Raw genomic sequence first — 54,915 nt, 5'->3', positions numbered from 1 at the left:
GATCGGGCCTGCCGTCGTGGCGGGGCGGACCCAGCACCAGATCGGGTTCGCCGCGCCCGCGGACCTCCTCGATCGCCTGGCCCACCCGCTCCGCGCGGACCGGGAGCCGCCCGTCGGGCAGGTCGTGCACCACGACCTCGAGCTTGGCGCCGGGACAGAAGGCCGCGAGCGCCGCCCGCTCCTCCTCCTCGCGCAACGACCCGCCGCCGGTCAACACCAGCGCGGTCACCGCGACACCGGGGTGCGCGCGACACAGCTCCAGGAGCGCACCGCCGGCCCCGACGGCGATGTCCGCGCTGTGCGCGCCGATCAGCACCATCCGGTCCAGGCGTTCCGGCAGCAGGCTGAGCACGCCTCAGCATCCCGCCCCACGCCTGCGAGCGAAAGGCTCATCGTCATCCTGGCTGAGGAGATCACCTCCCGCGTGACAGGATGGACGGACAATCCGCCGTGGTGTAACGGCAGCACCTCGGATTTTGGTTCCGATGGTCCAGGTTCGAATCCTGGCGGCGGAGCGAGTCGACCTCGGGTGGCGTCCGGTCGGAGCGCGACACGAGGGGAGGACGCATGTGCGCCATGTGTGCGAGTGAGAGCTACGAGCAGGTCGTGGCAGACCTGGCCGAGACCGTGCGCGAGCACGGCTGGGCGGTGCGGGTGGTCTACGGGACGGGCCGGCGGCCGCCGTGGGCCTACACGGTCGGGCTCGGGTCGTCCGGGCTGCCCGAGCTGGTCGTGACGGGGCTGCCCGCCGAGCGGGCCGTCGACCTGCTGAACGACGTCGCCGAGCACGTGCTCGACGCGGGCGTCGCGCCGCGCCCCGGCGAGCGGGCGGCCGCCGCCCTCGAGTACGTCGAGGTCGCGGAGCCGGACGCGCACCTGGTGCACGCCGTCGCGCTCTACGGCGAGGGCAGGCGCGCGGTCCAGGTCGTCTGGGCGGACGAGGCGGGCCGCTGGCCGTGGGACCCGGCGGCGGGCGGCGTGCAGCCCGTGCTCGGCCCCCGCTCCCCCGACGCGCCGCCCCTGACATGACCGAAGGCCGCCCCGGTGCGGGGCGGCCTTCGCGGTTCAGCGACCCGGTTCAGCGACCGGGTCGGGGTGGCGGGGGCGGCGGTGCGCCGTTGCCCGTGCACCCGAGGACGTTCATGGATCGCATGTCGTCTCCTCTCCCGCGCGGGATCACTCCAGCGCGGCGTCCAGCGTGATGGTGGTTCCGGTGAGCGCCTTGCTGACCGGGCAGCCCTCCTTGGCGGCCTGCGCGGCCTTCTCGAACTCCGCGGCGTCGAGCCCGGGGACCTCGCCCCGGACCTTCAGCGCGATGCCGGTGATGCGGAACCCGCCCGCCGGGTCCGGCCCGAGCGACACGTCCGCGGTCACATCGAGGGACTCGACGGTCCCGCCCGCCTGGCCGAGCAGCGCCGAGAGCTGCATGGCGTAGCAGGAGGAGTGCGCCGCCGCGATCAGCTCCTCCGGGCTGGTGGTGCCGCCCGCGTCCTCGGCGGCACGCTTGGGGAAGCTGACGTCGTACGTGCCGACCTTGCTGCTGGTCAGCTCGACCTGCCCGGACCCCTCCTCGAGGGAACCGTTCCAGGCCGTCCGTGCGGTGCGAGTGGGCATCGGGACTCCGATCCGTCGGCTATACGAGAAGAACCCGCCCAGCCTGGCCGACACACCCGATCGGAGCCACCCGACGGCGACCGGCCCACCCCTGTCGGTGAACGGTTGCTCAGCGGACCTGGACGGCGTCCCCGACCTGGAGGTGGTCGTAGAACTCGATGGCGTCCGGGCGGGTCAGGCGCACGCAGCCCGCCGACGGCGTCTCCAGGGTGCCCTGGTGGAAGCCGATCCCGCCCTGGGCGAAGAACACCGCGAACGGCATCGGCGCGTCGTCGAACTCCGCGCTGCGGTGGTTGACGTTCTTCCACTCGACGACGAAGTCGCCCCGCGGGGTCTCGTGCCCCTGCCCGCCGGGACTGACGGCGACCGGCCCGAACACCACCGCGCCGTCGCGCAGCAGCCAGGCCTGCTTGGCCGCCACGTCCACACAGGCCCGCGCCACCGTGGTGCACGGCGTGCCCGGCACGGGTGCGGCGGGGCCCGCGAGCGCCGTCCCGGAGAACACCACGACCAGCACGACCAGCACGACCGCGGCTGCGGCGAGACCCCACACCGTGCGCATGTGCACCTTTCGTCCGGTTCGAGTGGGCCAACGAGCGCAGCCCCCCGCGGTCACGGCGCGCCCGCGTAGGATTCGTCCGGCCCGGAAGCACGGCCGCGAGGCGAAGGAGTGCCCATGCCCGACTCCCCCCGACCCGCCGCATCGGTGGTCCTGGCCGCGGGCGAGGGCACCCGCATGCGCTCGGCCACGCCGAAGGTGCTGCACGAGATCGGCGGTCGGAGCCTGCTCGGGCACGCCGTCCACGCCGTCGCCGAGCTGGAGCCCGAGCACCTCGCGGTGGTCGTCGGGCACGGCCGCGACGAGGTCACCGCCGCGCTGCTGCGGATCGCGGACGAGGTGGCCCGCGACATCCACACGGCCGTCCAGGAGCAGCAGAACGGCACCGGGGACGCCGTGCGGTGCGGCCTCGCCGCGCTGCCCGCGGACCTGACCGGCACCGTGCTGGTGACCTACGGGGACGTCCCGCTCCTCGACGCCGCCACCCTGCGCGAGGTCCTCTCGACCGAGGCCGCCGTGACCCTGCTCACGACCGACCTGGCCGACCCGACCGGGTACGGGCGGATCGTGCGCACGGACGGGGCGGTGACGGCGATCGTCGAGCAGAAGGACGCCTCCGCCGCGCAGCGGGCGATCACCGAGGTCAACTCCGGGGTCTACGCCTTCGACGCCGCCTTCCTCGCCGACGGGCTCACCCGCATCGGCACCGACAACGCCCAGGGCGAGCTGTACCTGACCGATCTCGTCGCACTCGCCGTCGCGGACGGGCGCCGCGTCGAGGCCGTGCGGACCGAGGACCCCTGGCTGGTCGCCGGGGTCAACGACCGGGTCCAGCTCGCCGAGGTCCGCGCCGAACTCAACCGCCGGGTCCTGCGCGGCCACATGCTCGGCGGCGCGACGATCGTCGACCCGGCCAGCACCTGGGTGGACGTGCAGGTCACGCTGGGCCGAGACGTCGTCGTCGAGCCGGGGACGCAGCTGCGCGGCCGCACCACCGTCGCCGACGGCGCCGTGGTCGGCCCGGACACCACGCTCGCCGACAGCGAGATCGGCGAGGGGGCCTCGGTCGTCCGGACGCACGGGTCGGCCTCGGTCATCGGCGCGGGAGCCACCGTGGGCCCGTTCGCCTACCTGCGGCCGGGGACCCGGCTCGGCGCGAGCGGCAAGATCGGCACCTTCGTGGAGACGAAGAACGCCGAGATCGGCGCGGGTTCCAAGGTGCCGCACCTCACGTACGTGGGGGACGCCACGATCGGCGAGCAGAGCAACATCGGCGCGTCGTCGGTGTTCGTCAACTACGACGGTGTCGCCAAACACCGCACGACGATCGGTTCCCACGTCCGCACCGGATCCGACACCATGTTCATCGCCCCCGTGGCCGTCGGCGACGGCGCGTACACGGGGGCGGGGACGGTGGTCCGGGACGACGTTCCGCCGGGGGCGCTGGCGGTGTCGTCCGGGCCACAGCGCACCATCGAGGGGTGGGTCGTACGGAAGCGACCCGGCACGCCGGCGGCCGCCGCCGCCGAACGGGCCACCAACGCAGCCGGCGGCCAAGGAGGCCAAGCGCAGTGAGTGCCATGTCGGGTCAGCCGAAGAAGAACCTGATGTTCTTCGCCGGGAGGACACACCCCGAGCTGGCCGAGCAGGTCGCCAAGCACCTCGACGTCACGGTCACCCCGCAGTCGGCCTACTCCTTCGCGAACGGCGAGATCTTCGTCCGGTTCGAGGAGTCGGTCCGGGGGTGCGACGCATTCGTGCTGCAGGCCCACTCGGCGCCGATCAACGACGCGATCATGGAGCAGCTGATCATGGTCGACGCGCTCAAGCGCGCCTCGGCCAAGCGGATCACCGTGGTCATGCCGTTCTGGGGCTACGCCCGCCAGGACAAGAAGCACCGCGGCCGCGAGCCCATCACCGCCCGCCTCGTCGCGGACCTGTTCAAGACCGCGGGCGCGGACCGGATCATGACGGTGGACCTGCACACCTCGCAGATCCAGGGCTTCTTCGACGGCCCGGTGGACCACCTGTTCGCCCTGCCGGTGCTCGCGCAGCACATCAAGGAGCGCTACGCGGAGGACGACCTGGCCGTCGTCTCGCCGGACTCGGGGCGCGTGCGGCTGGCCGAGCGCTGGGCGGAGACCCTCGGCGGCACCCCGCTGGCCTTCATCCACAAGACCCGGGACCCGCTCAAGCCGAACGAGGCCGTGGCGAACCGGGTGGTCGGTGAGATCGAGGGCCGCACCTGCGTGGTCATCGACGACATGATCGACACCGGTGGCACGGTGGCGAAGACCGTCGAGGTGCTGCTGAAGGAGGGCGCCAAGGACGTGATCATCGCGGCCACCCACGGCGTGCTCTCGGGCCCCGCCGTCGACCGCCTGGCGAACTGCGGCGCCCGCGAGGTGATCTTCATGGACACCCTGCCGATCCCGGAGGACAAGCGCTTCCCCGGCATGACCGTGCTCTCGATCGCCCCGCTGCTCGCCGAGGCCATCCACCAGGTCTTCGACGACGGCTCGGTGACCAGCCTGTTCGACGGCAACGCCTGATCCACACGTCGGGAGCGGGGCGGTCGGGTTCCGACCGCCCCGCTCCCGTTCGGTGGATCATGCTCAGACCCGGGTCCAGGTGCAGCCACCGCGCAGCGTCGCGAACTCGCCGTTCTGGACGGTCACCGAGCCGGGGCCCTGGACGATCTCGTTGGCGATGATCGACCCGAGCTCGCCGGAGTCGGTGGAGGCCCGTTCCCAGTAGCACATGCCCAGCGCGTTCGAGGCGGACGGACCTTCGGTCTTGTAGCGGCCCGCGGCCATGTCGACGCCCACCTCGTAGGTGCCGTCGGACACGGTCGTCGCGGGGCCCGCGGGCTGGGCGGGCGGGGCGGCGACCGTCTCGGTCTGCGGGGCGGGCGCGGCGGTGGGCGCTGCGGTGCCGCCCATGCCCTGGCCGATCATCACGCCGAACAGGAGCCCGACGGCGAGGCCCGCGGTCAGCCACGGCCAGCGACGACGCCCCTGCTCCCCCTTGCGGGTCTGCTTCTGCCTGCGGGCCTGCTTCTCCTCGCGGCGGGACAGTGTGGACGCCCACGGCTCGGCCTGGGCGGCGGACTCCGCGAAGGACGCCGGCGCGGGGCCCGCGGTGAACAGGGGCGCCGACTCCGCGCGGGACGCGCCCGCCCGCTGCCACGTCGTCATGCCCGCCGCCTCGCCCACGGTCGTGGTGCGGCCCCGGGGCGAGCGCTGCGCCGGGACGACCGGGAGCACCGGGATCACCGGGATCGCCTCGGTCGCCGGGTCGACGTCTGCGGAGCGGTAGTGCTGGGTGGTCATGGCCTTCCCCCGAATGCCTCGACTGCGTGCTGACATCCGGCTCATCGCGACGAGTGCCGGACGTCTTAGCCACGACACGCCCGTTTCATCGAATCTGAGGAGAGCACCCCGTGCCGAGGGCCGCGACGGGCCGGCGTACCGTTGTCGGCATTCCGCGGCGAGGGCGGGTTGTTCGTCGAGCCCGCCGTCATCGACGTGGTCGACCCCTTCGGGGCCGCCCCTCGTCGCGCGCTGACATCCGCAGTACGAGGAGAGAGATCCACCGTGGCCCAGTCCAAGATCGCCGCCGAGACCCGGACCGAGTTCGGCAAGGGCGCCGCGCGCCGCACCCGCAACGCGGGCAAGATCCCCGCCGTCCTCTACGGGCACGGGACCGACCCGCAGCACCTGTCGCTGCCGTCGCTGGAGTTCGCCGCCGTCGTCCGTGAGCAGGGCCGCAACGCGATCCTCGAGCTGGACATCGCGGGCACCCAGTCGCTGGCGCTGACCAAGACGGTCGTGTTCCACCCGATCCGCCCGTACATCGAGCACGTCGACCTCCTCGTGATCAAGAAGGGCGAGAAGGTCGTCGTCGAGATCACGGTCATCGTCGAGGGCGAGGCCGCGCCGGGCACCCTGGTCACCCAGGAGCTGAACACCGTCGAGGTCGAGGCGGACGCGCTCAACATCCCCGAGAACGTCGTCGTCTCCGTCGAGGGCGCCGAGGTCGGCACCCAGTTCCTCGCGGGCCAGCTGCCGCTGCCCGAGGGCACCGAGCTGCGGACCGACCCCGAGTACCTCGTGGTGAACGTCGTCGCCGCCCCGACCGCCGCGGACCTCGAGGCCGAGATCGACACCGAGGGTGCCGGCGTGGTCGAGGACGCCCCGGAGAGCGCCACGGACGGGGCCGAGACCTCGGCCGAGGGCTCCGCCTCCGAGAGCTGATGGCCGCAGGCACGGCGCTGGTGGTGGGGCTCGGCAACCCCGGGCCCCGCTACGCGGACACCCGACACAACGTGGGGTTCGCCGTCGTCGACCTGCTGGCGGCGCGGATCGGGGCGCGGTTCACCCTGCACAAGCGGTCGAACTCGGAGATCGCCGAGGGTCGGCTCGCGGGCGGGAAGGTCGTGCTGGCCAAGCCGCGCACGTACATGAACGAGTCCGGCGGCCCGGTCGCCGGACTCGCCCGGTACTTCTCGGTCGGCGCCGAGGACCTCGTCGTCGCCCACGACGACCTGGACCTCGGCTTCGGCGTGGTCCGGGTGAAGCGGGGCGGCGGCGAGGGCGGGCACAACGGGCTCCGCTCGATCAGCCGCTCGCTCGGCACCAAGGACTACCTGCGGCTGCGCTTCGGCATCGGCCGCCCGCCCGGCAGGCAGGACCCGGCGGACTTCGTGCTCAAGAAGTTCTCCGGGACCGAACAGAAGGAACTCGACCTCGCGGTCGACCTCGCCGCGGACGCCGTCGAGGCGCTCCTCGCCGACGGCCTCGAACCCACCCAGAACCGCTTCCACGCCCTGTCGTGAGCTCGTGAGTGGCGATGGTCGCCCTGGCGACCATCGCCACTCACAGCAGCTCGGCGGTCGCGGCGCGGCGGAGCTTGCCGCTCGGCGTCTTGGGCAGGCTGCCGGGTGGGAGCACCTCCACGCGGGCGGGCCGGGCACCCACCGCGCTCACCACCCGCGAGATCACGTCCTTGCGGATCACGGCGGACTCGTCCGCGTCCCCCGCCCGCCGCGACTCGACGACGACGGCGAAGGACTCCCGCCGGTCCCCCGCGGGCAGCCGGACGGCCACGGCGTTCCCGGCCCGCACCCCGTCCGCCTCCGCGGCGGCCCGCTCGATGTCGGTCGGGTAGATGTTGCGGCCACCCATGATGATCACGTCCTTGGTGCGCCCGCAGACGACCACCTGCCCGTCCTCGACCAGGTAGCCCTCGTCACCGGTGTCGAACCAGCCGTCGGGGTCCCGGGTGGCGAGCGGCCCGTCGACGGTCAGGTACCCCGGCGTCACCGACTCGCCGCGCAGCTGGATCGAGCCGACCTCGCGGACCCCCACGGTCCGCCCGTCCGCGACCACGCGCGCCTCGATGCCCGGCAGGGGCGGCCCGAGCAGCGGGAACGCCCGACCGGTGCCCGGTTCGGCGCGGCGCCGCGACTCGAGGGCGTCGGCGTCGATCTCGTCCACCGCCAGCCCCGTCTCGACCGGCGCGAACGCCACCCCAAGCGCCGTCTCGGCCATGCCGTAGGCGCAGAGCACCGACTCGGGTCGCAGCCCGAACCGCGCCCCGTTCTCGACGAACGCGCGCACCGCCACCGGGTCCACCGGCTCCGCGCCGTTGAGCGCGATCCGCAGCGTCGACAGGTCCAGGTCGGCGGCCCGGGCGAGCTGCCTGCCGAGCACGGCGTAGGCGAAGTTCGGCGCCGCGGTGACCGTGCCGCCGTGGCGCGAGATCAGCTCGGCCCAGAGCAGCGGGCGGGTCAGGAAGTCCACCGGCGTGACGATCACGCACTCGAGCCCGGTCACCATCGGGATCGTCAGGAACCCGACCATGCCCATGTCGTGGAACAGCGGCAGCCACGAGATCATCACGTCCCGCTCGACGTCCAGCCGGGCGGCCTCGCGCATGGCCGTGATGTTCGCGTGCAGGTTGCGGTGGGTGATCCGCACGGCCTTCGGTTCGGCCGTGGACCCGCTCGTGAGCTGCAGCAGGGCGGTGTCGTCCTCGTCCGCGACGTCGGCGTCCGGGACGAACGGGTCGCCCCCGTCGAGGGAGTCGATGAGCAGGTGGGAGATGCCACGCTCGTCGAGGACGGGGGCGAGGGCGTCGAACGGGGCGCCGAGCAGCACCGTCGTCGCGTCGATCATGCGGAGCACCGTGACGGTGTCCTCGGCCCAGTGCGCCAGGTCGGTGCGCGCGGTCGGCTGGTGCAGCATCGTGACGCTGCCGCCGAGGAGCCAGACGGCCTGGGCGAGCGGCGCGATCGCGGCGGGCTCCCCGGCGAGCACTCCGACCGCCTGCCCGTGCCCGAGCCCCGCGGCCCGCAGCGCCGCGGCCCGGTTCCGGGCCTCGGCGTGCACCTCGGCCCAGGTCCGACGGCGCGGCGCGGCAGGCTCACCGGTCGTCATCCCCCGGGTCGTGACGGTGGCGGAGTCCAGCAACGTTGCGAGGAACCGGGACATAAGCCCCACCCTACGTGCGCCGGGCCTCCGGACGGGCGCACCGCGGGAGTACGGTCGGCGCCGTGGCTGCCACCCGTGACCAGATCGCCGCGGCCGTCGAGGCCGTCCTGCCCGCCGCGCGCGCCGACCTCGAGCGCCTCGTCCGGATCCCGAGCATCTGGGCCGATCCCGCGCACGCCGCGGACACCGAGGCCAGTGCCGCCGCGGTCGCCGAGCTTGCGGGCCGGCTGAACCCGGGGTCGGTGCAGATCCTGCGCGCCGAGGGCGGGGCGCCCGCCGTCGTCGCGCAGTGGCCCGCACCCGAGGGGCAGCCGACGATCCTGCTCTACGCCCACCACGACGTGCAGCCCACGGGCGGGGACGAGCTGTGGACCAGCGCGCCCTTCGAGCCCACCGAGCGGGAGGGTCGGCTCTACGGCCGCGGCGCGGCGGACGACAAGGCGGGCGTGATGACCCACCTCGCCGTGCTGCGCGCCTTCGAGGGCAGGCCCCCGATCGGCGTCACGCTGTTCATCGAGGGCGAGGAGGAGTCCGGTTCGCCGACCCTGCCCGCCCTGCTCCGCGAGCACCACGAGCTCCTCGCCGCGGACGTCATCGTGATCGCGGACGCCGCCAACCCCTCCGTGGACACCCCGGCCCTGACCACCAGCCTGCGCGGCCTGGTGGACGTCGTGGTCGAGGTGAGCCTGTTGGAGCGTCCGCTGCACTCCGGGGTGTTCGGCGGCCCGGTCGGGGACGCGCTCACCGCCCTGACCCACACCCTCGCCAGCCTGCACGACGAGAAGGGCGAGGTCGCCGTCGAGGGCCTGCACGCCAACTCCGGGACGGACGCCGCGGCGATCGCGGTGCCGGAGGAGGAGTTCCGCCGGGAGGCCGGGCTCGTCGAGGGCGCGGAGTTCCTCGGCACCGGCACGCTCGCCGAGCGGACCTGGCACAAGCCCGCGATCGCCGTCCTGGGGATCGACGCGCCCAGCGTCGCCCAGTCCGCGAACGTGCTCCTGCCCCGGGCCCGCGCCATGGTCAGCATGCGGCTGGCGCCGGGCGAGGACACCCTCGCGGCCCGGGAGAAGCTGGCCGCGCACCTGAAGGCGCACACGCCGTGGGGTGCGCAGGTGACGGTCACCCCCGGCTCCGGCGTCGCCGAACCCTTCGCGCTCGACGCGAACGGCGGGTCCTACGACGCGGCCAAGCGCGCCTTCTCCGCGGCCTACGAGACCGCGACGGTCGAGATGGGGATCGGCGGGTCGATCCCATTCATCGCGGAGTTCGCCCGCACCTTCCCGGGGGCCGCGGTGCTGGTCACCGGCGTCGGCGACCCGGCGAGCCGCTGGCACGGGATCGACGAGTCGCTGTCGCTCTCGATGTTCGGCAAGGGCGTGCGCGCGGAGGCCTTCCTCCTCGACGAGCTCGCCCGCTGACGACCGTCTGGCGATATATCGTTCGCGGTCGGCGCCGGGACCGGGCAGACTGGGGCGGTGCGGATCGGCGTGCTGGGCCCGGTCGCGGCGTGGGATCCGTCGGGGGCGGACGTCGCGCCCGCGGGGCTGCGCCTGCGCGGGCTGCTGGCCCGGCTCGCGCTCGCCCCCGGTCGCACGGTGACCGCGCAGACCCTGGTCGACGACCTCTGGGGTGACGAGCCGGCGAGCGCGAACGCCCTGCAGGCCCTGGTCTCCCGGCTGCGTCGCGCACTCGGACCCGAGCTCGTCGCGACCGTCCCCGGCGGGTACCGCCTGGAGCTGCCCGCCGCCGAGATCGACGCCGTCCGCGCCGACCGGCGGCTGGCCGAGGCCGACGCCGAACCCGACCCGCAGACCGCCCGCGAGCTGGTGGGGCAGGCCCTGGCGTTGTGGCGGGGGCCCGCGCTCGCGGACGTGCGCAGGCTGCCGTTCGCGCAGGCCGCCGCCGACCGGCTGGACGAGAAGCGGGCCGCCGCCGTCGAACGCGCGGCCGGGCTGGACCTGCGCCTCGGCGCCCCCGCCGCCGGCATCGACCCGCTCAGCGCCCTGCTCGAGGAGCACCCGCTGCGGGAGAGCGCGGCCGCCGCGCTCGCCAGGGCGTTGCACGCCACCGGGCGCCAGGCGGACGCGCTCGCCGTGCTGGACCGCACCCGGTCGCTGCTCGCGGACGAGCTCGGCGTGGACCCCGGCCCCGAGCTCGGCGCCGCCCGGATGGACGTGCTCAGGGGCGAGTCCCGACCCGCGCCGCGCCCGCCGAGCACGGTCCGCGCCGCCGCGCCCGTGCCGTTGACCAGCTTCGTCGGGCGTGCGGCGGACGTGGCCCGGGTCCGTGAGCTGTTGACGACGGCCCGGCTGGTCACCCTCGTCGGACCCGGCGGGGCGGGCAAGACCCGGCTCGCCCGCGAGGGGGCACCCGGGGCGGCCTTCGCGGAGCTGGCCCCACTCGGCGGCGGCGAGCAGATCGCGCCGACCGTGCTCGCGGCCGTCGGCAGCCCGGAGCTCGTGCTGCAGCAGGAGCCGAAGCAGGAGGACGCCGTCGAGCGGCTGGTCGCCGCGATCGGCAGGCGCTCACTCACCCTGGTCCTGGACAACTGCGAGCACCTCGTCGAGGCGGCGGCCCGGCTCGCGAGCACGCTCCTGCAGCGCTGCCCGGCCCTGCGCATCCTGGCGACGAGCCGCGAACCGCTCGGGGTCCCGGGCGAGCGGCTGCACGCCGTCGGGGCGCTGAACCCCGCCGCCGCCGCGCAGCTGTTCCTCGACCGCGGCGCCGCGGTCGGCCGGGCGCCCGCGGCGGACGACCCGGCCATCCCGGAGATCTGCCGCAGGCTCGACGGCCAGCCACTGCCCATCGAGCTGGCCGCGGCCCGCCTGCGGATGCTCACCTCGAGCGAGATCCTCGCCCGGCTCGACGACCGGTTCCGCCTGCTCACCTCGGGTGCCCGCACCGTCCTGCCCCGCCACCAGACCCTGCGGGCGGTCGTCGACTGGAGCTGGGACCTGCTGGAGGAGCCCGAACGCACCCTCGCCCGCAGGCTCGCGGTCTTCGCGGGCGGCGCGACCGCGGAGGCGATCGACCAGGTGTGCGAGGCGACGGGTCCGAGTCCCGACGTGTTCGACACGTTGGCGGCCCTCGTCGACAAGTCGCTGGTCGTGGCCGTGCCGGGCGAGCCGACCCGCTACCGGATGTTGGAGACGATCCGCGAGTACGCGCGGGAGCGGCTCCGGGCGTCCGGGGAGGAGGCGGCGACCCGGGCGCGGCACGCGGCCTGGGCTGTCGCGCTGGTGGAGCGGGCCGAACCCGAGCTGCGCGGCCGCGACCAGCTGCGCTGGCTCGGCGTGCTGCGCGCGGAGGCGGGCGACATCACCGCCGCGCTGCGCCGCGCCGTGGACACCGGGGACGCCTCGACCGCGTACCGGCTGGTCGCGGGCATGTACTGGGCGTGGCTGGTGCGCGGCGCGACCGAGGAGTCGATGGCCTGGGTGCAGGCCGTGGGGGAACTCCCCGATGCCGACGTGCCGCCGGACGTCCTGGCCCGGGTCATCGCGTTCCGCGGGGTCCAGGCGCTGGGCCGCGGCCGGATGGCCGACGCGTTCGCGCTCGCCGAGCGGGCGACCACCCTCGCGGCGGACGTCCCGCCGCCGCGGCACCCCGTCCTCGACCTGACCGGGCCCGTCACCGCCGCCTTCGAGGCCCACGAGGAGGGGCTGCTGCGCGAGATCAGCACCACGCACCCCGATCCGTGGCTGCGGGCCTTCTGCCTGCAGATCCGGGCGACGCTCGCCGAGAACGAGGGCCTCATCGAGCTGGAACGCGAGCTGGTGCGCGCGGCGCACACCCTGTTCACCCAGGTCGGCGACCGGTTCGGGCTCGGCATGACTCTGACCACGCTGGGCGAGCTGGAGGCCCTCGCGGGGAACGCCGCGGCCGCCGCGAGCGCCTTCGAGGAGGCCATCGCACTCGCGACCGAGCTGGCGAACGACGACGACCTGCCCCAGTTCCTCGTCCGCCGCGGCGGCCTCGCGGCCCGCTCCGGGGACCACGCGCTGGCCCGCAAGCTCTACACCGAGGCGGTGGAGCGGATCGAGGTCTCGGAGTTCGGAGCGCCCGAGTTGTTGCAGGTGGCGCTGGCCGAGCTGGACCGCTTCGAGGGCGACCTGGTCTCGGCGCGGGCCCGGCTGGCCGACATCGACCTCGTGCCCGGCGGGCTCGCCATCGCCCAACGCACCGCGCACCTGTTCCTGCAGCGCGGGCTCGTCGAGCTGGCGGCGGGCGATCCGGACCGGGCCGCGGAGCTGCTGCGCTCCGCGGTCGACGCCGCGGACGAGAGCCGGGACGGGCCCGTGGTCGGCGCGGTCGCCGAAGCGGTGGCCCAGCTCGCGGCGGCCCGCGGGGACGTCGACGGTTCGGCCCGGGCCGTGGGGGTCGCCGAGGCCCGACGCGGGGCGGTGGATCTCGGCGACCCGGCGGTCGTCGCGTTGCTGCCGGGGCTGGACGCGACGCTGCGCCGGGAGGCCGCGGGCCTCCCGGCGCAGGACGGGATCGCGCTGCTCAGGTCCGCCTGCGGTACAGGAACACCGCGAGCGGGGCGAACACCAGCGTGATCGCGGCGGCCCAGATCAGGGCCGTCCCGGCCGGCCCGGCGACCGGGCCGCCGAGCAGCAGCCCACGGGCGGCGTCGGCGGTCTTGGACACCGGGTTGACCTCCACCCACGCCTGCAGCCAGCCGGGCATGGTCGAGGCGGGCACGAAGACGTTCGAGCCGAAGGTCAGCGGCAGCGAGATCATCGCGCCGATGCCCTGCACCGAGCGCGGCTCCTTCACCACCATGGCCAGCGCGGTGAACACCCAGCAGAGCGCGAAGGCGAACGCCATGACCAGCGCCAGCGCGGCCACGATCGCCAGCGGCCCGGCCTCGGTGCGGAAGCCGAGGATCGCGCCGAAGACGAGCATGATCACGCCGGAGGTGGCGTAGCGGGTGATGTCCGCGGTGATCGCCCCCAGCAGCGGCGCGGAGCGCGGGATCGGCAGGCTGCGGAAGCGGTCGAAGATGCCGGTCTTCAGGTCGTCGGCGAGCGCGGTGCCGGTGCCCGCGGACGCGAAGATCACCGTCTGGACGAGCACGCCGGGCAGCGCGAACTGCAGGTAGGTGCTGGTGTCGCCGGCGATCGCGCCGCCGAAGACGTAGACGAACAGCAGCAGGAAGATGACCGGCTGGAGGGTGACGTCGAGCAGGGCCTCGGGCGAGTGGATCGTCTTGACGATCCCCCGCCAGGCCAGGGTCATGGCGTGGCGCAGCGGCCCGTGCCGGGCTCCGGTGCGCGGTGCGGGTTCTCGGACGGGCGTGGGGGCGATCGCGGTGGCGGTCATGCCGCGGCCTCCTCTTCTTCGGTGTCGTCGGCGCCGTGGCCGGTGAGGGTGAGGAACACGTCGTCGAGGCTGGGCAGACGCAGCCCCAGCTCGGCGATCGGCACGTCCAGCCGGTCGCCCACGGCACGCAGCAGCTCCGGGGAACCGGCGACGGTCACCTCGCCGGTCGGGTCGATCGCCGGGGCCTCGCTCGTCAGCTCGGCGAGCACCGTCGCGACGCCGGGGAGGTCCGTGCGGTGCAGCGGTCGCACGTGCAGCAGCTGCCCGCCGACCTCGGCCTTCAGGGACGCGGGCGTGCCGGTCGCGATCACCCGGCCCCGGTCGAGGACCACGAGGTCCTCGGCCAGCTGGTCGGCCTCCTCCAGGTACTGGGTGGTGAGCAGCACGGTGGTGCCCTCGGCGGCCAGCGCGCGGACCTGGTCCCACACCTCGTTGCGGTGGCGGGGGTCCAGCCCGGTCGTGGGCTCGTCGAGGAACAGCACGGCGGGGCGGCCGACGAGGCTCGCGGCCAGGTCGAGGCGGCGACGCATGCCGCCGGAGTAGGTCTTGACCCGGCGCTTGGCGGCGTCGGTCAGGCCGAAGCGCTCCACCAGCTCGGCGGAGCGCGCGCGGGCGTCCCGACGGGAGAAGTCGAGCAGGCGGGCGATCATCGTGAGGTTCTCGAGCCCGGTGAGGGAGTCGTCGACCGCGGCGTACTGGCCGGTCAGCCCGACGAGCGGGCGGACCGCGGCGGCCTCGGCGACGACGTCGTGCCCCAGGACGGTCGCCCGGCCGCCGTCGGGCCGGAGCAGGGTGGACAGGATGCGGACGGTGGTGGTCTTGCCGGACCCGTTGGGGCCCAGCAGGCCGAGCACCGACCCGGGCCGGACGGCCAGGTCGATGCCCGCCAGCGCGGTGGTGGCGCCGAAGGACTTGCGCAGCCCTTCCACGCGGATGACGGAGTCGTTCATGGCGGCCACTCTGCGCGCCACCGCTGACACGCCCCTGCCGGCGCCCTGACACGCACTATGGAGCCACAACTGTCGCTGGAGGCCCCGATTTCGACGTTATGGCTCCATAGTGCGTCAGGCCTCCGCGCGCTCCGCCGCGTCCAGCCAGTCCTGCTCGACCTGTTCGACCTCGGCGTCGACCTGTTTGAGCTCGGTGGACAGCTCCACCAGCTGCTGCGGGTCCGTCGCCGCCGCGGCCAGCAGCGCGTGCAGCTGCTCCTGGCGCTTGCTCAGCTGTGTCATCCGGCGTTCGAGGCGTTGGGCCTCCTTGCGGGCGGCGCGCTGGTCCGCGGCGCTGGTGGGCGCCTTGGGGGCCGCCCCGACCTGCGGGGCGCCGGTGTCGGTGCCCTGCGCGGCCCGGCGGCGCAGGTACTCCTCGATCCCGCCCGGCAGGTGCGTGATCCGCCCGTCGCCGAACAGCGCGACGACCGTGTCGCACACCCGCTCGGTCAAATACCGGTCGTGGCTGACCACGACCAGCGTGCCCGGCCAGCCGTCGAGCAGGTCCTCGAGGTTCGTCAGGGTGTCGACGTCGAGGTCGTTGGTCGGCTCGTCGAGCAGCAGGACGTTCGGCTCGGCCATGAGCAGCCGGGTCAGCTGCAGCCGCCTGCGCTCGCCGCCGGAGAGCCGCCCCACCGGCGTCCACTGCCGGGCGGGCGGGAAGCCCAGCCGCTCGGCGACCTGGGACGCGGTCATCTCCTCCTTGCCGAAGCGCACGTACTTGGCGACCGCCTCGACCGCCTCCAGCACCCGCATGTCCTTGGGCAGGTCGACCAGGTCCTGGGTCAGCTGGGCGAGCTGCACCGTGCTGCCCTGGACGCGCTTCCCGCCGTCGAGCGGGCGCTCGCCGGTCAGGGCCTTGAGCAGGGTGGTCTTGCCGGAGCCGTTCACCCCGACGATGCCGATCCGGTCCCCCGGCCCGAGCCGCCAGGTCTGGTGGTCCAGCAGCGTGCGGTCGGCGATCCGGACGGTCGCGTCCTCGAGCTCCAGCACGGTGCGGCCCAGCCGGTTGGTGGCGAAGCCCAGCAGCTCGACGGTGTTCCGCGGCGGCGGCACGTCCGCGATCAGCGCCTCGGCGGCCTCGATCCGGTACCGGGGCTTCGACGTCCGGGCGGGCGGGCCGCGCCGCAGCCACGCCAGCTCCTTGCGGGCGAGGTTGCGCCTGCGGGCCTCCGCGGCGTCCGCCTGCTTGGTGCGCTCGGCCCGGGCGTAGACCCAGTCCTGGTAGCCGCCGAGGTAGCTCTCCACCCGCCCGTTCGCGACCTCCCAGGTCCGGGTGCAGACGGCGTCGAGGAACCAGCGGTCGTGCGTCACGACCACGACCCCGCAGCGCCGGGAGAGCAGGTGCTCGGCCAGCCAGGTCACGCCCTCGATGTCGAGGTGGTTGGTCGGCTCGTCGAGCACCACGAGGTCCGGCTCGCCGAGCAGGGCCCTGGCCAGCGCGACGCGGCGCTTCTCGCCACCGGACAGCCCGTCCGTCGGCCGTTCCAGACTCGAGCCGATGCCCGCTCCGCCTGCGCTCCGCGGGAGGATGCCGAGCCCGCCGAGCACGTCCCGCGCCTTCGCGTCCGAGGCCCACTCGTGGTCGGCCCCGTAGTGGGCGAGCACGATGTCCCGCACCGTGGAGCCGGGCGCGAAGTCGTCCCCCTGCGTGAGGTAGGCCAGCTTCAGGCCGCCGAGCCGGGAGACCCGACCCGCGTCCGGCGCGCGGCGCCCGGAGAGCACCTCCAGCAGGGTGGTCTTGCCGCCGCCGTTGAGGCCGACGACACCGACGCGCTCGCCGCGCTCCACGCCGAGGGACACCGCGTCCAGCAGGACGCGCGAGGCGTCCCCCGGGACGTGGGCGGTGACGTTCTCCAGGTTGACGAGGTTCTGTCCTGCCATCTCACGCTCTCGCCGGGGGCCATTGTTGGGGGGAGTCGTCCACGACCCGCGCCCCCGGGACGGGTCCGTGGGCGACGCGGACGGTGCGGCACACGCCGACGCCCGCCAGCTCGGCGGCCACCTCGACGGCGGACTCCGCGTCCGGGCATAGGAAGGCGCAGGTGGGGCCGCTGCCGGAGACGATCCCGGCCAGCGCGCCCGCGTTCACCCCGGCACGCAGGGTGCGGCGCAGGTCCGGGGCCAGGCTCACCGCGGCGGCCTGCAGGTCGTTGCCCAGCGACAGCGCCAGGGCGCGCGGGTCGCCCTGGGCGAGCGCGGTCAGCACCGGCTCGACGGGGCGGTCCGGCGGTTCGGCGGCGCCGCGCAGCCGGTCCAGCTCGCCGAACACGGTCGGGGTGGAGAGCCCGCGGCGGGCCAGCGCGATCACCCAGTGCAGCGGGTGCCGGGACAGCACCGGGACGATCCGCTCGCCCCGGCCGGTGCCGAGCGCGGTGCCGCCGTGCAGCGCGAACGTGACGTCACTGCCCAGCTGGGCGGCCATCTCGCTGAGCTCGTCCCGGGAGAGGTCGAGCCGCCACAGCGCGGACAGGGCGACGAGGGTGCCCGCCGCGTCCGCGCTGCCGCCCGCCATGCCGCCCGCGACCGGGATGCCCTTGCGCAGCACCACCCGCACCGCGGGGTCCCGGCCGGAGTGCTTGGCGAGCAGGTCGACGGCGCGCCAGGCCAGGTTGGTGTCGTCCACCGGGACCTCGGACACGCCCTCGCCGTGGACCTCGAGGCCGGGCTCGTCGCTGTGCGCGACCGCCACCTCGTCGAACAGGCTCACCGCGTGGAACACGGTGACCAGGTCGTGGAAGCCGTCCGCGCGCACGCCGCCGACCGCGAGATGCAGGTTGACCTTCGCGGGCACCCGGACGGTGACCGGCGAGCGGACGGCGGAGAACACCACCCAACCCTACTGACCGCGATCGGGGCGCAGGCTCACGGTGAACGAGAGCACAGCGACGAGCCCGACGAGCAGGACCCCCGCGGGCAGCAACAGCGCCTCCGCCATCGCCGTGGTGAACGGGCCGTGCAGGGCCGGCGGGAGCGCGGCGACGCTCTCGCCCCGCGGTGTGCCGCCGCCGCCGAGGTGGGCCGCGATCCGGGACTCCATGAACACCGCGATGCCGGCGCTGCCCAGCACCGCGCCGACCTGCCGGGTGGTGTTGTACACCCCGGCCCCCGCGCCCGCCTGCCGCAGCGGCAGGTTGCGGTTGGCCGTGGTGGCGACCGGCCCCCAGACGAACGCGTTGCCCACGCCGAGTAGCCCGATCGGCAGCAGCAGGTGCCAGATCGCGACCCCCGGCTCCATGACCAGCGCCAACCAGCCCAGCGACGCGGCCCAGGCGAGCATCCCGAACCCGGCGATCCAGCGCGGGTGCGCGCGGTCGGTGAGCCGCCCGACGAACGGCGCGAGCGCCCCGGACAGCACGGCCATGGGGATCAGCAGCAGGGCCGAGCGCGTCGGCGAGAGCCCCAGCACGCCCTGGGCGTAGAAGAAGAGCGGGAAGGTCATCGCGATCACCGCGAAGCCGACCGTGGTGATCGCGATGTTGGCCAACGTGAAGTTCCGGTCCCGGAACAGCGACAACGACATCAGCGGCTCGCCCCGGTTCCGGGACTGCCACCACACGAACACCGCCAGCACGGCGAGCCCGGACAGGATCATGCCCCAGATCCCGGGCGCCCAGTCGTTGCTCTGGCCCTCCTGGATCCCGAACACCAGCAGGAACATCCCGAGCGCACTCAGTGCCACGCCGAGCAGGTCGAAGCGGTGCACGCTGGTGGGCAGCTCCGGGACCAGCCGCAGCGCGAGGACGACCGCGACCGCGCCGACCGGCACGTTGATGAAGAAGATCCACTCCCAGCCGAGCCCGTCGACCAGGACGCCGCCGAGGATCGGGCCGACCAGCGTGGCGACGCCCGCCACCGCGCCCCAGAGGCTCATCGCCCGGCCGCGCTGGTCCGGCGGGAAGGTGCGGGTGATCACCGCCATGGTCTGGGGGGTCATCATCGAGGCGCCGAGCCCCTGGAACACCCGTGCGACGACGAGCCACGCGATCGAACCGGTGAGCCCGCACCACAGCGAGGCCAGGGTGAACAGGACCAGGCCCACCAGGTAGACGCGCCGGGGCCCGAACCGGTCCCCCAGCCGCCCGGTGATGAGCAGCGGCACGGCGTAGGCCAGCAGGAAGGAGCTGGTCACCCAGACCACGCCGTCGACGCTCGCGCCGAGCTCGGCCTGGATCGCGGGCGTGGCCACCGTGACGATCGTGGAGTCCACGAGGATCATGAAGAAGCCCACCACCAGTGCCCACAGCGCGGGCCACGGGCTGCGCTCCTCCGCGACCTGCGGACTGCTCTCGGTGACGGCCATGGCTCCCCCTGCGTTCGTGGTGCGGCGCAAGCGTAGGCGCCACCCCCGACAGTCGCGCGCGCCGATGGACACGGCTACGGCTGGGCGGCGATCCTCGCGAACGCCTCGACGTCGAGGGTCTCGGCTCGGGCCATGGGGTCGACACCCGCCGCACGCAGACGCTGCTCGGCCGCGGCGGCACTGCCCGCCCAGCCGGCCAGCGCCGGGCGCAGGGCCTTGCGGCGCTGCGCGAACGCGGCGTCGACCAGCGCGAACACCGCCGCGCGGTCCCCGGGCGGGGGCTCGCGACGGGTGAAGGCGAGCAGCCCGGAGTCGACGTTCGGCACCGGCCAGAACACCGCGCGCGGCACCGGACCGGCCTTGCGCGCCGTCGCGAACCAGGCCAGCTTCACGCTCGGGACGCCGTAGATCTTCGATCCCGGCCCGGCGGCCAGCCGGTCGACGACCTCCTGCTGCACCATGACCAGGCCCTTCTCCAGACTCGGCAGGGCCGTGAGCAGATGGAGCAGAACGGGGACGCCGACGTTGTAGGGCAGGTTCGCGACGACGGCCGTGGGTGCGGGGTCCAGGCGCTCGACCCTCATGGCGTCCAGGTTGGTCACGGTCAGCCGGTCGGCCAGCGGCGCGGCGAACTCGGCCACCGTGCCCGGCAGGGCGGCGGCCAGCGCCGGGTCGATCTCCACCGCGTGCACGTGGCGCGCGGCGGGGAGCAGCGCCAGGGTCAGCGAGCCGAGCCCGGGACCGACCTCCACCACCACGTCGTCCGGGGTGAGGGTCGCGGCCTTCACGATGCGTCGCACCGTGTTCGGGTCGTGGACGAAGTTCTGGCCCAGCCGTTTGGTCGGGCGGATCCCGAACCGCTCGGCGAGCGCGCGCACCTCGGCCGGGCCCAGCAGCCGGGAGGTGGCGGGGTCGGTCACGCCGGCCATTCTCCGGGATCGCCCCGCGGGGCGGCCGCGGCGGGGTGGAGTTCCCGGCGCAGACTTAATACAGTCGCATCATGACCGACCTCCCGGCCGTGGTGTTCGACTTCGGCGGCGTGATCACCGCGTCCCCCTTCGAGGCCTTCGCGCGGATCGAGGCCGAGCGCGGCCTGCCGAAGGACCTGGTGCGGCGCATCAACTCCACCGACCCGGACACGAACGCCTGGGCACGGTTCGAGCGCGCCGAGATCACCGCGGAGGAGTTCGACGTCGAGTTCGCCGCCGAGGCCCGCGCGCTCGGCCACGACCTGCCCGGCAGCGTGGTGCTGGCGGTGCTCTCGGGGGCCGTCCGGCCGCGGATGGTCGCGGCGCTGGACCTGCTCGCCGAGCGCGGGTACCGGCTCGGCTGCATCACCAACAACGTCCCGGCGGGCCACGGTGCGCAGATGTCCCGCTTGGCCGAGCACGCCGCCGAGATCGCCGCGATCATGGCCCGGTTCGCCTCCGTGATCGAGAGCAGCAAGGTCGGGCTGCGCAAGCCGGACCCGGCGATCTACGAGCTGGCCTGCGCGACGCTCGGGGTGCGCCCCGAGGACTGCGTCTACCTCGACGACCTGGGCATCAACTGCAAGCCCGCGGCCGCGCTGGGCATGCGGGCGATCAAGGTGACGAGCGAGGACCAGGCCCTGCGCGACCTCGGCGCGGCACTGGGCCTCACCTTCCCCTGAACTGCGGGGTTGCTAGCGGGGCAGGCCGAGCTTGCGGGCGCAGGCGGGCCAGGCGCCGTAGCCGCCGCGGTCGTCCCGCACCTTCTCGGCGGTGGCGATCTGCTGCTCCCGGGTCGCCTGGTGGGGCAGCGGGGCGTACTGGGTGCCGCCGTAGGCGCGCCAGGTCGAGGCGTCGAACTGGACGCCGCCGTAGTAGCCGTTGCCGCTGTTGATCGCCCAGTTCCCGCCCGCCTCGCACTTGGCGAGCCGATCCCAGACCGCGGTGTCGCCGATGTCCGGGGCGGGCGGCTGCTCGTCGTTGGTGCCGACCTTGACCACGCGCGGCTCGGGCGGGGTGCTGGCGCCGCCGCGGATCTGCTCGCGCCGCACCTCCTGCCCGTTCTGCACGTAGACCCGCATCACGGCCGTCTGCTCGCCCGGCTTGCCGGGGTCCACGACCTGCTTCTGGCCGCGCGGCAGGTCGGGGTCCTCGATCTCCTGGACCGGCGGGTCGATCCGGCGGACCTCGACGACCTCACCCTCGCCGTTGCGCACCAGGTGGATCTGGAGGCCGTCGGTGAGCGCGGTGTCGTCGGAGGGGACCGCGACGTCGTCCGGGCCGAGGGTGATCCCCTTCTCCGCCAGCAGACCGCCGACGGTCCCGGCGTTCGTCGAGATCTCCTGCGGGGCGCCGGTCCCGTCGACCAGCGTGACGGAGCGGGTCACCTCGATCTGGACGTTCAGCCCGGCCACCGGGATGGCCGTGTCCGGGGCGAGCGACATCTGGATGGGCTGCACGTCCACGCCCAGCCCCTTGAGCGCCTCGTCGATCGACGCCGCCGTGGTCCAGACGCTGCGGGTCTGGCCGCCCTCGGTGAGGGTGAGCATCCGGGCGCGGTTGACGATGACCTGGTCACCGCTCGCGAGATCCGTGGTGAGCGCCGGTTCCACCCGGTCCTGCGGGCCGCTCTCCACGCCCGCGGCGGCGAGCACGCCCTGGACGTCCCCGGCGAACGTGTGCACCGTGCGGTCCTGCCCGTCGACGGTCACCGTGATCGTCTTGTCCATCGCCAGCGCGGTGCCGCTGCCGACGGTGAGCATCAGCAGTGCCGCCACCGCGGCGATCTTCGCGCCCGTGCGGCCGGTGGCGCGGCGGGTGGCGGTGCGGGACGGGCGCGGGGCGGGCTTCGGACGGGCGGGGCGGTCGAGCGTCCGGACCGCGCCCGACTCCGCCTCCTCGACACCGTCGTCCTCGACGGGCGCCGCGGCCGCCTCCGGCGCGACGGCGGTGAACTCCTCGGTCGCCGGCTCGTCCACGGTCGCGACGTCGGAGACGGCGGGGAACGCACCGGTGGCGGGCTCGTCGTCGACCGCGGGGAACGCACCCGTCTCGGGTTCGGTCTCGCGCACCGCCGCGGGTGTCGCCTCCGCCGAACCGGGCCACGCGCCGAACCGCCGGGCGGGCGGTGGCTCGGGCGGCGTGGGGAGGGCGGCCCACGTGCCGGTGCCGGGCTCGACGAGCGGCAGCGCGCCCGTCTGCGCGTCCTCGACGAACCAGTCCCGCACGACGGGGACCGGCGCGGTGAACGGGTCGTCCACCCGGGGGAACGGGTCCGACGGCAGGTCGTCCGCCCAGGAGCCGGGCACGTAGCCCGCGGGAGCGGGGCCGGCGACCTCCACCTCGTCCTCGCGCTCCAGCCAGGGCCCGCTCTCGGGCACGGCAGGACCCGACGGGGGCTGCTCGAGTCCCAGGCGGACCCGGACCGCGCGCCGGTGCGCGCGAGCGGAGACGTCGACCACTGGCTTCCAGACGCTCGTCGGACCGGGCAGGGGTGACGCGTGCAGGACCCTGGGTGGGGGTCCGGACGCGCCGGTGCTGGGGGAGCGACCCATCCCGGCTGGGCGATCACGGAACCGTAACGGGGTGTGGTCGTCCTCTTCGACCTCGACACGGCGGCCGGCGCCGAACGGTGCCCTTCCTACGCCGAACGCGATCCCGTGCCGTCCGGCGACGTCACACCGGGGACCAGGTCTCCGTACACCCGTCGGGCATTACGCAGAGTGATCGCCGCCAGGGTGTCGGCGTCGGTGTCGCGGAGCGCGGCGAGACCGCGGACCGTCCAGGGCAGGCAGAAGGGCTCGTTCCCCTGGCCGCGGTGGGGATGCGGGGTGAGGAACGGGGCGTCGGTCTCGACCAGGAGGAGGTCCTCCGGCGGGACGACGGCGGCCTCGCGGAGGTCCTTCGCGTTACGGAACGTGACCGTTCCGGCGAACGACAGGACGTAGCCCGCGTCCGCGCACTCGCGCGCCATCGCGGCGTCCCCGGAGAAGCAGTGGAAGATCACCGTCTCCGGGGCCCCCTCCTCGCGCAGGATCCGCAGGACGTCCGCGTGGGCGTCCCGGTCGTGGATCATCAGCGGCTTGCCGAGCCGCTTCGCGAGGTCGATGTGCCACCGGAACGCGGCCTGCTGCGCCTCGGGCGGCGAGTAGTCCCAGTAGTAGTCCAGCCCGGTCTCGCCCACGGCGACCACGCGCGGGTCCGCGGCCAGCCGCTCGATCTCGGCGAACTCGTCCGCGGAGACGGCGGCGGTGCGGGTCGGGTGCAGCGCGACGGCCGCCGTCACCCGCGGGTCCCAGTGCGCGGCCGCCACGGCGGCGCGTGCCGCGGGCAGGTCGTCGGCCACGGTGACGGCCCCGATCACGCCGACGGCCTCGGCCCGGTCCATCGCGGCGGCCACGGTCTCCGGGGTGTCGGCCCCGCAGGACTCCAGATGGGTGTGGGCGTCCACGGTGGGCGCCCCGAGCGGCTCGGGCGCCTCCGGCGTCTCACGCCGACTCATCCGCGCCGCACCTCCGGCGCTCGTGAGTGGTGAGTGGTGCCAGAGCACCACTTACCGCGCACGGGCGCGCCGGCGCGGGTCACTTCTGGATGGGGGCCCAGGAGGGACCGTCCTCGCCCAGGCCGGGGTCGAGCTTGGGGAACAGGGGGGTCGGCTTCTGCAGGGGTTTGCCGACCTCGATCGGCCGCGACTCCCAGACGGCCTGCTGGGTCTCGTAGTCCCCGGTCAGGACGTTGTAGCCGGGACCGTCGCCCAGGTCGTCGACCGCCTCGATCGCGGGCTGCGCCGCCCACACGCCCTCGCCGCCCAGCGCCTCGTGCACCTTCTGCGCGGCGTGCGGGAGGAACGGGGTGAGTAGGGTGTTGGCGTCCGAGACCACCTGCAGCGCGGTGTGCAGGATCGTGTCCCGGCGGTCCGGGTCGTCCTTGCGCTTCCACGGCTCCTGGTCCGACAGGTACTTGTTGGCCGCGCTCACCACGCGCATGGCCTCGCCGATCGCCTGCTTGAACCGGTTGCGCCGCAGCAGGTCCCCGACGACGTCGAAACCCGCCTTCGACGTGGCCAGCAGCGTGGCGTCGTCCGCGTGCGGGGCGACCGGCTTCGGGACGGCACCGACGTTCTTGTGCGCCAGGGAGACCGAGCGGTTGACGAGGTTGCCCCACTCGTTCGCCAGCTCGAAGTTCTGCCTGCGGACGAACTCCTCCCAGGTGAAGTCCGTGTCCTGGTTCTCCGGCCCGGCGACGGCGATGAAGTACCGCAGCGCGTCCGGCCCGAACTCCCGCAGGAAGTCCCCGACGTAGATCACCGTGCCGCGCGAGGTCGAGAACTTCGACCCGCTCATCGTGAGGTACTCCGACGACACGATCTCGCTGGGCAGGTTCAGCGTCCCGTAGGCGCCGGGCTCGCCGCCGTGGTCGCCCGCGCCGTTGTGCCCCAGCAGGATCGCGGGCCACATCACCGAGTGGAACGTGATGTTGTCCTTGCCCATGAAGTAGAAGGCCTCGGCGGCGGGGTCGGTCCACCACTGCTGCCAGGCGTCCGGGTCGGGACCGCGCCGCGCCCACTCGATGGAGGCGCTCAGGTAGCCGATGACGGCGTCGAACCAGACGTAGATCTTCTTGAGCGGATTGTCCGACCAGCCGTCGAGCGGGACGGGGACGCCCCAGTCCAGGTCCCGGGTGATGGCCCGCGGCTTGAGGTTCTCGATGAGGTTGGCGCTGAACTTGAGCACGTTGGGTCGCCAGTCCGTGCGCGTGGACAGCCAGCGGCCGAGCGACTCCGAGAACGCGGGGAGGTCGAGGAAGAAGTGCTCGGTCTCGACGAACTTCGGGGTCTCCCCGTTGATCCGCGAACGGGGGTTGATCAGGTCGGCGGGGTCGAGCTGGTTGCCGCAGTTGTCGCACTGGTCGCCGCGCGCGCCGTCGTACCCGCAGATCGGGCAGGTGCCCTCGACGTAGCGGTCCGGCAGCGTGCGCCCCGTGGACGGGCTGATCGCGCCCATCTGGGTCTTCGGGACGATGTAGCCGTTCTTGTACAGCGACAGGAACATCTGCTGCGTGACGTCGTAGTGGTTCGACGTCGTGGTCCGGGTGAACAGGTCGTAGCTCAGCCCGAGGCCCTGGAGATCGCGGGTGATCACGCCGTTGTACTTGTCCGCGAGCTGGCGAGGGGTCAAGCCCTCGGCGTCCGCCTGGACCTGGATCGGGGTGCCGTGCTCGTCCGTGCCGCTGACCATGAGGACCCGGTCGCCCGACATCCGGCGGAAGCGCGAGAAGACGTCGGAGGGCACACCGAAGCCGGAGACGTGGCCGATGTGCCGCGGACCGTTGGCGTACGGCCACGCCACGGCGGTCAGCACGGGTGAACTCATGCCGCCCAGGTTATGCCCGTGACCCGTCCGGGCGGATCTCGGCCCTCGGCCCGTGCGCCGGGCGCTACGGTGGGCCGATGGACGCCGCTGAGCTGCGGACGACCGGGTCGGACGGGTCCGAGCACCGGCGGGCCGCCCTGCGGGAGGCGGGCCTGGCCGTCTGGGCGGACGCGGGCTGGGCCGCCGTGACCCCGGCCGCGGTCGGCGCGGCGGCCGGACTGAGCCCCGACGACGTCGTGGCCGAGTACCCGACGGTCGACGACCTGCTCGCCGAGATCTTCGACGAGGGGACCGAGGAGCGCGCCGCCGTGGTGCTGGCCGCGATGGAGGCCGCGGGCCCCCGGCTGCACGCCCGGATCCGCGCCTGCCTCGAGGCCGTGGCCGGCTGCCTCGCCGAGGACCCGCGGCAGGGCGTGGTCCTGGTCGAGGCCGTCGGGCACCCGACGCTGCGGCCCCGGCGCCGCACCGCGAACCGCGGCTTCGCCACCCTGATCGCGGGCGAGCTGAGCCGGGCGGGCGTGCCGGTCGAGCCGCACGAGCTGCGCGTCGCCGCCCACTTCTGCCTGGGCGGGCTCGCCGAGCTGGTCCTGGCCTGGCAGGACGAGGGCACGGACGTGGACCGCGAAGCCCTGGTGCGGCACGGCACGCTGCTGTTCGAGGCCTGCCTCACCGCCCGCTGACCCCCCGGCATTGTGGAGCCACAATGCGGGGGTAGGGCGCGCTCAGCCCTGCCGGGTCGGCCGCAGGGTGATGTCCCCGATCTCGACGTCCTCGGGCTGCTCGATCGCGAACGCGATCGCCCGGGCGACGGCCTCCGGTTCGATCCCGAGCGCCGCCATGGCCTCCTGGGCCTGCGAGCGCTGCGCGGGGTCGTCGATGTGGTCGAGGAGCTCGGTGCGGACGTACCCCGGGGACACCGAGGTCGTCCGCAGCACGCCGTCGGTCGACTCCTGGCGCAGCGCCTCCATCACCGTGCGCACCGCGTTCTTGGTCCCCGCGTAGACGGCCTGGGTCGGCACGATCTTCAACCCGGACGTCGACACCACGGTCACCAGGTGCCCGAACCCCTGCCCGCGGAACACCGGCAGCGCGGCGGCGATGCCGTACAGGACCCCACGCAGGTTGACGTCGATCATGGCGTCCCAGTCCGCGACGTCGAGGTCCGCCACCGGCGCGATCCTGGCCACTCCGGCGTTCCCCACCAGGACGTCGAGCCGCCCGAACCGCTCGACGGCGAACGCGACCAGCGCCTCGAGGTCACCCCGTGCGGTGACGTCCACCGGGTGCAGCTCCGCGCGGCCGCCCGCCTCCCGGATCCGCGTCACCGTCGCCGCGAGCCGGTCCACCCGCCGGGCGCCCAGCACCACGGCGGCGCCGCGGCCCGCCAGCTCCGCCGCCGTCGCCGCCCCGATCCCGCTGCTCGCCCCGGTGATCACGACGACCTTGCCGTCGACTCCACTCATCCCGGCCTCCCCGACCTAAGCTGACAACTGTCCGGATGGCTCGACGGTACCGGACGGTTGTCCACTTATCTGCGACGGAAGGCGACCGCCATGACAGGCCGTGAGCGTCGGTCGGACGCCGTCGCGAACCGACGCCGGATCGTCGAGGCCGCCCGCGAGGAGCTGAGCAGGACCGACGACGGCGCGGCCGAGCTGCGCCTGCACCGGGTGGCGAAGGCGGCGGGCGTGGGACAGGGCACCCTCTACCGGCACTTCCCCACCCGCGAACACCTGGTGGCCGAGGTGTACGAGCAGGAGATGAGCAGGCTCGTCGACGCCGTCGCACCCCTGCTCGCGGAGCACACCCCGCTCGGAGCGCTGACCCGGTGGCTCGAGCACCTCATCGACTACGCCCGCGTCAAACGCGGCGTGATGGCGGCGATCGAGGCCGCGGCCTGGCGGGACCTCTACTCGGAGCAGCACCACCGGCTGGACGAGGCGCTCGACCTGCTGCTCGACCGGGGACGGGCCGCGGGCGAGGTGCGTGCGGGGGTCGACGCCACCGACGTCATCCTGCTGCTGGGGGCACTCTCCCGCATCCCCGACGCGGAGTGGGAGCCACGCGCCCACACCCTCGTCACGATCATCGTCGACGGCCTCCGCACGCCCTGACCCGCGCATTGTGGAGCCACACTGCCGTAGTCAGCCCAGCGCGCGGTCCAGGTTGATCGCGCTGCTGATGAGGGCCAGGTGGGTGAAGGCCTGCGGGAAGTTGCCGCGGTGGTCGCCGGTCAGGGCGATCTGTTCGGCGTAGAGCCCGAGGTGGTTGCCGTAGGTGAACATCTTCTGCAGGGCGATCCGGGCGTCCTCGAGACGACCGGCCCTGGTCAGGGCCTCGACGTACCAGAACGAACAGATGGAGAAGGTGCCCTCGGAGCCGTCGAGCCCGTCGGGGGACTCCTCGACGTCGTAGCGGAAGACCAGGGTGTCCACCACCAGCTTCTCCTCCACCGCGGCGAGCGTGGCGAGGAACCGGGGCTCGGTGGGTGCCGTGAACTTGACCATGGGCATGAGCAGGACGGACGCGTCGAGGGTGGCGGCCCCGTACCGCTGCACGAAGGTCTTCCCGTTCCAGCCGCGGTCCATGATCTGCCGGTAGATCGCGTCCCGGGTCGCCGTCCAGGCCCCGATGTCGCCGGGCAGCCCGCGGCGGCGCGCCATCCGGATCATGCGTTCGATCGCGACCCAGCACATGAGCCGCGAGTAGACGTGGTCGGCGCGCCCGGCGCGGGTCTCCCAGACGCCCTCGTCGGGCTGGTCCCAGTGCTCGGAGAGCCAGTCGACGACCACGCACAGGTTCGCCCAGTCCTCGTGGGAGATCCCGCTGCCGTACTTGTCGTAGAGGTAGATCGAGTCGATGATCTCGCCGTAGACGTCGAGCTGCAGCTGGTCGGCCGCACCGTTGCCCGCGCGCACCGGGCGCGAGCCGCCGTAGCCGTCGAGGTGGTCGAGCTCGGTCTCGTCCAGGTCGGAGTCGCCGTCGATCGAATAGAGGACGCGCAGCGGGCCGCGGGTGCCGTCCTTCGGGTCCTCGAAGCGGTCGGTCAGCCAGCGGATGAACGCGCCCGCCTCGTCCATGAAGCCCAGGCGCAGCAGGGCGTAGAGGGAGAAGGCGGCGTCCCGGAGCCAGACGTGGCGGTAGTCCCAGTTGCGTTCCCCGCCCAGCTGCTCGGGCAACGACGTGGTCGGGGCGGCCACGACCGCCCCCGTCGGTTCGTGGGTGAGCAGCTTCAGGGTGAGCGCGGAGCGGTGCACCATCTCGCGCCACCGCCCGGTGTAGGTGGAGTGGGCGAGCCAGTCCCGCCAGAACGCGACGGTGCCGTCGACGAGCTCCTGCCCGTCGTCTTTGCTCGGCGCGTCCGCGCCCGGTTCGAGCACGAAGACCACCGACTCGCCGTCGGACACCGTGAAGTCCGCCGCGGCGACGCCGTGCTCGCAGGTCAGCTCGACGGTGGAGCTGAGCGCACCCACTCCGTCGAACCGGACGCCGCCCTCGGCCGCGCACGCCTCGGGCACGGTGCGCCCGTAGTCGGGGCGCGGCGCCACCTCCACCCGCATCCCGACGCTGCCACGCACGTTCAGCACCCGCCGCACGATCCGCTGCCGGTGGTCGGGATCGTGCGGGCGCAGCACGGGCATCAGGTCCTGGACCTCGACGATCCCGTGCTCGGCGAGGAACCGGGTGATCAGGACGTTCGAGTCGGGGAAGTAGAACTGCTGGCGGGAGGCGACCTCGCAGGTGGGGGCCAGTGTCCAGTGGCCCGCGTCCGCGCCGAGCAGCGACCCGAACACCGACGGCGAGTCGAAGCGGGGCGCGCAGAACCAGTCGATGGTGCCGTCGGTGCCCACGAGGGCCGCCGTGCGCAGGTCGCCGATGATCCCGTGTTCGGCGATGCGCAGGGGCGGTGGGGTCATCCCAGCCGCCAGCCGCGCGGACCGGGGAGGTCCTCGGCGGGCCCCCACGAGCCCTGCGGGTAGGGCCGGACGGGCGGTGGCGACGCGAGGACCGGCTCGCACACCTCCCAGAGCCGCTCCACCTCCTCGGTGGAGGTGAACAGCGTGTGGTCGCCCTTGATCGCGTCCAGCAGCAGGCGCTCGTAGGCCTCGACGGGCTCGGCGTCCGGGAAGGCCCGGTCGAAGTCGAGGGTCAGGCGGGCGTGCGCGATCTCCAGCTCGGGGCCGGGGCGCTTGGCGCGCAGGTCGACGTAGATCTCGGCGTCGTCGGTGAGCTCGAGGACCAGCTCGTTGGGCTCGCCGTCGGCGGTCCTGCCGAACACCCCGAGCGGCGGCTCGCGGAAGCCGATCGTGATCGTCCGCCGGGTCTGGGCCAGCGCCTTGCCCGTGCGCAGGAAGAAGGGCACCCCCTGCCAGCGCCAGTTGTCGACCTGCGCCTCCAGGGCCACGAACGTCTCGACGTCCGAGTCGTCCGCGACCCCCTCCTCGTCCCGGTAGCCCTCGTACTGGCCGAACACCACGCGCCCGGGGTCCAGGGGGCGCAGCGCCCGGAAGACCTTGGCCTTCTCCTCGTGCAGGCCGCGCTCGTCGATGACCGTGGGCGGTTCGAGCGCCACGAACCCGAGCAGCTGGAACAGGTGGGTGGAGATCATGTCGCGGAAGGTCCCGGTGGACTCCATGAAGGCGGCCCGGCCCTCGATCCCGATCTCCTCCGGGACGTCGATCTGCACGTAGGCGACGTGCGCGGCGTTCCAGACCGGCTCGAACAGCCCGTTCGCGAAGCGCAGCACCAGGATGTTCTGCACCGCCTCCTTGCCGAGGAAGTGGTCGATGCGGAAGAGCTGGTCGGGTGCGAACACGTCCAGCAGGGCCTCGTCGAGCTCCTTCGCCGAGGCCAGGTCGGTCCCGAACGGCTTCTCCAGGACCAGGTGGGCCCGCTCGTTCAGCCCCTCCCGCTCCAGCATCCGGACCATCCCGATCGCGGCGGACGGGGGCACGGACAGGTACACCAGCCGTCGTGCGTCCTCGCCGAGCTCCCGCTCCGCCGCGGACACCGCCCGCGCCAGGTCCGCCCCGTCGTCCGCGCTCGACGCGACGAAGGAGATCCGCTCCGCGAACTCGTCCCAGCCCTCCGCGTCCTGCCGCACCAGGTCGCGCAGCTCCTGCTCGGGCTCGTGCCGACCGGACCCGATGATCCGCACCTCGGGCAGCAGGTCGTGGCGCCACAGCCAGAACAGGCCCGGGAACAGCTTCCGCTTCGCGAGATCACCGGTGGCCCCGAAGAGCACGAGCACCTGGGGCGGGAGGTCGGTCATACCGCCCACGTACCCGTACTGTGGGAGGCGTGAACGTGGAGGTCACCCCGCTACCGGGGATCGGGGTCCGGAAGGACTTCGCCCTGCGCAACGGTCGCCGGATCGGTGTCGTGACGCACCGGGACGGGCAGATCGAGCTCATCCTGTCCAAGTCCGACGACCCGGACGCCTGCCTGGCCGAGCTGCCGCTGACCGCGGACGAGGCCGCCGCGCTGGCCAACCTGCTCGGCGCACCGCAGCTGGTCGCGCAGCTCAACGAGGAGCACAAGGACCTGCCGGGCATCCACACCAAACAGATCCCGGTGCGGGAGAACAGCCCGTTCGACGGCCGGACGCTCGGCGACACGGCCCTGCGCACCCGGACGGGGGTGTCGGTCGTCGCGGTGATGCGAGCGGGCCAGGCGCACCCCTCCCCCACGCCGGACTTCACCCTGACCGCCGGGGACCTGCTGGTCACCGTCGGCACGTCCGAGGGGCTCGACAACGCCGTCAAGATCCTCGCGAACGGGTAGCCGTGGACCACACCGCGCTCGAGCTGATCGAGCTCGGCGCCGTGTTCTTCGGTCTCGGGCTGCTCGGGCGGCTCGCGGGGCGGATCGGACTCTCGCCCATCCCGCTCTACCTGATCGGCGGGCTCTGCTTCGGCACCGGCGGGCTGATCCCGCTCGGCGACATCGGCGAGTTCACGTCGCTGGCCAGCGAGGTCGGCGTCGTCCTGCTGCTGTTGCTGCTGGGTCTGGAGTACTCGGCGACCGAGCTGATGACCGGGCTGCGCCGCTCGTGGATGGGCGGCGTGCTGGACATCGTGCTGAACGCCGCGCCCGGGATCGCGGTCGCGCTGATCCTCGGCTGGGGCCCGGTCGGGGCGATGGTGATGGGCGGCGTCACCTACATCAGCTCGTCCGGGATCGTCGCGAAGGTGCTGTCGGACCTGGGCAGGCTCGGCAACCGCGAGACGCCGACGATCCTGTCCATCCTCGTGTTCGAGGACCTGGTCATGGCCGTGTACCTGCCGATCCTCACGGCCCTACTCGTCGGCGTGACACTGCTCGGCGGCCTGGAGGCCGTGGCGATCTCGGTCGCCGTGATCGCCGTCGTGCTCGTGGTGGCGCTGCGGTGGGGTCGGTACGTGTCGATGGTCGTCGACAGCCCGGACCGCGAGGTCTTCCTGCTCAAGGTGCTGGGGGCAGCGCTGCTGGTCGCGGGCCTGGCGTCGGCGCTGCAGGTGTCCGCCGCAGTCGGCGCGTTCCTGCTCGGCATCGCGATCTCGGGCTCCACCGCGCACAACGCCACCCGCCTGCTGGAACCCCTGCGGGACCTCTTCGCGGCGGTGTTCTTCGTGGTGTTCGGGCTCAACACCGACCCCCGGGCCATCCCGCCGGTGCTGGGCTGGGCGATCGTGCTGGCGGTGAGCACGTCGCTGACCAAGATCGCGACGGGCTGGTGGGCGGCCCGCCGGGCGGGCATCGGCAAGCTCGGCCGGGCCCGGGCGGGCGCGGCGCTGATCGCCCGGGGCGAGTTCTCGATCGTGATCGCGGGCCTGGCCGTGTCCTACGCCGCCGTCCCGAACGAGCTGGCCGCCCTCGCCACCGCGTACGTGCTGATCATGGCCGTGCTCGGGCCCATCGCGGCGAAGTTCGTGGAGCCGGTGGCCCGGGCCCTGCAACGGACGCCTGCACACCAGTAGGCACTCGGCCAGGATGATCCCGTGACCATCGCGGAGCAGATCGTCGAAGTCCTCGAGCAGGCCGGTGTCGAGCGGATCTACGGCCTCGTGGGCGACAGCCTGAACCCCCTCGTCGACGCGTTGCGCCGCTCGGGGCGCATCGAGTGGGTGCACGTCCACAACGAGGAGGCCGCCGCGTTGGCCGCGGCCGCCGAGGCCCAGGTGACGGGCCGACTCGCCGTCTGCGCAGGCTCGTGCGGACCCGGCAACACCCACCTGATCCAGGGTCTCTACGACGCCCACCGCAGCGGCGCGCCCGTCCTCGCCCTCGCCTCGCACATCCCGTCGACCCAGATCGGGACCGGCTACTTCCAGGAGACGCACCCCGAGCGGCTCTTCGTGGAGTGCTCGGCCTGGTGCGAGCTGGTGTCGCGGCCCGAGCAGCTGCCGCGCCTGCAGCGCATCGCGATGCAGACCGCCGTCGCCGAGCAGGGGGTGTCCGTGCTCGTCCTGCCCGGGGACGTCACGGCGCTGCCCGCGGCGAACCCGACCGGACACGGGGCGATCATCGAACCGGACGGCGTCGTGACGCCCGCCCCGGACCGGGTCGCCGCGCTGGCGGCGGCGATCGACGCGGCGCGCAGCGTCACCCTCTTCGTCGGCGCCGGGGTGCGGCACGCCCGGGCCGAGGTGCTCGAGCTCGCCGCGAAGATCCACTCGCCGATCGGGCACTCGCTGGCGGGCAAGGAGTGGATCCAGTACGACAACCCGTTCGACGTCGGGATGAGCGGGCTGTTGGGCTACGGCGCCTGCTACGAGGCCACGCACGAGGCCGACCTGCTGATCCTGCTGGGCACGGACTTCCCCTACGACGCGTTCCTGCCCGGCCGCAACACCGTGCAGGTGGACCGCGACCCGCGGCGGCTGGGCAGGCGCACGGCGCTGGACCTCGGGATCCACGGCGACGTCGGGGCGACGCTGCGCGCGGTGCTCCCGCTCATCGCCGAGAAGACCGACCGGTCCTTCCTCGACCGGATGCTGCGCGCGCACGCCGGGAAACTGGAGAAGGTGGTCGAGGCCTACACCTCCCGGGTCGAGCACCACCGGCCGATCCATCCCGAGTACGTGGCGTCGGTGCTCGACGAGGAGCTCGCCGAGGACGCGATCGTCACCGTCGACACCGGCATGTGCAACGTCTGGGCCGCCCGCTACCTCACCCCCACGGGCGGCCGCCGCATCCTGGGCTCGTTCCGGCACGGGACCATGGCGAACGCGCTGCCGCACGCCATCGGGGCGTCCTACGCCGCGCCCGGGCGCCAGGTCGTGTCGATGTCGGGCGACGGCGGGCTGACGATGCTGCTCGGCGAGCTGCTGACCGCCCACGAGCACGACCTGCCGCTGACCGTGGTCGCGTTCAACAACGGCAGCCTCGGGATGATCCGGTTGGAGATGATGGTCGCGGGCTACCCGTCCTTCCAGACCGACCACGGGGTGGCGGACCTCGCCGGGATCGCGCGGGCCTGCGGCATCGAGTCGGTGGCGGTGGAGGACCCGAGCGCGCTGCGCGCGGCCCTGCGGCAGGCGCTGGACCACGCGGGCCCCGCGCTGGTCGACGTCCGCACCGATCCCAGCGCCCTGTCGATCCCGCCGCACATCACGGCCGCGCAGGTCCGCGGGTTCGCCCTGGCCGCCACGAAGACCGTCCTCGACGGCGGCGTGGGCCGGATGCTCGAGCTCGCCCGCGCCAACCTGCGGTCCATCCCGCGGCCCTGACCGGCCCGGTCAGGCGCTCTCCACCGCGGCGTTGTAGAGGTCCCGCTTCGACACCCCCGCGGCGGCGGCCACAGCCGCGACCGCGTCCTTGAGACGCTCGCCGTCCGCCACCCGCTCCTGCACGGCGGGCAGCAGCGACCCGATCGTCGGGGTCGCGGCGCTCGCCCCGGCCAGGACGACGGTGATCTCGCCGCGGACCTCCGCGGCCGCCCAGTCCGCGAGCTCGGCCAACGACCCCCGGCGGATCTCCTCGTAGGTCTTGGTCAGCTCGCGGCACACCGCGGCGCGACGCTCGCCGCCCAGCACCTCGGCGGCGAGCGCCAGGGTCTCGCCGAGGCGGCGCGGGGACTCGAAGAACACCGTCGTGCGCCGCTCCCGGGCCAGCTCGGCGAGCCAGCGCCTGCGGTCGCCGTCCTTGCGCGGGGCGAAGCCGTCGAAGGTGAAGCGGTCGCTGGGCAGCCCGGACAGCACGAGGGCGGTGGTCACCGCGGACGGGCCGGGCAGGCAGGTGATCGGCAGGTCCTCGGCCGCGGCCGCCGCGACCAGGCGGTACCCCGGGTCCGACACGGCGGGCATCCCCGCGTCGGACAGGACGAGCACCGTCCGCCCCTCCCGGACGTCGTCGAGCAGGCGGGGCAGCCTGGCCGCCTCGTTGTCGTCGTAGTGGCTGATCACCCGCCCCGCGGGTGCGACCCCGAGCGCCGCGGCGAGGTGCCGGAACCGGCGGGTGTCCTCGGCGGCGATGACGTCCGCGGTCTCGATCGCCTCCCGCAGCCGGACCGACGCGTCCCGGGGGTCCCCGAGCGGGGTGGCGGCGAGAACGAGCATGGCTGCGACCCTACGATGGTTCCCGATGGAGTCGCGCCGGGATCGGGTCGTGGAGCCGGACGAGCGCGCGGTCGTCGGCGCCACCGTCGTCGGCACGCCCCCGCCGCTGCGGGCCCCGGAACCGGACCCGACCGTCCGCCTCGGCCCCCCGATGCCCACCGACCGGGCCCGCGGCTGGATCGTCGCGGTGGCGTTGACCCTGCTGGGCGGCGTGCTGCGGTTCGCGGGGCTGGGCTACCCGACGGACGGCGGCACCCCGGTCTTCGACGAGAAGCACTACGTGCCGCAGGCCTGGCAGATGCTGCGCAACGGCGGCGTCGAGGACAACCCGGGGTACGAGCTCGTCGCGCACCCGCCGCTGGGCAAGCAGCTGATCGCGATCGGCGAGTGGGTCTTCGGCTACGACCCGGTGGGCTGGCGGGCCGCCGCGGCCCTCTGCGGCACGCTGATGATCCTCATGATCGTCCGGGTCGGGCGGCGGCTGACCCGCTCCACGCTGCTCGGCGGGATCGCGGGCGTGCTCCTGATCTGCGACGGCGTGTCCCACGTGCAGGCCCGCGTCGGGATGCTGGACATCTTCCAGGCCTTCTTCGTCCTCGCCGCCTTCTGCACCCTGGTCCGCGACCGGGACGACGTCCGCGACCGGCTCGGCCGCCTCGTGGACCGGGTCGGGGACTCGCCCTTCGGTCCGCACCTGGGCGTGCGCTGGTGGCGGATCGCGACGGGCGTGCTGCTCGGGCTGGCCTGCGGGGTGAAGTGGTCCGGCTCCTACTGGATCGTCTTCTTCGGGGTGCTGAGCGTGCTGTGGGACGTCGCGGCACGCCGGGCCGCGGGGGTCCCGCGGCCGTGGGCGGGCACGATCCGCCGCGACCTCGTCCCCGCGCTCGGGGCGCTCGCACTGCTGCCGGTCGTCACCTACCTGTCCTGTTGGTGGGCGTGGTTCGGCAGCGAGACCGGGATCGACCGGCACGTCGTCGGGCGGGAGGTCGGCACCGGCGGGCCCTGGTCGTTCGTGCCGGACGCGCTGCGGTCGCTGTGGTACTACTCCGGCCACGTCCTGGCCTTCCACGAGGGCCTCGACACCCCCGTCGGGCATCCGCACCCGTGGGAGTCCAAGCCGTGGACGTGGCCGATGGGCCTGCGGCCGATGCTGTACTTCTTCGAGTCGGACGTCCCCTGCACCGGGGACGCGGCGGGCACCTGCACCAGCGCGGTCATGCTCGTCGGCACGCCGGCGCTCTGGTGGCCCGCGATCCCGGTGCTGCTCTGGGCGATCTGGCGGGTGATCACGCGGCTGGACTGGCGGTTCGTCGCGGTCCTCGTCGGCTACGGCGCCGGGTTCCTGCCGTGGTTCGTGAACATCGACCGCCAGATGTACTTCTTCTACATGACGCCGGTGGCGCCGTTCCTCGTGCTCGCCACGATGCTCGCGATGGGGGACGTCCTCGGCCGGGCCCGGCGCGCGGGCCCCGAACGACGCCAGACCGGCCTGCTCGTCGTCGGGCTGTGGGTGGGGGCGGTCGTCGCCAACTTCGCCTGGCTGTGGCCCATCCTCGTCGGGCTCCCGATCACCCCGGCCCACTGGCAGGCCGAGCTCTGGCTCCCGAGCTGGAGGTGATGCGGCTCCGCCGCCCGTGCGTGGTAACTGGTGCCAGAGCACCACTTACCACTCACGAGCGCCGTCAGGCGCTCATCGCGACGCTCGCCCCGATCGCCAGCACGACGCCGGTGAGCTGGGCGGGCGTGAGGCGTTCGCGCAGGACCACCCGGGCCAGCAGCACCACGACGACCGGGTAGAGCGCCACGATCACGCTGGTCAGCCCCAGGTCGCCGAGCCGGGTCGCGAGCAGGAAGAGCACGTTCGCCGCCGAGTCGAGGACGCCGCTGAGGACCATCAGCCCCGGGTTCCCCCGCCCGCCGGGACGCACCGCGGCCAGGGCGACCAGCAGCAGCGCCACCGTGGTCGTGCGGCCCGCCAGCAGCGGCCAGAGCCCGGAGTCCGGCGGGGTCGCGTCGAGCACGACGAAGAACAGCCCGAACCCCGCGCCCGACGCCAGGCCGAGCAGCACGCCGCGCAGCGCGGCGGGCTCGCGCCGCGACCCCATGGTGGAGAGCACGATCGCGACGAGTGCGAGCCCCATCCCGCCGAGCGTGACCGGCCCGGGTCGTTCGCCCTGCACGAGCCCGACGACCAGGGGCAGGCCCGCCGCCACCACCGCGGACAGCGGCGCGACGGTCCCCATCGGGCCGACCGCGAGCCCGCGGAAGTAGAGCAGCAGCCCCGACACCCCGCAGAGTCCGGCGACCGCGCCGAGCCCCACGGCCGAGCCGCTGAAGGCCCCACCGAGCAGCCAGAGTCCGGGGAGCAACGTCACCAGGCCTGCGGCCTGCGCGACCGCCGTCACACGCAGGACCGAGGCGCGGCGGGCGGCGAGACCGCCCGCGAAGTCCGCGATCCCGTAGGAGACCGCCGAGCCCAGTGCGGGGGGAATCACGACAGTACAACAGAGTGAACGAACCAGAACACGATGATGGACTGTAGGTCGGGTTCATCAGACTGTCCAGCGAGATACGACAGAATGGACCGCGTGCAGTCTCCCGACGACGTCGCCGCGTCCATCGGCCGCAACGTCCGCGCCCTGCGCCGGCAGCGCCGGATGACGATCGACGCCCTGGCCGCGGCGTCGGGCGTCAGCCGCGGCACCGTGATCCAGATCGAGACCGCCCGCGGCAACCCGTCGATCAGCACGCTCGTGCACCTCGCCGAGGCCCTGCGCGTGGGGGTAGCCTCCCTGGTCGACGGCGACGTCGCGCCACGCGTGGTCGTGCGGCGCGCGGAGCAGGCGGTCCCGCTGTGGAGCAACACGACGGGCAGCACGGCGGTGTTCCGGATCGGCACGGACCCACCGGACATCGTCGAGCTGTGGGACTGGACCCTGCAGCCCGGCGACGCGTTCGAGGGCGAGGCACACGCGGTCGGCACCAGCGAGGTGCTGTCCGTGCTCAGCGGCCGCCTCGGGCTGCGGGTCGGGCAGGCCGAGCACGAGCTCGGCGAGGGAGACACCCTGCTGTTCGAGGCCCACGCCCCGCACCGCTACTCCGGCGTGGGGCCCGAGCCGGTGCGGTTCACGATGGTCGTGCTGCAGCCCGGCGACTCGGGCCTGGTCCCGCCCTCGGCGATCGCCCCCGCGACCGAGGGGGACTGACGCCGCCCGCGTCGGGCGCTGCGACCCCCTCCTGCGCAGCGAACCGGCACGGACGGCGCCGTCAGGGTGCCGCGCAGGCGGGCAGGCCGAGCCCGCCGCGCGAGGCGGGGTCCAGGTAGACCTCGGACAGGTAGCCCGCGCGCCAGTCCGGCCAGGTCAGCCGGTACCAGAGGGACGAGCGCGCCCGGTTCGGGTTGTCCGCGGCCGGCGAGTCGAGGTTGTAGTTCCACATCTCGGCGCCGGTGACCGTGCACACCGCGGGCAGCAGGATGCCGCTGGTCACGTCCGTGCCGTCGAGCTTGCAGCCGTTGCGCCCGCAGAAGGGCTCGGGTCGGGACGACAGGTAGGCGGGCCCGCTGTCCTCCACCAGGTCCGTGGCGCCGAGGGCGACCTTGTTCTGGATCGTGACGACGGCGGCGACCGCGGGCGGCACCGGCGCCGGGTCGGGCCGCAGCACCAGCGCGGTGACGAGCGCGGCCAGCACCGCGCCGACCAGGGCGGACCCGATCGCGACCAGCACGAGCGGCCGCCGCGACGCGGGCGGCGCCTGCGGCTGCGGCGGGGCGGGATCGGTGGCGCCCAGGGTGAGCGCGGCGTGCCGCAGCGTCCAGTCCCCCACCTCGGCCTCCGACAACCCGATGGCGGAGAGCACGTCGACCACGAGCTCGCGGCGGGGCAACCGGGGGCCGGTGCGCGCGTTGCCGATGGCGCTCTTGCTCCACCCTGACTTCTCCGCGGCCTCCCGCACCGAGGTGCCGCGGGTGCTCAGCTCGCGGGCGAAGTCCGCGCAGAACCGCTGGGGGCTGTCGCGGCCCTGATGGATCGGCGTCTCCGGCACGAGGAGCAGTATCGAGAACTCGTCCCCGAGGCGAAAAGCACCGTTCGGCCCAACGACGGGTGTCCATGGACGCGATAGCGCCAGGTCGGACGCGATTCCCCCGGGTGTCCCCGAGTACGGGCCGCGCGCCCGTCCACCGCGTCCACGGACAGGGTCAGCAGCCGTCGAGGCGCAGGGGCCGATGGACCGGGTCGACGGCCAGCGTCACCGCGTTCACCGTCGAGCGGTAGCCGCAGCCCCCGCTGCTCACCACCTCGACCGTGCCCCCGTCGGCGAACCGGACCTCCGCGGGCCGGGCGCCCTCGCCCAACCCGACCCAGACCGGCGAGTCCTGGGTCAGCAGACCCTCGCCCGCACGCAGCCGGACCGAGTAGGTCGGCCCGTCCACCGCCCACGTCTGCACCTCGACGATCGCGAGCCGCAGCCGGGAGTCCGGCGGACCCGGCACCTCCTCCAGCACCGCCAGGCCCGGGGAGATCGTGATCGTCGCCCACACCAACGCACCCCAGACCAGCAGCGCCAGCCCGGCGAACGTGGTGATCAGCCCCCGCAGGAGCTTCCCGCGGACGACCCGGGTCAGCCACCACGTCAGGAACACCGCGGCCACCCCCACCGCGATCCCGGCGAACCAGGGCGCCACGAGCAGGTGGAACGGATCCCACACCGCGAGCGCCGCCACCCCGGCCGTGAGGAGGACGAGGATCCCGAGCGCCTTCACGCCCGCATGCCTATCACGCCGGGGCCCCCGCGGATCAGACGACGACGGCCCGGACTCCACGCGGAGACCGGGCCGTGATGATCGGGAGTGGAGCTGAGGGGAATCGAACCCCTGACCTTCTCGATGCGAACGAGACGCGCTACCAACTGCGCTACAGCCCCAGGCCTGCAGGCCTTCCGGCCGTGCAGGAGAAACCTTATCAGCCGCTATTCGCCCGCTGCACGAGGGTAGGTCCCACCCTCGATCGGGAGCTCGTCGTCCTCGTCGTCGACGTCGACGAGCTGCGTTCCCGCAGGCAGCGGCGGCGGCGGGGCGGGTTGCAGCCGGGGCAGGGCCGACTCGACGCTCGCCGGGGCGGCGGCCCCGTCGACGCTGCGGCGGTGGGCGGGCAGGACCCCGACGGGCTCGCCGGTCCCACGCACCCGGCGGGGGTCGCCGTCGTCATCGGCCGCCCAGTCGTCCTCCGCTTCCTCGGAGTCGCCGGACGCGTCGGCGGAGGCGTCGGCATCGTCGAGGTCGTCGAGGTCGTCGAGGCGCCCGTGGTCCGTCTCGCCGGCCTCCCGACCACGCCGCGCCCACCCGTCGAGCTCCGGGTCGTCCGCCGCGGACGGACGCCGGGTGCCCGCCATGCGCGCGGCCCGGCGGGCCCGGATCGCCTCCTCCATCCGCACCTGTCGGCGCAGGTAGACGAGGTACCCGACGAGCGCCAGGTCGATCAGCCCGTGCACCCACCAGAGCGCGGGCAGGGCCAGGGCCGCGACGATCGCCGTGCCGACAGCCAGCACCAGCAGCCCGATGACCACGCGCTGGCGGAAGGCGTAGCGCGCGCCGGCCGCCAGGGCCGCGGCCTCCGCGTCGAACCCGCCGCGCCCGCGGCGGAACGCGGCGGGCGGACGCTCCCAGGCCTCGCCCCGCGCGCGCGGCTCGTGGCGCGGCATCGCGGCGGTGTCGTCGGAGTCGTAGGCGTAGTAGCCCGACGCCGCGTAGCCCTCGTCGGGGTCCGCGGCGGCGCGCTCGTCCTGCTCGTCCTGCTCCTCGATGTCCTCGTACGCGTCCGCGGCGGGGTCGGACGGCGTGTCCGACTCGTCGCCGCGGCGTGCGGCGGGCACCGTGGCGCCACCCTGCGTCGTGAGGGCACCGCTCCGCTCGTCGTCCGTGTCCATCGGATCCACCTCCAGGCTCCAGTGCCGCACCGGCCGCTCCAACACCCGACCGGAGAGAGCCGCCATGCTCGGCCGCTCGACCTCCTGCCGGCGCCGCGCGACCGCGGGGACGAGGATCAGCAGCCACAGCACCACGAGACCCGCGAAGATCAACGAGCTGGGCACCAGCTGCCTCCCTCCCCGAACGGCGCAGACGGCACGTGATCCGCTCCGGGCCGGAGCCAAGATCACGCCCGGACGTCCCACGGTAGTGAGCGCGCAGCCGGGATCCGGGTTGCGACGCGCCGTGGTCCTCCACCGGATCCACGGTTCTGCCGGGACGGGTGTGACAACTGGTACTCACGTGACCACTCTGTGCGATATCGCCGCCCGGACAGGGCACCCCGATGGTGGAGTGGCGCCATCTCCGGCTACGGCCGGCCGGCACGCCCTTCCGCGACCAGCCGTGCGGCGAGACCACCCAGCGGCATCTCCTCCGCGGTGAGGGCGAAGCAGAGATGATCACGCCAGGCGCCGTCCACGTCCAGATAGCGCTGGAACAGGCCCTCCTCGCGGAAGCCGAGCTTGGCCAGCACGCGCAGGCTCGGCCCGTTCTCCGGCCGGACGGTCGCCTCCAGCCGGTGCAGCCCGACGGCGCCGAAGCAGTGGTCCACGGCGAGCGCCACCGCGGCCGTGGTCACGCCCTTGCCGTTCACGCGCGCGTCGCACCAGTAGCCGACATAGGCGGACAGCAGCGGCTCCCGCACCACGTTGCCGATCATGACCTGACCGACGAGGGTGCCGTCGAGCACGATCGCGAAGGGCAGCGCCGCCCCGCGCCGGGCGGCCCCGCGCAGCAGCCACCAGCGGCCGGGCCACTCGGCCGGGGCGTTGCGCCGGGCCCAGCCGCCCGGTGTCGACGGCTCCCAGCGCACCAGGTGCTGCTCGTCCCGGATCCGGATCTCCGACCAGGTCGCGCCGTCGAACAGCTTCACCGGACGCAGCTCGACCCGACCGGCCCGGACGTCCAGGGGACCGAGCCGAGCGGGCCAGCCGGGATGGCGCCCGACGTACTCGGACTGCGCGTGGGCCATTCGCTGCCGCCGCTACCGGCGCGAGGACAGCAGCGCGACCTCGACCCGGTCGTCCAACCCGACGTCCGTCGCGTCCTCCGGAACCGTGATCAACGCGTTCGCCTCGGCGAGGGTGGAGAGCAGGTGCACCCCGCCCGTCGCCAGGGGCTGCACCACGTACTCGTTCGTCGCGACCTCGCGGAGCAACCGCCCGCGCAGGTACGAGCGCCGCCCCTCCGGCGAAGTGAGCGGCGAGGTCAGCCGGGCCGAGACGACGCGCCGGTGCGGGTCGGTGATCCCCAGCCCGAGCCGGATCAGGGGCCGCACCAGGACCTCGAACAGCACCAGGGCGGTGGCGGGGCTCGCCGGGAACAGGAAGGTCGGCACGTGGTCCTTGCCGAGCCTGCCGAAGGCCTGCGACGACCCGGGGGCCATCGCGACCCGGGTGGTGTCGATCTCGCCCAGCCCCGCGAACGCGGCCTTCGCCTCGGCGCCCGCGTTGCCCCCGGCAGCGCCGCAGATCACGACGATCTCGGAGAACGGCAGGGCGTCCTCGACGGCCGAGCGCAGCTCCCGCGCGTCGCACCGCACCAGCCGCGGGGGCCGCGCCATCTCCGCACCCGCCTCCCGCGCCGCGGCGGCCAGGGCGAACGAGGCCACGTCCGGCACGTGTCCGGCCGCGGCCGGACGCGCGACGTCGACCAGCTCGTCTCCCATCGCGACCACCGAGACCCGCGGCCGCGGGTGCACGAGGACCTTGTCCCGACCCGCGGCGGCCAGCAGCGCGACCTGCGCGGCGCCGATCACCGCGTCCCGGCGCACCGCGACGTCCCCGGGCTGCATGTCCTCGCCCAGGCGCCGCACGAACGCCGCCGACGGCACCCCGCGGGTGACCTTGATCCGCGCCGACCCGCCGTCCGTGTGGCCGCGCGGGAGCACCGCGTCGGCCAGCGTCGGGAGCGGCGCGCCCGCCGCCACCTGCACGGCCTGACCGGGCTGCAGCCGCAACGGCTGTCGCGATCCGGCCGGGATCTCCCCCACCACGGGCAGCTCGACGGGCCCGGCGACGGAACCGCCCACCACGTCCACGCTGCGCACCGCATAGCCGTCTATCGCCGCCTGGTCGAACCCGGGCAGTGCCCGCGCGGCGACGACCTCCTCGGCGCTGCGCAGCCCTTGGGCGTCGGCGAGCGCCACCCGGACCGGGGCCGGCCGGGCCGCGATCTCCAGGACCCTCTTGAGCTGCTCGTCGACGCTCCGCACGCGCGTCAGTTTTCCAGGCGCTCGGCCAGCCAGGTGCGCAGGGACGCGCCGTAATCGGGGTGATCGAGCGCGAAGTCCACGAAGGCGCGGACGTAGCCGCCCGGGTTCCCGAGGTCGTGGCGCCCGCCGCGGTGGACGACGATGTGCACCGGGTGACCCTCGTCGATCAGCAGCTGCACCGCGTCCGTCAGCTGCAGCTCGCCGCCCGCGCCGGGGGTGATCCGGCGGAGCGCGTCGAAGATCGCCCGGTCCAGCACGTACCGACCCGCGGCGGCGAAGGTCGACGGCGCCTCCTCCGGGGAGGGCTTCTCGACCATGCCGTGGACCTGCTTGACGTCCGGATCCTCGGTGTCGCTCACGTCGAACACGCCGTAGGGCGAGATCTCGGCCTTGGGGATGTCGAAGGCGCACAGCACACTGCCGCCCTTCGCCTCCCGCACCGCGATCATGGTCTTGAGCACACCCGCGGGGAGCACGATGTCGTCCGGCAGCAGGACGGCGATCGCCTGCTCGTCCGCATCCAGGGCCTGCTCGGCCTGCGCCACCGCGTGCCCGAGACCCTTCGGCTCGTACTGGTAGACCGTCTTGACGTCGATCAGGCCGGGGCCACGCCGAACCTTGCTGAGCAGCGCCTCCTTGCCCCGGGACTCGAGGGTCTTCTCGAGGTCCGGCGACGGCTCGAAGTAGCCGGCGACCGACTCCTTGCCGGGCGACGTGACGATCAGCAGCTGCTGGGCACCCGCCTCGGCGGCCTCGGCGGCGATCAGCTCGACACCAGGGGTGTCGACGACCGGCAGCAGCTCCTTCGGCACGGCCTTGGTGGTCGGCAGGAAACGAGTGCCCAGACCGGCGGCGGGGACGACGGCCGAGCGCAGGGCGGAGGGCTGGCTCATTCCGCGAGCCTAGGCCGGCGGCTAGCGTGACCGGGTGGCGGAGCACGGATCGGGCGCTCGGAGCAGCTCGCACGGGCCGAACGGCGGCACGCGCGACCCGCGGAACCCGCCGGTTCCGCGACCGGCCGCTGCGGCCCCCGACAAGCAGACCCTGCGCACCCGACTGCTGGCCGCGCGCCGCGCCCTGACCGCGCCGCAGCGCGCCCAGGCGGCCGAGGACCTGCGCACCCATGTCCTGGAGTGGGCGCAGGACCGACCGGACGGCCCGGTCTGCGCCTATCTGCCGGTGGGTGCGGAGCCGGGTTCGCTCGACCTGCTGGACGGGCTGCGCGCCGCCGGGCGGTCGGTGCTGCTGCCCGTGGTGCCGCCCCGGCCGGGCGCCCTCGACTGGGCCCCCTACCGGGGCGCGGGCTCGCTCGGTCCCGGTCGGCTCGGGCTGCGCGAACCCACGACACCCCGGCTCGGCCCGGCCGCGCTGCGCACCGCCGTGGCCGTGCTCGTCCCCGCGCTGGCGGCCGACCGCGCGGGCCACCGACTGGGCCGCGGCGGCGGCTACTACGACCGCACGCTGGGCGGGAGTGCACCCGGGACCGCGCTGCTGGCCCTGCTCTACGACGGAGAGCTGCTCGACGCGGTGCCGGCCGACGCGCACGACCACCCGGTCACGGGTGTGGCCATGCCGACTGCCGGAATCGTTGTGACGGGGAACATCGGTCGGGCCTGACGGGTTATGCTGGCACTCGCTTGTGAAGAGTGCCAGTTCTCGGAGGATCACGTGCCGACCTACCAGTACGCCTGTACCGACTGCGACCACCGGTTCGAGGCCGTGCAGTCTTTCTCCGACGACGCACTGACCGTGTGCCCGGTGTGCGGGGGCAAGCTGCGCAAGGTGTTCTCCTCCGTGGGGATCGTGTTCAAGGGCAGTGGCTTCTACCGGACCGACAGCCGCTCCGGCTCCTCGAGCGTGAGCAGCGGGTCGGACTCCTCGAGCAAGTCCGAGAGCTCCTCCGAGTCCTCGTCCTCGTCGAGCAAGACCGAGTCGAGCTCCTCGAGCAGCAAGTCCGACTCCGGCTCATCGTCGTCGAGCACCCCGGCCGCGGCCGCCTCCTGACCCCTCGACGGGCCGAGTTGTCCACACCCGGCCCACTCCATCCACAGGCCGGCGATCCACGGCCCTGAAGCCCGGGCACGGTCCTACCGTCGCGAGCATGAGCGAACGACGCAGCCGTGACCTGGTCGGGTGGTTCCGCGCGCAGGCCGCCTGGCGGCGCGCGGTGCTGCTGCGCCGGGCCGTCGCGGCCGCGTTGGCCCTCCTCGCGGTGGTCCTGGCCGTGCGCCCCGCGGGCACGGGCACCACGGACGTCGTGGTGGTCGCGCGGGATGTGGCCCCCGGATCCGTGCTCACCGTCGCCGACCTCGCCGTACGCGGCTGGCCGTCGGAGATCGTGCCGGCGGGCGTGGTCGGCGCCGTCGACGCGGCGGCGGGCCGCGTCGCCGCGGGGGCGCTGCGCACCGGCGAACCGGTCACCGACCTGCGGCTCGCGGGTCCCGCCCTCGCGGCGGCCGCCACCGGGATCGCGGACGCCGCCGCCGTCCCGGTGCGGCTCGCGGATCCGGACGTCGCGGCGCTCCTCACCCCGGGAACGCGCGTGGACGTGATCACCGGCGGTGGCGCCGTCCTCGCCGAGTCCGCCGTGGTGCTGACCGTGCTGGACCCGGCGACGGGGCCACCCGGATCCGCGGCCCGCGGGCGATCCGCGCTGGTCGCGCTGCCGCGCGAACGCGCCACGCGGGTCGCCGCCGCCTCGCTCTCGGAGGAGGTCGCCGTTACGCTCCGCTCGCACAGCTGATCAAGCGCGGCGGGCGAGTGGGCCGCGGGCAGTCCGTCGGAGGGGGATTTTTCCGGTGCTCAAGGGCTTCAAAGACTTCATCCTGCGGGGCAACGTCGTCGACCTCGCGGTGGCGGTCGTCATCGGCGCCGCGTTCACCGCGATCGTCACGGCGTTCACCTCGAGCATCATCGAGCCGCTGCTCAACGCCATCACCCCGCCCTCGGTTCCCGGGCTGGGCATCCTGCTGCAGGCGGACAAGCCGAACACCTTCATCGACTTCTCGGCCGTGATCGCCGCCGCGATCAACTTCGTGATCGTCGCGGCCATCGTCTACTTCGTCTTCGTGCTGCCCATCACCACGATCAAGAACCGGCGCAAGCGCGGCGAGGAGCCTGGCCCGGCGGAGCCGACGGACGTCGAGCTGCTCGCCGAGATCCGCGACCTGCTCAAGGCCCAGTCGGGCACGGAGGGCGAGGGGAAGCACCAGGCCTGATGCCGCCCGGGAGGCCGTCAGCCCCCGTGGTGGGGCGGGCGGTTCTCCCGGTACCAGGCCTCGTCGCGGTCCCGGTCCGCCGGGCGCACCTCGTCCTCCTGCTCGTCCCGGGTGATCTCGGGCAGGGTCTCGCCGAAGACCTCCGCGAGCCTGCGGCGCACCCGATCCGGCAGTTCTGACATGACTCCATGGTGCCGGCCGACGCGAACGCCGTTTCGGTGCCACCATGGACAGACGCCGGATGACCGGGTCGCGAACAGGTGGTGGAGGAACGATGGGCTGGCAGGACACGCTCAAGGAGCTCGTCGACAAGGCGAAGCCCTACGTCGACCAGGCTCAGCAGAAGGCCAAGCCGTACCTGGAGCAGGCGAGCGAGAAGGCCGCGCCCTACGTCGAGCAGGCGCGCGAGAAGGCGGGCCCGCTGGTCGAGAAGGCCGCTGCGAAGGTCGACGAGGCCACCAAGGGCAAGTACAGCGAGCAGATCGGGTCGGTGAAGGAGAAGGTCGGGGACGCGCTCAAGAAGGACGAGACGCCCGCCTCGCCGACCGCGACGGCGCAGCCCACCACGCCCGCGCCGCCGTCGCCCACGCCGACCGCGGCCCCGGAGTCGAGCACCGAGACCGAGCCGAAGCCCGGCACGGGTGCCACCACGCCCACCCCGGGCCCGACGCCCGAGGGCGGGACCACCCCGGCGGGCTGATCCCCGCTGCTCGCCCGCGAGGTGGCCTGCCGCCCCGCGGGCGGGCGGTCAGCCGGCGTCGAGGCCGGAGAGCTCGCCGATCACGTGCGCGACCAGCGGGGACAGGGTCGCCATGCCGTCCCGCACCGCGGCGCGCGAGGACGCCAGGTTGACCACCAGGGTGCTCCCCGAGACCCCCACCAGCCCGCGCGAGAGGCCCGCGTCCACCGCTCCCGCCGCGAGACCGGAGGCGCGGATGGCCTCGGCGATCCCGGGGATGGGGCGGTCGAGCACGCCCGCGGTGGCGTCGGACGTGACGTCCCGGGGCGAAACCCCGGTGCCGCCCACGGTGATCACGAGGTCGACACCGCCGATCACCGCCGTGTTCAGCGCGTTGCGGATCGCCACGGCCTCGCCGGGCACGGAGACGGCGCCGTCGACGACGAACCCGGCCTCCTCGAGCAGCTCCGCCACCAGGGGCCCGGTGCGGTCGCGGGCCTCTCCGTGGTTCACCCGGTCGTCCACGATCACCACGAGGGCACGACCGATCTGCGGGGTCGCCATCTCCATGTGCTCACCGTAGTGGGGCCGCGACCGGCGGACGTCGGCGGGACCGCGCCGGTGCGGGGAGGGGGTTCCTGCACCGACGCGGGCCCTGGCGACGCCGCGGGGCACCACGGCGCGCCGCCCATCATGACGTGATCGAACGGTTTGTGCCCAGCCTCGCGGATTTCTGCGCCGGATGCCGGTCCCCGTTCAGCCGAAAGCTCAGCTGGGCTCACCCGCGAGGGTGACCACGACCTCACGGTTGCTGAGGACGAGTCGCACCTGGTCACCGGGGCGGTGGTCGCGGACGGCGGCCACCAGCTCGTCGCCGTCCGCGATCGGTCGGTCGTCGAGTCGCAGCACGACGTCTCCCGGGCGCAGCCCGGCCTGTTCGGCCGGACCGCCGGGGGTGAGCTGCCCGACCACGGCGCCTCCCGACGCGGGCGTCCCCGCCTGCGTCACGCTCACGCCGAGGACGGCCCGGGTCGCGGTGCCGGTGCGGGCGAGCTCGTCGGCCACCCGCGCGGCCTGGTTGACCGGGATGGAGAACCCGACGCCGATCGACCCGCCCTGCTGTCCCCCGGTGCTGGCGATCGCGGAGTTCACGCCGACGACGCGCCCCTGCAGGTCCACCAGCGGACCGCCGGAGTTGCCGGGGTTGATCGGCGCGTCGTGCTGCACGGCGTTGAGCACGGTGGCCTGGCCGCCCCCACGCTCGCCGCCGACGCTCACCGCACGGTCGAGCGCACTCACGATCCCGGTCGTGACCGTCCCGTCCAGCCCGAGCGGGGCCCCGAACGCCACCACCTGCTGCCCGACGCGCAGCGAGTCCGAGTTCCCCAGCTCGGCGGGGGTGAGGCCGGCGGCCCCGTCGAGCCGGACGAGTGCGAGGTCGGAGCCGATGTCACGGCCCGCGATCCGGCCCGGGAAGGACCGGCCGTCGCTCAGCACCGCGGTGATGGCGCCGCCGTCCGCGGCCGGGGCGACGACGTGGTCGTTGGTGAGCACCAGCCCCTCCGGGCTGAGCACGATGCCGGAGCCCTCGTCCCCACCGGGCCCGCCGCCCTCGACGCGGAGCAGCACGACGCTGGGCAGCACCTTCTCCGCGACGGCCTCGACGGGGGTGAGCTGCGCGGACGCTGGATCCGCCTGCGGCAGGCCCGGCGCGAGGACACCCAGCTCGGCGGTCCGGCGGTCGGCGAGCGACCACCCGATCCACCCGCCTGCCGCCCCGGCCAGCAGGGCGAGCACGACCGCGCCGGCGGCGAGCACGAGCAGGCGGGAACGGCCGCGCGCGGCGGGAGCGGTGGGGGCGGTAGGGGCGGCAGGCGGACGCGCGTCGGAGGCGCCCTCGGAACCCGGCGCGACGACGGCCTGTGGCCCCGTCACCGGTTCGATCAGCGCGTGCCGACCGGTGTCGGTCAGCGGGTCCGGCTGCGGGAGTCCCGTCGGCGGCGTCCTCACCTCGGCCGCCGCGACGGGCGGGGGCTCGGCAGGCGCGCCGGGCTCGCCCTCGTACGACGCCCCGACCTGCGGATCCTCGGGCTCCCCGGCATGTCGGCCCTGGTCGGGCCTCCTGTGTCCCTCGGTCATCCGCGTGCGTGCCCCCGGTCCGTCCGCCTGTGCGGCGCACCCTAGCCGCGCCCACCGACGATCCGCGCGCGGGACGCACCGACAACACTCTCCTCCTTGACAGGACTACTTGTCGGTGGGACGGTCGTCGCCATGCAGAGCACCACGGTGATCGAGGACCCCGCCGCCGCGGCGGTGGCGCTCGACCCCGTCCGCGCCCGCCTGTTGGGGGCGCTGCGCGAACCCGGCTCGGCCACCAGCCTGGCCATGGACCTGTCCATGACGCGGCAGAAGGTCAACTACCACCTGCACGCCCTGGAGGCGCACGGGCTCGTCGAGCTGGTCGAGGAGCGTCGCAAGGGCAACATGACCGAGCGCGTCATGCAGGCCACCGCGGCCGCCGTGGTCATCTCGCCGCAGGCCTGGGCGCTCGTCGCCCCGGACCCCGATCGCGAACCGGACAAGCTCTCCGCCCAGTGGCTGCTGGCGCTGGCCGCGCGGCTGGTCCGGGAGGTCGGTGCGCTGATCACCGGTGCCCGGGGGCGGCGGATCGCGACCTTCGCGATCGACGGGGAGATCACCTTCGCCACCGCCGCCGACCGGGCGGCGTTCGCCGAGGAGCTGGGCGAGTCCGTCCGGGGTCTCGTCGCCAAGTACCACTCCGACCAGGGCAGGCCGCATCGCGTCGTGGTCGCCCTCCACCCCAGCATGGAGAAGCAGTGAACTTCGAGATCCGCCGGGAAATCGCCCTCCCCGCCACCCCCGAGGAGGTGTGGCGCGCCATCGCGACCCGTGAGGGCCAGGCCGGGTGGTTCATGACCTTCGACGAGGCTCCGGACGATGCTGCGGGCGGCATCACCGAGGACCCGCCCCACCGGCTCGAGCAGCGCTTCGGCACCCAGGCCATCGAGTACGTCGTCGAGGCGGCGAGCGGCGGCACGTCCGTGCTGCGGTTCGTCCACAGCGGCATCCGCGAGGCGGACTGGGGCGACGAGTGGGACACCATGACCGCCTTCGGGTGGGATCTCTACTTCTTCACCCTCGCCGAGTACCTGCGGCACTTCCCCGGCCGCCCCGCCGTCTACGTCGAGGCCGAAGCGCCACCGAGCCCGGACGTGGCCGCGCACCCGCCGACCTCCCAGGTCTGGCGGAACGTGCTCGCCGCGCTGGACGACCCGCAGGAGGGCGACCGGGTCGAGACTCCGGTCGGTCCCGGCGTCGTCGACCGACGCGTCGAGGGCTACCTCGGGATCCGCACCGACACGGCGCTGGTCCGCTTCCACGAGCGCTCGCTGCTCGGCATGTGCCTGGCGGTCGGTCACCACGAGACGGGCGACGCCACGGGCATCAAGGACACGTGGACCACCTGGCTGAAGGCCATGGCATGACCACCCTGGAACCGTTCCTCATGTTCCAGAACGGCGAGGCCGAGGAGGCCCTGCGGTTCTACACCGGGCTCTTCGCCGACGGCGAGGTCCTCACGCTCCTGCACACCCCGGAGGGCGCGGTCCAGCAGGCCGTCTTCCGGGTCGCCGGGCAGCGGGTCCGCGCGTTCGACTCGCCCGTGCGGCACGCCTGGGACTTCACGCCGGGCGTCTCGCTGTTCGTGACGTGTGACGGCCCGGAGGAGCTGGAGAAGCTCACCGGCGCCCTGCTGGAGGGCGGGGCGGCCCTGATGCCGCTCGGCGACTACGGCTTCGGCCCCTTCGCCTTCGTCACCGACCGGTACGGGGTGTCCTGGCAGCTCAGCGCCGGGCTACCCGAGGGTTGGTAGGTCGGCGCGGCGGCCGGGCAGGCGCAGGCAGAGCAGCGCGCCGCCCTCGGGAGCCTTGTCCGCCCACACCGCTCCCCCGTGCCGCACCGCGACCTGCCGCACGATCGCCAGCCCCAGCCCGGAACCGGGCATCGTGCGGGAGGTGTCGGCGCGGTAGAACCGCTCGAAGACGTGCGGTCGGTCCGCCTCGGCGATGCCGGGCCCGGAGTCGGCGACCTCGATCACGACCGTCCAGTCGTCCAACGCCACCATCCGCAGCCGCACGTGCCCACCCGGCGGACTCCACTTCACGGCGTTGTCCAGCAGGTTCAGCACCGCGCGTTCCAGGGCCGCGGCCTCGCCGACCAGGGTCCACGGCACGAGCGTCACGTCGAACCCCGTGTCGGGGCCCGCCCGGCGGCGGACCCGCTCCAGGGCGCGCTCGACGACGTCGACCAGCTCGACCGGCTCCCGGGCCGCCTGCGGTGCGTCGTCTCGGGCCAGCTCGGTGAGGTCGCCGATCAGCTGGGTCAGCTCCTCGACCTGCGCCCGGACGTCGGTCAGCATCTCCTCGCGGTCCTCGCGCGGCAGCGCGGGGGCCCCCGGCTGCTCTGCTGCCGACAACAGCTCCAGGTTGGTCCGCAGCGAGGTCAGCGGGGTGCGCAGCTCGTGTCCCGCGTCCGCGACGAGGCGCCGCTGCTGCTCCTGGGAGGCGGCGAGGGCGCCGAGCATCTCGTTGAAGCTCTGGCTCAGCCGGGCCAGCTCGTCGGAACCGCTGACCGTGATCGGGGTGAGCTGCCCGGTCGCCGTGACCCGCTCGGTGGCCTCGGTCAGCCGTTGCACCGGCCGCAGGCCCGCCCGCGCCACCGCGGCGCCCGCGAGTCCCGCCAGCACCACGCCGATCCCGCCGATGACCGGCAGCGCGGTGCCCAGCTCGGCCAGCACGGCCCGGGTGGCCTCCTCCTTCTGGGCGATGACCAGCGCGCGGCCCTCGCCCGCCTGCACGGCGACGACCCGGTAGCCCGCCGCCGACCGCACGGACTGGGTCTCCGCGCCGCGGGCGACCTGGAGTTCCGCGTCGGACAGCGGCGGCGCGGACGCCTGCCCCTCGGCGGACTGGGCCAGGCCCGAGGAGTAGAGCAGCGCCACCTTGATGTCCCCGGCGCCGAGGATCTCCGACGGCACGGTCGCCAGCAGCTCGGGGCGGGCCAGGGAGCTCTGCGCCGCGGACGTCGCGCGGTCGAGGAGGTTGTCGTCGAGCGTGGCGAGGATGCTGTTGCGCACGATGAAGAAGGCCGCCGCGGACACCAGCACCACCGCGGCCGCCGCCACCGCCGCCGCCAGGACCCCGATCCGGGCCCGGAGGCTGAACCGCTCCAGGGAGACCGTCGTCACGGGGGCGTCTCGCGCAGCACGTACCCGACGCCGCGGACGGTGTGGATCAACCGCGGCTCGCCCTCCGCCTCGGTCTTGCGCCGCAGGTAGCCGATGTAGACCTCGAGGGCGTTCCCGGTCGTCGGGAAGTCGTAGCCCCAGACCTGCTCGAGGATGTTCGCCCTGGTCAGCACTCGGCGCGGGTTCTGCAGCAGCAGCTCCAGCAGCGAGAACTCGGTGCGGGTCAGGCTGATCGCCCGCTCGCCCCGCCGCACGTCGCGGGTGTCCGGGTCCAGCGAGAGGTCCGAGAACTCCAGCGCGGGCGTGTGGGCCGCGGCGGCGATGTCGTCGAGCGAGCGGCGCCGCAGCAGCGCCCGCAGGCGGGCCAACAGCTCCTCGAGGGCGAAGGGTTTCGGCAGGTAGTCGTCCGCGCCCGCGTCGAGGCCCGCGACCCGGTCGCTCACCGCGTCCCGCGCGGTGAGCACGAGGATCGGCAGCTCGTCACCCGCCGCGCGCATCCGGCGGCAGACCTCCAGCCCGTCGAGCCGGGGCATCATCACGTCGAGGACCATCGCGTCCGGCCGCTGGGCGTCGACGGCCTCGAGGGCGCCGTAGCCGTCGCTCGCCAGGTCGACCTGGTAGCCGTTGAAGGCGAGCGACCGACGCAGCGACTCGCGCACCGAGCGGTCGTCGTCCACGACGAGGATTCGCATGGGCCCAGTCTGGTACGCCGGTCTGAGATCCGTCTGAGAGGGTTCGGCGGTGGGCTTCTCGCTCGGCATCCTCGCGCTCCTGCTGCTGGTCCACCTCTACCTCTACAAGCGGGTGGTGCACGACGTCGTCGGCTCCCGCCGGGCCCGGATCGTGGGCGGCGTCCTGCTGGGCGCGTTGTTCGCGCTGGTCGCCGCGGTCTTCCTGACCCGCCGGGTCCTGCCGATCGAGTACGCGACCGCGCTGAACTACACGGCGTACCTGTGGTTCGCGGTGCTGCTCTACCTCGGCCTGGCGCTGCTGGTGGGCGAACTGGTCCGGCCCGCCGTCCGGGTCAGCCCCGAGCGCAGGCGCTTCCTCTCCGGCTCGATCGCCGCCGTCGCCGGTGTCGCGGCGGTGGGCACGGTGACGTACGGGGCGATCGAGGCGAGGCGGCCGCGCGTCGAGCGCCGCGACGTCCTGCTCGACCGTCTCGATCCCGCGTTCGACGGCTTCACCGTCGCCGCCGTCTCCGACATCCACCTCGAGCCGTTGGTCGATGCCGAGGACCTGCGCGGGTTCGTCGCCACCCTCAACGCCGCGGGCCCGGACGTGGTGGCGGTGGTCGGCGACCTCGTCGACGGGCAGGCCTCCGAGATCGGCGGCTACGCCGAACCGCTGCGCGACCTCGTCGCGGACACCTACTTCGTCACCGGCAACCACGAGTACTACTCGGGGGTGACGGGCTGGGTGGACCTGCTGCCCACCCTCGGCGTCCGGGTGCTGCGCAACGAGCGGGTGACCCTGCGGCGCGGGGACGCGGTGCTGCACCTGGCGGGGTGCGACGACCGCGTCGCAGCGGCCTCCGGCGTGCCCGGGCACGGCTTCGACCTCGACAGGGCGCTGGCCGGACGGGACCCGGCCGAGCCGGTGGTGCTGCTCGCGCACCAACCGGTGATGGTCGACCAGGCCGCGCGGGCGGGCGTCGACCTGCAGATCTCCGGGCACACGCACGGCGGGCAGCTCACCCCGCTGACCCACGTCGCGTTGGTCGACCAGCCGGTGCTCGCCGGCCTGACGAGGGTCGGCCCGACGTGGCTCTACGTGACCCGCGGCCTGGGGTTCTGGGGCCCGCCGGTGCGCGTCGGGTCCCCGCCCGAGATCACGCTGCTGACGTTGCGGGCACCCGGCGCTCCACCCGCGCCGTGATCAGCGCGATGCCCAGGCCGAGCAGCGCCAGAGCCGCGGCGACGACGTTCGGCGAGGTCAGGCCGAAACCGGCGGCGATCGCCGCCCCTCCCAGCCACGCCCCGGCGGCGTTGGCCAGGTTGAACGCGGCGTGCATCGAGCCCGCCGCCATGTGCGGGGCGCCCGCGGCGCCGTCGATGATGCGCAGCTGGACGCTCGGCAGCACCGCGAAGGTGGCGATGGCGAACAGGAACAAGACGATCGCCGCGCTGACCGGGTGGTGCATCGCGGGCACGAGGGCCAGCGCGACCACCGCGATCGTCGGCAGCACGAGGAGGATCGCGCGCAGGGGGTCCCAGTCGGCGAGCCGCGCGCCGATGACGTTCCCGACGGTCATCCCGACGCCGAACATCGCCAGGACGAGCGTGATCGCCGCCTCGGGGTAGCCGGCCACCTCGGTGAGCATCGGCGCGATGTAGCTGTAGCTGGTGA

General features: G+C 73.9%; 55 protein-coding genes and 2 tRNA genes (2 of these 57 cut by a window edge). 25 read left to right on the top strand and 32 right to left on the bottom strand.

Features of this window, described 5'->3' with window-relative positions:
- Window positions 1-352, bottom strand: partial view of a PIG-L deacetylase family protein gene (locus BLS43_RS15780; protein WP_218129840.1) — the 5' portion only. The gene continues 317 nt to the left of window position 1, outside the view; 352 of the gene's 669 nt are visible here — the first part of the coding sequence; its start codon is at window positions 350-352; the stop codon falls past the left edge of the window.
- Window positions 353-444: 92 nt separating this feature from the next.
- On the opposite strand from BLS43_RS15780, the gene BLS43_RS15775 reads away from it, so the two are divergent.
- Both BLS43_RS15775 and BLS43_RS15770 read left to right on the top strand, forming a co-directional pair.
- Window positions 445-515: transfer RNA gene (locus tag BLS43_RS15775), tRNA-Gln, on the top strand.
- A 52-nt stretch (window positions 516-567) separates the two neighbouring features.
- A complete protein-coding gene (locus BLS43_RS15770) occupies window positions 568-1,029 on the top strand; it encodes a DUF4262 domain-containing protein (RefSeq protein ID WP_093084918.1) in 462 nt (153 codons plus the stop codon).
- Between the two features lie 147 nt (window positions 1,030-1,176).
- Here the strand turns inward: BLS43_RS15770 and BLS43_RS15765 are convergent, their stop codons facing one another.
- Together BLS43_RS15765 and BLS43_RS15760 are read right to left on the bottom strand one after the other, a co-directional pair.
- On the bottom strand, window positions 1,177-1,614 hold the full coding sequence (locus BLS43_RS15765; RefSeq protein ID WP_093084916.1) for an OsmC family protein: 438 nt from the start codon (window positions 1,612-1,614) through the stop codon (window positions 1,177-1,179).
- Window positions 1,615-1,723: 109 nt separating this feature from the next.
- A complete protein-coding gene (locus BLS43_RS15760) occupies window positions 1,724-2,176 on the bottom strand; it encodes a L,D-transpeptidase (RefSeq protein WP_093084913.1) in 453 nt (150 codons plus the stop codon).
- A 114-nt stretch (window positions 2,177-2,290) separates the two neighbouring features.
- On the opposite strand from BLS43_RS15760, the gene glmU reads away from it, so the two are divergent.
- Window positions 2,291-3,748, top strand: coding sequence for a bifunctional UDP-N-acetylglucosamine diphosphorylase/glucosamine-1-phosphate N-acetyltransferase GlmU (gene glmU, locus BLS43_RS15755; RefSeq protein WP_093084910.1), 1,458 nt, complete (start codon window positions 2,291-2,293; stop codon window positions 3,746-3,748).
- A gap of 5 nt (window positions 3,749-3,753) precedes the next feature.
- Window positions 3,754-4,725 carry a ribose-phosphate diphosphokinase gene (locus BLS43_RS15750; protein WP_218129851.1) on the top strand — a complete coding sequence of 324 codons (972 nt, stop codon included), beginning with the start codon at window positions 3,754-3,756 and terminating at the stop codon, window positions 4,723-4,725.
- Window positions 4,726-4,788: 63 nt separating this feature from the next.
- On the opposite strand, the gene BLS43_RS15745 is transcribed toward BLS43_RS15750, so the two are convergent.
- The gene (locus BLS43_RS15745; RefSeq protein ID WP_093084904.1) at window positions 4,789-5,505 is read right to left on the bottom strand and encodes an Rv1352/Rv1906c domain-containing protein; all 717 of its coding nucleotides are present in this window, start codon (window positions 5,503-5,505) and stop codon (window positions 4,789-4,791) included.
- A 264-nt stretch (window positions 5,506-5,769) separates the two neighbouring features.
- Between BLS43_RS15745 and BLS43_RS15740 the strand changes: the two genes are divergently transcribed.
- Window positions 5,770-6,429 (top strand): 50S ribosomal protein L25/general stress protein Ctc, encoded by a 660-nt coding sequence (locus BLS43_RS15740; protein WP_093084901.1) that lies wholly within the window; start codon window positions 5,770-5,772, stop codon window positions 6,427-6,429.
- The gene (pth, locus tag BLS43_RS15735) at window positions 6,429-7,010 is read left to right on the top strand and encodes an aminoacyl-tRNA hydrolase (protein WP_093084899.1); all 582 of its coding nucleotides are present in this window, start codon (window positions 6,429-6,431) and stop codon (window positions 7,008-7,010) included. Before BLS43_RS15740 ends, pth begins: the two co-directional genes overlap by 1 nt.
- A 40-nt stretch (window positions 7,011-7,050) precedes the next feature.
- Here the strand turns inward: pth and BLS43_RS15730 are convergent, their stop codons facing one another.
- The gene (locus tag BLS43_RS15730; protein WP_093084896.1) at window positions 7,051-8,667 is read right to left on the bottom strand and encodes a fatty acyl-AMP ligase; all 1,617 of its coding nucleotides are present in this window, start codon (window positions 8,665-8,667) and stop codon (window positions 7,051-7,053) included.
- Between the two features lie 62 nt (window positions 8,668-8,729).
- On the opposite strand from BLS43_RS15730, the gene BLS43_RS15725 reads away from it, so the two are divergent.
- Window positions 8,730-10,085, top strand: coding sequence for a dipeptidase (locus tag BLS43_RS15725; RefSeq protein WP_218129839.1), 1,356 nt, complete (start codon window positions 8,730-8,732; stop codon window positions 10,083-10,085).
- A 57-nt stretch (window positions 10,086-10,142) separates the two neighbouring features.
- Window positions 10,143-13,226: an ATP-binding protein gene (locus BLS43_RS15720; protein WP_093084893.1), complete on the top strand. Its 3,084-nt coding sequence runs from the start codon at window positions 10,143-10,145 to the stop codon at window positions 13,224-13,226.
- On the opposite strand, the gene BLS43_RS15715 is transcribed toward BLS43_RS15720, so the two are convergent.
- From BLS43_RS15715 to rsmA, 6 genes are all read right to left on the bottom strand, one after another.
- Window positions 13,174-13,992 (bottom strand): ABC transporter permease, encoded by an 819-nt coding sequence (locus tag BLS43_RS15715; RefSeq protein ID WP_093084890.1) that lies wholly within the window; start codon window positions 13,990-13,992, stop codon window positions 13,174-13,176. The genes BLS43_RS15720 and BLS43_RS15715 overlap by 53 nt on opposite strands.
- Window positions 13,989-14,942 carry an ATP-binding cassette domain-containing protein gene (locus BLS43_RS15710; protein ID WP_093084887.1) on the bottom strand — a complete coding sequence of 318 codons (954 nt, stop codon included), beginning with the start codon at window positions 14,940-14,942 and terminating at the stop codon, window positions 13,989-13,991. The genes BLS43_RS15715 and BLS43_RS15710 overlap by 4 nt, the downstream gene beginning before the upstream one ends.
- A gap of 114 nt (window positions 14,943-15,056) precedes the next feature.
- Window positions 15,057-16,865 carry an ABC-F family ATP-binding cassette domain-containing protein gene (locus tag BLS43_RS15705; RefSeq protein WP_093084884.1) on the bottom strand — a complete coding sequence of 603 codons (1,809 nt, stop codon included), beginning with the start codon at window positions 16,863-16,865 and terminating at the stop codon, window positions 15,057-15,059.
- Between the two features lies 1 nt (window position 16,866).
- Complete coding sequence (locus tag BLS43_RS15700; protein WP_093085057.1) at window positions 16,867-17,811, bottom strand: 4-(cytidine 5'-diphospho)-2-C-methyl-D-erythritol kinase; 945 nt, start codon at window positions 17,809-17,811, stop codon at window positions 16,867-16,869.
- A gap of 9 nt (window positions 17,812-17,820) precedes the next feature.
- The gene (locus BLS43_RS15695) at window positions 17,821-19,284 is read right to left on the bottom strand and encodes a DHA2 family efflux MFS transporter permease subunit (RefSeq protein WP_093084882.1); all 1,464 of its coding nucleotides are present in this window, start codon (window positions 19,282-19,284) and stop codon (window positions 17,821-17,823) included.
- A 74-nt stretch (window positions 19,285-19,358) separates the two neighbouring features.
- Window positions 19,359-20,213: a 16S rRNA (adenine(1518)-N(6)/adenine(1519)-N(6))-dimethyltransferase RsmA gene (gene rsmA / locus BLS43_RS15690; protein WP_093084879.1), complete on the bottom strand. Its 855-nt coding sequence runs from the start codon at window positions 20,211-20,213 to the stop codon at window positions 19,359-19,361.
- A 71-nt stretch (window positions 20,214-20,284) separates the two neighbouring features.
- On the opposite strand from rsmA, the gene BLS43_RS15685 reads away from it, so the two are divergent.
- Window positions 20,285-20,935: an HAD-IA family hydrolase gene (locus BLS43_RS15685; RefSeq protein WP_093084877.1), complete on the top strand. Its 651-nt coding sequence runs from the start codon at window positions 20,285-20,287 to the stop codon at window positions 20,933-20,935.
- Between the two features lie 12 nt (window positions 20,936-20,947).
- On the opposite strand, the gene BLS43_RS31695 is transcribed toward BLS43_RS15685, so the two are convergent.
- The 3 genes from BLS43_RS31695 to metG all read right to left on the bottom strand — a co-directional run bounded on the left by BLS43_RS31695 (window position 20,948) and on the right by metG (window position 25,624).
- Window positions 20,948-22,633, bottom strand: a complete 1,686-nt coding sequence (locus BLS43_RS31695; RefSeq protein ID WP_143030065.1) for a resuscitation-promoting factor — start codon at window positions 22,631-22,633, stop codon at window positions 20,948-20,950.
- Window positions 22,634-22,893: 260 nt separating this feature from the next.
- Window positions 22,894-23,754 (bottom strand): TatD family hydrolase, encoded by an 861-nt coding sequence (locus BLS43_RS15675; protein ID WP_093084871.1) that lies wholly within the window; start codon window positions 23,752-23,754, stop codon window positions 22,894-22,896.
- Between the two features lie 79 nt (window positions 23,755-23,833).
- Window positions 23,834-25,624: a methionine--tRNA ligase gene (metG, locus tag BLS43_RS15670; protein WP_093084868.1), complete on the bottom strand. Its 1,791-nt coding sequence runs from the start codon at window positions 25,622-25,624 to the stop codon at window positions 23,834-23,836.
- A 77-nt stretch (window positions 25,625-25,701) separates the two neighbouring features.
- Between metG and BLS43_RS15665 the strand changes: the two genes are divergently transcribed.
- Window positions 25,702-26,304, top strand: a complete 603-nt coding sequence (locus tag BLS43_RS15665; RefSeq protein WP_093084865.1) for a TetR/AcrR family transcriptional regulator — start codon at window positions 25,702-25,704, stop codon at window positions 26,302-26,304.
- Window positions 26,305-26,346: 42 nt separating this feature from the next.
- Here BLS43_RS15665 and BLS43_RS15660 read toward each other — a convergent pair whose 3' ends face one another.
- Window positions 26,347-27,087, bottom strand: coding sequence for an SDR family oxidoreductase (locus BLS43_RS15660; protein ID WP_093084862.1), 741 nt, complete (start codon window positions 27,085-27,087; stop codon window positions 26,347-26,349).
- Between the two features lie 90 nt (window positions 27,088-27,177).
- Here BLS43_RS15660 and BLS43_RS15655 point away from each other — a divergent pair, with 90 nt between their 5' ends.
- On the top strand, window positions 27,178-27,738 hold the full coding sequence (locus tag BLS43_RS15655; protein ID WP_093084859.1) for a TetR/AcrR family transcriptional regulator: 561 nt from the start codon (window positions 27,178-27,180) through the stop codon (window positions 27,736-27,738).
- A 30-nt stretch (window positions 27,739-27,768) separates the two neighbouring features.
- Here BLS43_RS15655 and BLS43_RS15650 read toward each other — a convergent pair whose 3' ends face one another.
- Entirely contained in the window at window positions 27,769-29,541 is a 1,773-nt protein-coding gene (locus BLS43_RS15650; protein WP_093084856.1) for a glycoside hydrolase family 15 protein, read from the bottom strand.
- Window positions 29,538-30,896: a glucose-6-phosphate dehydrogenase gene (gene zwf, locus BLS43_RS15645; protein WP_093084852.1), complete on the bottom strand. Its 1,359-nt coding sequence runs from the start codon at window positions 30,894-30,896 to the stop codon at window positions 29,538-29,540. The genes BLS43_RS15650 and zwf overlap by 4 nt, the downstream gene beginning before the upstream one ends.
- A gap of 29 nt (window positions 30,897-30,925) precedes the next feature.
- On the opposite strand from zwf, the gene BLS43_RS15640 reads away from it, so the two are divergent.
- Genes BLS43_RS15640 through BLS43_RS15630 form a run of 3 tightly spaced genes read left to right on the top strand, consistent with a single transcriptional unit; the run spans window position 30,926 to window position 34,335 of the window.
- Window positions 30,926-31,408 carry a cation:proton antiporter regulatory subunit gene (locus tag BLS43_RS15640; protein WP_093084845.1) on the top strand — a complete coding sequence of 161 codons (483 nt, stop codon included), beginning with the start codon at window positions 30,926-30,928 and terminating at the stop codon, window positions 31,406-31,408.
- A 2-nt stretch (window positions 31,409-31,410) separates the two neighbouring features.
- Window positions 31,411-32,583 (top strand): cation:proton antiporter, encoded by a 1,173-nt coding sequence (locus BLS43_RS15635; protein ID WP_093084842.1) that lies wholly within the window; start codon window positions 31,411-31,413, stop codon window positions 32,581-32,583.
- 21 nt (window positions 32,584-32,604) lie between these two features.
- A complete protein-coding gene (locus tag BLS43_RS15630) occupies window positions 32,605-34,335 on the top strand; it encodes a pyruvate dehydrogenase (protein WP_093084839.1) in 1,731 nt (576 codons plus the stop codon).
- A gap of 9 nt (window positions 34,336-34,344) precedes the next feature.
- Here the strand turns inward: BLS43_RS15630 and rsmI are convergent, their stop codons facing one another.
- A complete protein-coding gene (gene rsmI, locus BLS43_RS15625; RefSeq protein WP_093084836.1) occupies window positions 34,345-35,163 on the bottom strand; it encodes a 16S rRNA (cytidine(1402)-2'-O)-methyltransferase in 819 nt (272 codons plus the stop codon).
- A 25-nt stretch (window positions 35,164-35,188) separates the two neighbouring features.
- On the opposite strand from rsmI, the gene BLS43_RS15620 reads away from it, so the two are divergent.
- Window positions 35,189-36,781, top strand: a complete 1,593-nt coding sequence (locus BLS43_RS15620; RefSeq protein ID WP_093084833.1) for a dolichyl-phosphate-mannose--protein mannosyltransferase — start codon at window positions 35,189-35,191, stop codon at window positions 36,779-36,781.
- 64 nt (window positions 36,782-36,845) lie between these two features.
- Here BLS43_RS15620 and BLS43_RS15615 read toward each other — a convergent pair whose 3' ends face one another.
- Complete coding sequence (locus tag BLS43_RS15615) at window positions 36,846-37,658, bottom strand: EamA family transporter (RefSeq protein ID WP_093084830.1); 813 nt, start codon at window positions 37,656-37,658, stop codon at window positions 36,846-36,848.
- 93 nt (window positions 37,659-37,751) lie between these two features.
- On the opposite strand from BLS43_RS15615, the gene BLS43_RS15610 reads away from it, so the two are divergent.
- A complete protein-coding gene (locus BLS43_RS15610) occupies window positions 37,752-38,369 on the top strand; it encodes a helix-turn-helix domain-containing protein (RefSeq protein WP_176921342.1) in 618 nt (205 codons plus the stop codon).
- Window positions 38,370-38,430: 61 nt separating this feature from the next.
- Here the strand turns inward: BLS43_RS15610 and BLS43_RS15605 are convergent, their stop codons facing one another.
- The 7 genes from BLS43_RS15605 to BLS43_RS15575 form a co-directional block, all read right to left on the bottom strand.
- Window positions 38,431-39,207: a helix-turn-helix domain-containing protein gene (locus BLS43_RS15605; RefSeq protein ID WP_093084824.1), complete on the bottom strand. Its 777-nt coding sequence runs from the start codon at window positions 39,205-39,207 to the stop codon at window positions 38,431-38,433.
- 154 nt (window positions 39,208-39,361) lie between these two features.
- On the bottom strand, window positions 39,362-39,925 hold the full coding sequence (locus tag BLS43_RS15600; protein ID WP_093084821.1) for a hypothetical protein: 564 nt from the start codon (window positions 39,923-39,925) through the stop codon (window positions 39,362-39,364).
- Between the two features lie 88 nt (window positions 39,926-40,013).
- A tRNA-Ala gene (locus BLS43_RS15595) sits at window positions 40,014-40,086 on the bottom strand.
- Window positions 40,087-40,131: 45 nt separating this feature from the next.
- Complete coding sequence (gene sepX, locus BLS43_RS15590) at window positions 40,132-41,253, bottom strand: divisome protein SepX/GlpR (protein WP_093084818.1); 1,122 nt, start codon at window positions 41,251-41,253, stop codon at window positions 40,132-40,134.
- A gap of 245 nt (window positions 41,254-41,498) precedes the next feature.
- Window positions 41,499-42,161 (bottom strand): GNAT family N-acetyltransferase, encoded by a 663-nt coding sequence (locus BLS43_RS15585; RefSeq protein ID WP_093084815.1) that lies wholly within the window; start codon window positions 42,159-42,161, stop codon window positions 41,499-41,501.
- Between the two features lie 12 nt (window positions 42,162-42,173).
- Window positions 42,174-43,403, bottom strand: coding sequence for a molybdotransferase-like divisome protein Glp (glp, locus tag BLS43_RS15580; RefSeq protein ID WP_093084812.1), 1,230 nt, complete (start codon window positions 43,401-43,403; stop codon window positions 42,174-42,176).
- A gap of 5 nt (window positions 43,404-43,408) precedes the next feature.
- Window positions 43,409-44,296 carry a UTP--glucose-1-phosphate uridylyltransferase gene (locus BLS43_RS15575; protein ID WP_093084809.1) on the bottom strand — a complete coding sequence of 296 codons (888 nt, stop codon included), beginning with the start codon at window positions 44,294-44,296 and terminating at the stop codon, window positions 43,409-43,411.
- 34 nt (window positions 44,297-44,330) lie between these two features.
- Between BLS43_RS15575 and BLS43_RS15570 the strand changes: the two genes are divergently transcribed.
- The 4 genes from BLS43_RS15570 (at window position 44,331) to mscL (ending at window position 46,621) form a co-directional block, all read left to right on the top strand.
- Window positions 44,331-45,020 carry a 5-formyltetrahydrofolate cyclo-ligase gene (locus BLS43_RS15570; RefSeq protein ID WP_342741162.1) on the top strand — a complete coding sequence of 230 codons (690 nt, stop codon included), beginning with the start codon at window positions 44,331-44,333 and terminating at the stop codon, window positions 45,018-45,020.
- A 51-nt stretch (window positions 45,021-45,071) separates the two neighbouring features.
- Window positions 45,072-45,407, top strand: coding sequence for an FmdB family zinc ribbon protein (locus BLS43_RS15565; protein ID WP_176921341.1), 336 nt, complete (start codon window positions 45,072-45,074; stop codon window positions 45,405-45,407).
- A gap of 97 nt (window positions 45,408-45,504) precedes the next feature.
- Window positions 45,505-46,146 (top strand): SAF domain-containing protein, encoded by a 642-nt coding sequence (locus tag BLS43_RS15560; protein ID WP_093084803.1) that lies wholly within the window; start codon window positions 45,505-45,507, stop codon window positions 46,144-46,146.
- A gap of 55 nt (window positions 46,147-46,201) precedes the next feature.
- On the top strand, window positions 46,202-46,621 hold the full coding sequence (gene mscL, locus BLS43_RS15555) for a large conductance mechanosensitive channel protein MscL (protein ID WP_093084799.1): 420 nt from the start codon (window positions 46,202-46,204) through the stop codon (window positions 46,619-46,621).
- Window positions 46,622-46,638: 17 nt separating this feature from the next.
- On the opposite strand, the gene BLS43_RS30035 is transcribed toward mscL, so the two are convergent.
- Entirely contained in the window at window positions 46,639-46,803 is a 165-nt protein-coding gene (locus BLS43_RS30035) for a hypothetical protein (protein WP_093084796.1), read from the bottom strand.
- 92 nt (window positions 46,804-46,895) lie between these two features.
- Here BLS43_RS30035 and BLS43_RS15545 point away from each other — a divergent pair, with 92 nt between their 5' ends.
- Entirely contained in the window at window positions 46,896-47,321 is a 426-nt protein-coding gene (locus tag BLS43_RS15545; RefSeq protein ID WP_176921340.1) for an antitoxin, read from the top strand.
- Window positions 47,322-47,369: 48 nt separating this feature from the next.
- Here BLS43_RS15545 and BLS43_RS15540 read toward each other — a convergent pair whose 3' ends face one another.
- Together BLS43_RS15540 and BLS43_RS15535 are read right to left on the bottom strand one after the other, a co-directional pair.
- Window positions 47,370-47,864 (bottom strand): MogA/MoaB family molybdenum cofactor biosynthesis protein, encoded by a 495-nt coding sequence (locus tag BLS43_RS15540; RefSeq protein ID WP_374205000.1) that lies wholly within the window; start codon window positions 47,862-47,864, stop codon window positions 47,370-47,372.
- 204 nt (window positions 47,865-48,068) lie between these two features.
- Entirely contained in the window at window positions 48,069-49,439 is a 1,371-nt protein-coding gene (locus BLS43_RS15535) for a S1C family serine protease (protein ID WP_093084787.1), read from the bottom strand.
- A 132-nt stretch (window positions 49,440-49,571) separates the two neighbouring features.
- Between BLS43_RS15535 and BLS43_RS15530 the strand changes: the two genes are divergently transcribed.
- Genes BLS43_RS15530 through BLS43_RS15520 form a run of 3 tightly spaced genes read left to right on the top strand, consistent with a single transcriptional unit; the run spans window position 49,572 to window position 51,192 of the window.
- Window positions 49,572-50,141, top strand: a complete 570-nt coding sequence (locus BLS43_RS15530) for an ArsR/SmtB family transcription factor (protein ID WP_093084784.1) — start codon at window positions 49,572-49,574, stop codon at window positions 50,139-50,141.
- Window positions 50,138-50,806: an SRPBCC family protein gene (locus tag BLS43_RS15525; RefSeq protein ID WP_093084781.1), complete on the top strand. Its 669-nt coding sequence runs from the start codon at window positions 50,138-50,140 to the stop codon at window positions 50,804-50,806. Before BLS43_RS15530 ends, BLS43_RS15525 begins: the two co-directional genes overlap by 4 nt.
- Window positions 50,803-51,192 carry a VOC family protein gene (locus tag BLS43_RS15520; protein ID WP_093084778.1) on the top strand — a complete coding sequence of 130 codons (390 nt, stop codon included), beginning with the start codon at window positions 50,803-50,805 and terminating at the stop codon, window positions 51,190-51,192. The genes BLS43_RS15525 and BLS43_RS15520 overlap by 4 nt, the downstream gene beginning before the upstream one ends.
- On the opposite strand, the gene BLS43_RS15515 is transcribed toward BLS43_RS15520, so the two are convergent.
- Together BLS43_RS15515 and BLS43_RS15510 are read right to left on the bottom strand one after the other, a co-directional pair.
- Window positions 51,175-52,566, bottom strand: coding sequence for a HAMP domain-containing sensor histidine kinase (locus tag BLS43_RS15515; protein WP_093084776.1), 1,392 nt, complete (start codon window positions 52,564-52,566; stop codon window positions 51,175-51,177). The genes BLS43_RS15520 and BLS43_RS15515 overlap by 18 nt on opposite strands.
- Window positions 52,563-53,258, bottom strand: a complete 696-nt coding sequence (locus BLS43_RS15510; RefSeq protein WP_093084773.1) for a response regulator transcription factor — start codon at window positions 53,256-53,258, stop codon at window positions 52,563-52,565. The genes BLS43_RS15515 and BLS43_RS15510 overlap by 4 nt, the downstream gene beginning before the upstream one ends.
- A 49-nt stretch (window positions 53,259-53,307) precedes the next feature.
- On the opposite strand from BLS43_RS15510, the gene BLS43_RS15505 reads away from it, so the two are divergent.
- Window positions 53,308-54,444, top strand: coding sequence for a metallophosphoesterase (locus BLS43_RS15505; RefSeq protein ID WP_245707513.1), 1,137 nt, complete (start codon window positions 53,308-53,310; stop codon window positions 54,442-54,444).
- On the opposite strand, the gene BLS43_RS15500 is transcribed toward BLS43_RS15505, so the two are convergent.
- Window positions 54,398-54,915, bottom strand: the 3' end of a protein-coding gene (locus tag BLS43_RS15500; RefSeq protein ID WP_093084770.1) for an MFS transporter. Its footprint extends 649 nt past the window's final position; the window shows 518 of its 1,167 coding nt (coding positions 650-1,167); its start codon lies beyond the right edge, outside the window — the gene reads right to left on this strand; the stop codon is at window positions 54,398-54,400. The two genes, BLS43_RS15505 and BLS43_RS15500, sit on opposite strands and share 47 nt — an antisense overlap.

Origin of the sequence: Pseudonocardia oroxyli (assembly GCF_900102195.1) — a bacterium.
Taxonomy (GTDB): domain Bacteria; phylum Actinomycetota; class Actinomycetes; order Mycobacteriales; family Pseudonocardiaceae; genus Pseudonocardia; species Pseudonocardia oroxyli.
Note: the sequence above shows the minus strand (reverse complement) of the source record. Positions and strands in the feature narration are given on the sequence as shown.

What these genes read in the sequence shown, in the direction of transcription:
- BLS43_RS15770 (WP_093084918.1), top strand. Translation starts at nt 568, where the DNA reads ATGTGCGCCATGTGTGCGAGTGAGAGCTACGAGCAGGTCGTGGCAGAC.
- BLS43_RS15765 (WP_093084916.1), bottom strand. Translation starts at nt 1,614, where the DNA reads ATGCCCACTCGCACCGCACGGACGGCCTGGAACGGTTCCCTCGAGGAG.
- BLS43_RS15760 (WP_093084913.1), bottom strand. Translation starts at nt 2,176, where the DNA reads ATGCGCACGGTGTGGGGTCTCGCCGCAGCCGCGGTCGTGCTGGTCGTG.
- glmU (WP_093084910.1), top strand. Translation starts at nt 2,291, where the DNA reads ATGCCCGACTCCCCCCGACCCGCCGCATCGGTGGTCCTGGCCGCGGGC.
- BLS43_RS15750 (WP_218129851.1), top strand. Translation starts at nt 3,754, where the DNA reads ATGTCGGGTCAGCCGAAGAAGAACCTGATGTTCTTCGCCGGGAGGACA.
- BLS43_RS15745 (WP_093084904.1), bottom strand. Translation starts at nt 5,505, where the DNA reads ATGACCACCCAGCACTACCGCTCCGCAGACGTCGACCCGGCGACCGAG.
- pth (WP_093084899.1), top strand. Translation starts at nt 6,429, where the DNA reads ATGGCCGCAGGCACGGCGCTGGTGGTGGGGCTCGGCAACCCCGGGCCC.
- BLS43_RS15730 (WP_093084896.1), bottom strand. Translation starts at nt 8,667, where the DNA reads ATGTCCCGGTTCCTCGCAACGTTGCTGGACTCCGCCACCGTCACGACC.
- BLS43_RS15715 (WP_093084890.1), bottom strand. Translation starts at nt 13,992, where the DNA reads ATGACCGCCACCGCGATCGCCCCCACGCCCGTCCGAGAACCCGCACCG.
- BLS43_RS15710 (WP_093084887.1), bottom strand. Translation starts at nt 14,942, where the DNA reads ATGAACGACTCCGTCATCCGCGTGGAAGGGCTGCGCAAGTCCTTCGGC.
- BLS43_RS15705 (WP_093084884.1), bottom strand. Translation starts at nt 16,865, where the DNA reads ATGGCAGGACAGAACCTCGTCAACCTGGAGAACGTCACCGCCCACGTC.
- BLS43_RS15695 (WP_093084882.1), bottom strand. Translation starts at nt 19,284, where the DNA reads ATGGCCGTCACCGAGAGCAGTCCGCAGGTCGCGGAGGAGCGCAGCCCG.
- rsmA (WP_093084879.1), bottom strand. Translation starts at nt 20,213, where the DNA reads ATGGCCGGCGTGACCGACCCCGCCACCTCCCGGCTGCTGGGCCCGGCC.
- BLS43_RS15685 (WP_093084877.1), top strand. Translation starts at nt 20,285, where the DNA reads ATGACCGACCTCCCGGCCGTGGTGTTCGACTTCGGCGGCGTGATCACC.
- BLS43_RS15675 (WP_093084871.1), bottom strand. Translation starts at nt 23,754, where the DNA reads ATGAGTCGGCGTGAGACGCCGGAGGCGCCCGAGCCGCTCGGGGCGCCC.
- metG (WP_093084868.1), bottom strand. Translation starts at nt 25,624, where the DNA reads ATGAGTTCACCCGTGCTGACCGCCGTGGCGTGGCCGTACGCCAACGGT.
- BLS43_RS15665 (WP_093084865.1), top strand. Translation starts at nt 25,702, where the DNA reads ATGGACGCCGCTGAGCTGCGGACGACCGGGTCGGACGGGTCCGAGCAC.
- BLS43_RS15660 (WP_093084862.1), bottom strand. Translation starts at nt 27,087, where the DNA reads ATGAGTGGAGTCGACGGCAAGGTCGTCGTGATCACCGGGGCGAGCAGC.
- BLS43_RS15655 (WP_093084859.1), top strand. Translation starts at nt 27,178, where the DNA reads ATGACAGGCCGTGAGCGTCGGTCGGACGCCGTCGCGAACCGACGCCGG.
- BLS43_RS15650 (WP_093084856.1), bottom strand. Translation starts at nt 29,541, where the DNA reads ATGACCCCACCGCCCCTGCGCATCGCCGAACACGGGATCATCGGCGAC.
- zwf (WP_093084852.1), bottom strand. Translation starts at nt 30,896, where the DNA reads ATGACCGACCTCCCGCCCCAGGTGCTCGTGCTCTTCGGGGCCACCGGT.
- rsmI (WP_093084836.1), bottom strand. Translation starts at nt 35,163, where the DNA reads ATGCTCGTTCTCGCCGCCACCCCGCTCGGGGACCCCCGGGACGCGTCG.
- BLS43_RS15620 (WP_093084833.1), top strand. Translation starts at nt 35,189, where the DNA reads ATGGAGTCGCGCCGGGATCGGGTCGTGGAGCCGGACGAGCGCGCGGTC.
- BLS43_RS15585 (WP_093084815.1), bottom strand. Translation starts at nt 42,161, where the DNA reads ATGGCCCACGCGCAGTCCGAGTACGTCGGGCGCCATCCCGGCTGGCCC.
- BLS43_RS15575 (WP_093084809.1), bottom strand. Translation starts at nt 44,296, where the DNA reads ATGAGCCAGCCCTCCGCCCTGCGCTCGGCCGTCGTCCCCGCCGCCGGT.
- BLS43_RS15560 (WP_093084803.1), top strand. Translation starts at nt 45,505, where the DNA reads ATGAGCGAACGACGCAGCCGTGACCTGGTCGGGTGGTTCCGCGCGCAG.
- BLS43_RS30035 (WP_093084796.1), bottom strand. Translation starts at nt 46,803, where the DNA reads ATGTCAGAACTGCCGGATCGGGTGCGCCGCAGGCTCGCGGAGGTCTTC.
- BLS43_RS15545 (WP_176921340.1), top strand. Translation starts at nt 46,896, where the DNA reads ATGGGCTGGCAGGACACGCTCAAGGAGCTCGTCGACAAGGCGAAGCCC.
- BLS43_RS15540 (WP_374205000.1), bottom strand. Translation starts at nt 47,864, where the DNA reads ATGGCGACCCCGCAGATCGGTCGTGCCCTCGTGGTGATCGTGGACGAC.
- BLS43_RS15535 (WP_093084787.1), bottom strand. Translation starts at nt 49,439, where the DNA reads ATGACCGAGGGACACAGGAGGCCCGACCAGGGCCGACATGCCGGGGAG.
- BLS43_RS15530 (WP_093084784.1), top strand. Translation starts at nt 49,572, where the DNA reads ATGCAGAGCACCACGGTGATCGAGGACCCCGCCGCCGCGGCGGTGGCG.
- BLS43_RS15520 (WP_093084778.1), top strand. Translation starts at nt 50,803, where the DNA reads ATGACCACCCTGGAACCGTTCCTCATGTTCCAGAACGGCGAGGCCGAG.
- BLS43_RS15510 (WP_093084773.1), bottom strand. Translation starts at nt 53,258, where the DNA reads ATGCGAATCCTCGTCGTGGACGACGACCGCTCGGTGCGCGAGTCGCTG.